Source organism: Roseateles sp. DB2 (genome assembly GCF_051857535.1).
Classification (GTDB): Bacteria; Pseudomonadota; Gammaproteobacteria; order Burkholderiales; family Burkholderiaceae_C; genus Roseateles_B.
Map to the genome: position 1 here is coordinate 1 of NZ_JBPZGY010000018.1, position 55,756 is coordinate 55,756.

Sequence of the window (55,756 nt, forward strand, 5' to 3'; positions counted from 1 at the left end):
GCCGGAGAAGGTGGTGCTGCTGTTGTCTCCACCCGCACTGAGCGTGTTGGCGCCGAGATTGACCGTACCCGCGCCCGCCAGCGAGCCTATGGTCTCGTCGGCGGACAGGTTCAGCACGCCGCCTGCGCCCAGGGTCAGGGCGGAGCTGTCCGACAGCGCGGCCCCGCCGCTGAGAGTCAGGGCGCCCGCGCTCAGGGTCGTGCTGCCGGTGTAGGTGTTGGTGCCGGAGAGGCTCAGGGTGCCGCTGCCCTGCTTGGTGAGCCCGCCTGTGCCGTTGATGGCGCCGGAGAAGGTGGTGCTGGCGTTGCCGCTGGTGGTGAGGGTGTTGGCCCCCAAGCTGACTGCACCGCTCCCCGCCAGGGAAGCGATGGTCTCGCTCGCGTTGAGGGCCAGGGTCGCACCGCTGGCGACCGTCACTGCCGTGCTGTTGGCCACAGCTGCGCCGCCGCTGAGCGCCAAGGTGCCGGCTGACACCGTGATGGCCCCGGTGTTGGTGTTGGTGCCCGAGAGCGTCAGGGTGCCCACGCCCGCCTTGGCCAGGGAGCCACTACCCGCCAGGATGCCGGACAGGCCAACGCCATTGGTATTGCTGATGGTCGACGAGCCACTGAGGTTGATGTTCTGGCTCAGTGTCACGCCGCTGCCGTTGATCTGCAGGGTGGTGCTGGACAGGGTCAGCGCTCCCGAACCCAGGTTGCTGCCGTTGTTGACTTCCACCACCCCCCCGCTGAGGGTGCTCGTCCCCGTGTAGGTGTTGGTCCCGGTGAAGATCATCCGGCTGTTGGCCCCCGAGTTGGGCGTGATGGCCAGGTTTCGGCTGCCGCCGCTCTCGGTGATGTTGCCGCTGAAGGTGACGATGCAGTTGCCCGCCACCCCATTGATGACCGTGGCGTTGCCGGCCAGCACGATGTCGTTCGTGGCCGTCATCGTTCCGACGCCGAGGAAGCCCAGGGAGGCGCCGCCGGCCAGCACGATCTGGCCCGTCCCCAGCGCTGTCGCCGAGCCGTTGACCACGAGGTAGCCGGCGTTGACGGTCTGCGTGCCGCTCTGGGTGTTGTTGCCGAACAGGGACAGGAAATAGCTCGAGCCATTCTTCGTGATGGCACCCGATCCGCTGACATTGCCCTTGAGATTGATGTCCCCGGACACGGTGTTGAAGGTGGCCCCGCCACTGCCGATCACCACCTGGCTGCTCAGCGTGATCTGGCTGCCGCCCGTGGCGCTTTCCACCGTGGCGCCGTCCAGGGTCAGCGTGCCGCCCCCGGTGTGGTTGAGTGCGGCGGCGGTGTTGGTGATCGAGCCGCCGCCATCCAGCGATCCCGACAGGGTCAGGGTGCCGCTGCCGGTCTTGGTGAAGACGGCGCCGCCGCTGCCCACCACCACGGCATTCGACACGGTGTGGGCGGCCCCGTTGGTGTCGGCCAGGGTGGCGCCATTCAGCGTCAGCGTGCCGGAGGACAGGTGGTTGGCGTCCGAGATGCGCAGCGTGCCGCCGCCCACGGTGATGTCACCGCTCATGCCTGCGTAGTTGCCGGTGTTGCTCAGCACCAGGGTACCGGCGCCACTCTTGCCCAGGGTGCCCGAACCTGCCAGTTGGCTGGAAATCGTGGCGGTCTTGCCCGAGCCATTGGAGATCGTCAGTGTCTTGCCCGCGTCCAGCGTGAGCGTGCTGCCGCTCAGGTTGAAGCCGTTGCCCAGATCGGCGTCGACCGTGGCGTTGTCGCTGACCGAAAGGCCGCCGGCCAGCGTCATCGCCCCGGTGAAGCTGCTGGACAGCACCAGGGTGTTCGCCCCCGACTGCGCATTGGCAATGGCCATGGCCTCGCTGAAGCTCACGCCATCGCTCAAGTCAGCCGTGCTCGTGTCCGTGGTGTTGGTCACGTAGATGCTGCTGCTGGTCACGCTGACGTCGGCCGTGGCGCTGCTCGTGCCATCCGACAGCGTGAAGCGCACGGTCTCGTTCCCGGCCGGTGTGTCATTGCGGTAGGTGATGCCACGCAGCACGGCCTGCACCAGGGCATTGGTGGCCGCGGTCCCGGAGCTGGTGAAGCTGATGCTCAACACGCCGCTCGAATTGGTGAAGGTGGCGAAGGTCAGGCCACCGGACTGCAGATTGCCGCCGCTGACCGTGAAGCCGGCCGCATTGAAACCCAGGGTGTCCGCGGACCAGGCCGTGCCCTGGCGCTGCACCGTCAGGCTGCCGCCAGCCCAGTCGCCCAGGCCGCCGTTGAGGGCGGCGAACTCGGCATCCAGCACCGTGGCATTGCCCCCGGCATCCAGGACCACTGTGCCGCCCACGCCCGCCCAGGCGACCGAATCGCCCTGCAGGCTGCCCGTCTGCGGCGTGCTGTTGTGACCGCTCACCGTGACGCCATTGCCCGTCAGGTCGGCAATCATGATCGCGGCAGCGGCCCCGGCGTTCCAGTCCTCGGCAGCGCCCAGGTTGTAGGTGGTGCTGTCGGTGGAGCTGCTTCCGTTCTTGTTCAGCAGGGCGTTGACGGCGGCCTTGTCGGTGGCGCTCAGGGTCAGGGTGGCGCTCGTACCGGAGCTGAGGTCCACGTCGGCGGTGTCGGTGAGCGTATAGGTGGCGCCGCCTTCGCCGGTCAGCGTGAGCTTGCTGGCAATGATGTCGTTGCCAATCCCGCTCAGAGACAAGAAGCCGGTGCCCGTGATCACCAACTGGCCACTCGTGCTGTCGTAGGTGGCGCTGGTGATCGCTGGCACCGCCACATTGCTGACGGTCACGCCGTTGGTGGTGTCAGCGATGTCGCCGCCCGTCACGACGCTGTTCCAGTCGTCTGCTGCCTGCAGGTTGTAAGTGGTGCCGCCGGTGGAGGCCGTGCCATTGCGGTTGAACATCAGCTCCACCTGCGCCCGATCCGTCGCGTTGAGCGTGACCGAGAAGCTGGTGGCGGATGTCACCTCGACATTGGACGAAGTCAGCGTGTAGCTGCTGCCGCCTTCTCCCACCAGCGTGAGCTTGGACACCGTGATGTCATTGGTCGCCCCGGACACGCCCACCATATTGGTGCCCGTGACGGTGAGCACATGGGTGCTGGCGTCATAGGTGGCCGAGGTGATGGCTGGGGATGTGACATTGCTCACCGTCACGCCATTGCCGGTGAGATCGGCTGGCGCGCTGGCGGTGGCGTCCCAGTTTGCGGCGGCGGCCAGATTGAAAGTGGTGCCGCCCACGGCGCTGGTGCCGTTCTGGTTGAGCAGGCCGTTGATGGCCAGCCGGTCGGCGGCATTGAGCGTGATCGAGAAGGCCGTGCTGCTGCTGGCGGTGGTGCTGGCCGAGGTGAGCGTGTAGGTTGCACCGCCCTGTCCGGTCAGCGTGAGCTTGCTGGGATCGATGGTGTCCCCGCTGACCATGTTGGCGCCGGTGACGGCCAGGACGCCGGTGCTGGCGTCATAGGTGGCGCTGGTGACACTGGCCGGGACCACGGCAGCAGAGATGCTGATGTCATCGATCTCGGGCGTGACCGCGCCGGACCAGCTGAAGCGGATCTCGTCCACATTGGCATAGAGGCTGTCGAAGACCAACTGCCCATAGCTGCCCCCGGCCGTCGTGCCGGCGAAGTTGTAGGTGATGTGGCCCGCGGAGTCTCCGGTCGTCAGGTTCACGACTTCGCCGCTGACCACGAGGTTGCCGTCCCGGTAGGCGCTGACCGTCACCGAGGTCGCGCCGGCGGAGGAGCCCAGCACGAAGGAGTTGAGCTTGAAGTCCGTGCCATCGGCCGACTTCATGGTGAAGTCAGAGATGAGGCTGCCGCCCAGGTTCCAGACGAAGTTCCGGTCGCCGCCGCCACCGTCCAGATTGGTGTTGAAGGACTGGTCGCTGGAATCCGGGGTGGCGAAGTCGTTGCTGGCGGCCGAGGTGAACGTCCAGCTGCCCACGTTGACGCTGGTGACCGAGGTCTGGTAGATCAGGCCCACGCCATTAAAGTTCTCGCTGGAAACCGCCAGCAGCCCCTGATAGGCACCCAGGGCCTGCCCTCCAAAGGCGATGGCCGCCTCGACACTGCCCACGCGCGCCTCCAACGTCCAGTCCCCGCCGGATCGGCTGGCGCCCGTGGCATCGTCAGAGGCTGCCACGTCGCGACCGGTCGCTTGCGCCAGCTGCTGGACGAAGTCCCGGCCCTGGCTGTCGGCGGCTACGTTGCAGCCATACAGCAGAAGGTCCCCGCCCGGCGCCATGGCACTGCCGATGCGCGCCAGCGTGGGGGCGTACTGGGACACAGTGCTGCTGTCCAGCCAGAGATTGCCGAGCTCCACGGCGCCGTCCCGGCCGTGCGAGACGATGTGCACCGCCGTCACGCCACGGTGCTGAGCCAGGTAGTCGGCGATCTGGTCCAGACCATTGCGCGAGGGATCGAGGTTCACGACCTCCATCCCCGGTCGTGTCGCCAGGCGCAGGGTGGCCGCGTCATCTACCTGACCCGAGAGGAATACAAGCTCCCGTTGGACGGGGCCGGTGGCCGCTGCCGACCCGAAGTGCCGCAGCAGCGCGGCGTCGGCATCAGCCACCTGCGAGGGTTCACGGTGCACAGCCGCCACCTCGGCCGCGGTGCTCAGGGCCGCTGCGTCGAACATGACGCGCGGCTCCAGCGCCAGCAGGAGGGGGGGCTGCGGTGGCGCGGTGCGAGTCGGTGACTGCGGACTTGCGCGCCCAGTGCGTCCAGGAGTGAGCTGCTGCTTGAGCTGCCTGAGTATCCGCATGACTGTCTCCAGCTTGTCCGTCCAGGCCGGCGCATCCAAGTGGGAAGCGTCCGGCAGTACCACCATCTCTCGGTGCCGCAGGCCTGAGGGAGCCAGGGCGTGAGGCAGGCTCATCCTACCTACATCCAGGCCATATCAGGCTTGACTCTGCCGGTTCAGCAGGGCGCCGTTCCCGCCCCCTGCTGACGCTGGGCCAGGATGCGGGAGGCCAGGCCGCGGAAAATCGCTGTCAGTCGGAAATAGGCACATTTGCGATCTTCTTGACGCCCAGCCCTTCCCTTTTCCATTGCCCAGATGTGCTGGGCAGTCGACCTGCGCACCCTGCACAGCGCCGATCGGCCGCGTATCTTTTCCGACACAGGGGGGCCAGCCCCCTGCCATGCGACCCGGAGCCGGCGCTCAAGGCCGCGAGGGGAAGATGCCTTCCAGGGCAATGATGAAGTTGCTGCCCAGGTAGGGGTTGCGAAGCGGCACCGGCTGGCTGCCCCCCGCCGGGCCCACCGTTACGGTGCCTGCGGCGGTGGCGGACATCGAGCCGGCACTGGTCGATGCGGTGATACCGCCCAACTGCGCCTTGCTCGCGTCAGGGGCGGTATTCGTGTAGAGCCCGCTGAAGGCCACGCTGTTCAGGCCCACCTTGCCAGCGGCCGCGGACAGGAAGGTGGTGGCCCCCGCAGTGGGCGGCACCATGGGGTTGGCCGTGCTGGTCCCGACGTCCACGCTCACCGAAGTGCTCAGCGATCCGGACACCCCGCTGGCCTGCCCGACGAAGGAGGCTGGATGCGCGTGCTGCGGCATCTGCCCGCTGGTCAGGGTCACGGACTCTGTGCCGCTGCGCTGGCCCTGCACGATGGGCGTGAGTCCAGGCCCATTGCCCATGCCCACGGCGACCCGGCCGCGCAGGTCCGGCAGGCCGAAGTTGACGATGCCATCGCCGCCAAAGGTGGTCCCCAGCAGGGCGAACAGCGCCGAGTTCTGTGCAATGGGCAGCAGGCGGCCGTCGCAGGGGGCCCAGCCGTTGGGGGCGTAGTTGAATCCGACCATGCGGATCTCGCCAATGAACGGTTCGCTCATGATGTGTATCTCCTTGAGGTGGGTGGATCAGCCGTTCGGCACGGCTTCTTGAGGAACAGGTCGGCGCATGTGGGTGTGGAAGCCTTTGTCGGCTAGCGGCACGAAGCCCAGGCGGCGGTAGAGGCGATGGGCCGGGTTGCCGGCCGCCACGTGCAGTTCGATGGGCAGGCCGCGCGCGTCAGCGCGGTCCAGCAATGCCGTCAGCAGGGCCGTGCCCAGACCCTGGCCGCGCAGCGCCGGAAGGAGAATCACGTCCACCAGCACGGACTGCTCCCTGCCCTCCCACCAGTACAGGCGGCCGACCGGCATGCCCTTGCGCATCAGCAGCAGGAACAGGGCGCCGGGGAAGTGCGTCTCGAAGTGGCGTTGCTGGTGTTCGAACTGCCCAGCCAGGAAGGTCTGGACCTGTTCAGCCGGCCAGCCAGTCTGGGCCAGCTCGGAGGCCCTCGTGCCAGCATAGAGCGCGAGCAGAAAGTCCCGGTCCGCAGGGCGGCAGGGCCGCGCACTCAGACCCAACTGCGCCAGGCCTGGCAGCAGGTCCGGATCATCGGGCGGGAGCGAATCCTCGAATGGCAGTGTCAGCACGATCCCTCGCTTCTGGCCCATGGGCGCTGCCCGGTGACTGAATGGCCGACCGATGGTAAGGAGCCACGGCCGCCTATCTCCCTGTCAGCGCTAGCAGATTGTTCATGAAGCGTGCATGGATTAAGGCGCTCAAAGCGCCCAGACTGGCATCACTCGGGAATCTCTGCCTCGGCCGGATGGGGCCAGCCGTCTTGCCCGGGCCTGCTGCGCCGGACGATGCTGCAGAGTCCGGCCGGCCCCAGGGCTTAGAGCCAGCATCGGGTGACGCCGGCTGCGGATGACCGCAGTAGCGGCGCGAGGCCGCGGCCCGCATCAAGCCTGAGGCGCAGAACGCCCTGGCGGCGAGCGATCACCCGCGCCGTTTCGTCGTCTGCGCCTTGCGAAACGCAGCTGGCGGCCGCCCCAGCAGGCGCTGGAAGGCGCGTCGCATGCGCTCGGTGCTGCCGAAACCGCAGTCCTCGGCGATGCGCTGGACCGAGGGCTGGCCGCCCTCCAGTGCGGCGCGGGCGGCCTCCACGCGCAGGCGCTCCACCACATGGGCGGGCGTGGCGCCGGTCTCGGCACGGAAGCAGCGGGCGAAGTGGCGTGGGCTCATGCAGGCGAGCGCCGCCAGTTCGTCCACGCGATGGTCCTGCTTGAGGTGCAGCCGGATGTGCTGCAGCAGCTCACCGAAGCGCCCTTCCGGCCGCTGCAGGTCCAGCAGGGGCGAGAACTGCGACTGTCCGCCCGGGCGCCGCCGTTCCACCACCAACTGGCGCGCTGCCTCGCGGGCCACGTCCTCGCCACAGTCGTGTGCGACCAGGGCCAGACACAGGTCGATGCCGGCGGTCATGCCGGCGCTGGTCCAGAGCTCGGGCCGGCGGACCTTGCGGCTGCGCTGGGCGGGCTCGCGCACGAAGATGCGATCCGGCTGCAGGCGGACGGCGGGGTAGGCGGTCTCGAACTGCCGGCTGCGGGACCAGTGCGTGGTCGCGGCGCGGTGGTCCAGCAGGCCGGCGGCTGCGAGCAGCAGGCTGCCGCTGCAGATGCTGGCCACGCGGGCACCGCTGCGGCTGGCGCGTTGCAGCCAGGCGACCAGGCGCGCATCGCGGCTGGCTGCATCGACGCCGTCGCCGCCTATCACCATCACCAGGTCGTCCGCGCTGCAGGCGCGCGGCAGCGGCTGCACCGGCCACGGCACGCCGGCCGAGCTGCGCACCGCGCCGTCCGCGTTCGCCGAGAGGCGCCAGGTGTAGCTGCCCGGCTGCTGCAGCCGCGCGACCTCGAACACCGCCATGGGACCGGCCAGGTCCAGCTGCTGGAAGCCGGGGAACAGGACGAAGACGATGCGGCAGGCCATGACCCATTGTGGCAGGCAGGGGCTGGGTCCGTGATGGCAGAAAAGGTGGGAACAGCGTCATGGCAGTCAATGCCGTCCTTGCGCACACTGACTCGTCTTGACTCAACGCACGCCTGGGAGGTGCAAACAGATGAATGTGGGCATCCTGATCTTCGACGAGGTGGAGCTGCTGGACATGGCCGGTCCCTACGAGGTGTTCACCACCGCGGCCCGGATGCACGGCCGCAGCCAGCCTGCGGGTGCACCGCCGCTCTTCAATGTCTTCACGCTGGCCCGCAGCGCAGCGCCGGTGCGGGCCCGCGCCGGCCTGCGCCTGCAGCCGGATTTCACGCTGGACGAGCACCCCTCGCTGGACTGCGCCCTGGTGCCCGGTGGTGTGGTCGACGCCGAGCTGGGGCAGGCGGCGCTGATGGGCTGGATCGCAGCGCAGGCCGGCAGGGCTCGCATCCTGGCTTCGGTCTGCACCGGTGCCCTGCTGCTGGCGCAGGCGGGCGTGCTGGATGGACTGGAGGCCACGACGCACTGGGAGGACGTGGACGCCCTGCGCGCCTTGCGGCCAGGCCTGCGCGTGCGGGAGGGCCTGCGCTGGGTCGATGCCGGCGGCATCGTCACCTCGGCCGGCATCTCGGCCGGTATCGACATGAGCCTGCACCTGGTCGAGCGTCTGCACAGCCGCACGCTGGCGCTGCGCACCGCGCGCCAGCTGGCGTTTGACTGGACGGAGGCGGCATGAGCGACATCGACAACAAGTTCGCAGGCAACACCGGCAGCGACCTCATCACCATCACCCGTCGCCCGGACATCGTCTTCATCGAGGGCCAGGGTTCCTGGCTGCTCGACGAGATGGGCAAGCGCTATCTCGATCTCGTGCAAGGCTGGGCCGTCAACAGCCTGGGGCACAGCCCGGCGCTGCTTGCGCAGGCTCTGACCGAGCAGGCCGGCCGGCTGGTGAACCCCAGTCCGGGCTTCTACAACCGCCCGATGCTGGACCTGGCGCGGCGCCTGGCCGAGCTGAGCTGCTTCGACCGCGTCTTCCTTGCCAGCTCAGGCGCTGAGGCCAACGAGGGCGCCGTCAAGCTCGCACGCCGCTGGGGCCGCAGGGAACGCGGCGGGGCGCACGAGATCATCAGCTTCGAGCAGGGCTTCCACGGCCGGACCCTCGCCATGATGAGCGCCTCCGGCAAGCCCGGCTGGGACCGGCTCTATGCACCCATGCCGAAGGGCTTCGCCAAGGCGCGGCTCAACGACATCACCTCGGTTGAGCGCGCCATCACGCCCGACAGCGTGGCCGTGATGATCGAGTTCGTGCAGGGTGAGGCCGGCGTCAACCTGGCTGACACTGGCTTTGTGCGGGAGCTGCGGGCCCTGTGCACCGAGCGCCGGCTGCTGCTGATTGCGGACGAGGTGCAGACCGGCGTGGGCCGCTGCGGCCATGCCTTTGCCTACGAGCTGCATGGCGTCGAGCCGGACCTGATGACCCTGGCCAAAGGCATTGGCGGCGGCGTGCCGCTGTCCGCCCTGCTGTGCAAGGAGCGCTTCAACTGCTTCGAGCCCGGTGACCAGGGCGGCACCTTCTGCGGCAATCCGCTGATGGCGGCGGCCGGGCTGGCCGTGGTGAACGAGGTCTGCAGGCCCGGCTTTCTGGCGGAAGTCCGGCGGCGTGGCGAGCAGCTGTCCCGCGGCCTGGCGGAGATCGCGCAGGAGCATGGCCTGCCCGGCGAGCGCGGTGCCGGGCTGCTGCGTGCCCTGGCCTTGCCTGTCGACCGCGCGGAAGCGGTGGTCGAGGCGGCGAGGGCCCTGACGCCAGTGGGGCTGCTGCTCAACGCGCCACGACCGCATCTGCTGCGCTTCATGCCGGCGCTGAACATCAGCGAGGAAGAAGTCGACACCGGGCTGGCGCTCTTGCGACAGGCCTTGCGCGAAGCCTTGTGACGGAAGGGCCGCAGTGAGGGCCTGTGACGACAGCCGGGACCCTGTGCAGGCCCGGCCGGCTTCACTCAGGGGAAGCTGAAGTTGGTGCTGAGGCTGGCGCCTGCGCCCAGCAGGAACGGCCCGGCGTTCTTGGCCGTGCCGCCCGCATTGACGGCGCCGAGGCTGTAGCGGCCCGCCGCCGCGGTGTCTGCCGAGAAGCTCAGGACGGTCGGCGCGGCAACATAGGCCGCCACCCAGGGGGCGCCGACGGGCACCGTGTAGGCATAGGCGCCGGTGCTGGCATTCGCGCCGCCCTGAGCCACGGTAATGGAGTGGCCCATGCTCAGCGTCTGCGTGACCTGGACCGCGGCATCGACGGGCACGCTGCCCGTGGCCACCGTCCCGACCAGCAGGCCGCTTGCGGAGGCGGGGGGGTTCAGGCCGCTGGTGCCGGTGGCGATCGAGGTCACCGTGCTGCTGGCAACACTCACGCCGGTCACGACGGCGGTGGCGCGTCCAGGGGCGCTCACGACCAGGTCATAGCTGCCGGGCGCGACGGGCTGCAGCAGGTACATGCCGGTGCTGTCAGGCGTCGTGGTCTTCACGACCACGCCACCCTGTTGCAGCGCCACCAGCGTCGTTCCGGCGGCAAGGCTGTTGTCCACGCTGCCGCGCACACCCGAGACCAGGCGCGGGACCACCGACACGACCGGCTTGAGCAGGAACTGGCCCGAGTTGCCGGCGCTCACGATGGACTTGCAGGCGTCGAAGTCCAGCACGAAGTCGGCCAGCTCGCTGGCCTTGACGGTGATATCCACGTTCAGCTTCAGGCCCGACTGCGTCGCACTGGGCGTGGTGAGCCCGACCTCGGCGCCGCCGGTTGGCACGACCGAGTTGGCCAGGGGCGTGCTGCCGCCATTGCTGGCCAGCAGCAGGCGCATCTGTGTGTAGCGCCCCGCAGGCAGCGGCGTGGAGCCGATTGTGGCCAGCACGCCGTTGCGCAAGGTGAGCAGGTCCACGCGCAAGGCGGGATTGAGGCTGATCTCGGACCAGCCGGCATCGGTGTCCGCGGCTGTGCTGCTCTGGTGGACGCGCACCTTCTGCAGCGTGACAAAGACCTTGTCGAAGCCGCAGGCGGGCGCGTCGGTCAGTGCCAGCTGCAGGGTGCCGTTGTTGCTCACCGGCGTACCGCTGCTGCCTCCGCCACCACCACATGCCGTCAACACGGACAGCGCCATCGCGCCCAGAAAGGCAGGAACGCCGATCCGGCGCCCTTGCAAAGGCAGGAACTTGAGCATGATCACCTCCGGTGAAGTTGTCGGGCGCCAGGCTGGCTGAGCGGGCCGCGCACGGTGGTTCGCGATGTGCTCAGGGATGGTAGGCCGCGGCGGTGATGCTGCGCGGGGGCGACGACTGCGGCTGTAAGCGAGTGCGTCTCATGGGCGGCTGGGGCGGCGGTATTGCAGCGCGCTCACACGCAAATTACGTCTGGCAACCACAGGGGACCTGCCTCCGCCTTAGTCTGGGCCTCGTGAACACCACGTACCCCCGCTCCCTCCTCCTGCCCACGCCCGTGCGCCGGCCGCTGCGCTGGCCCGTGTCGAGGGCCCTTCTCTGCGTGCCTCTTGTGGGCGCCGCCGTGCTCGCCGGCTGTGCCTCGACAGTGCCGCCCGCGCCGACGCCGTCCACGCCCCCCGCCGCGGCTCCACCTCTGACCGCGGCGCCGAGCGCAGCCGACCAGCAGCGCCGTGGCGAGTTCGACAAGGCGCTGGACAGCTGGCACGGCGCGACCGTGCAGGAGCTGCTGCGCAAGATGGGCAAGCCCGAGGCGATCACGCGGCGGGCGGACGGCACCTATGACTACCGCTACTCCAAGTCCACCCGCGCGGGTCCGGAGGGCCGTCCGGCCTTCAGCTGCACCGTGCGCTACCTGGTCGACGCGCCGGCCAGGCAGGTGATCGGCCATTCGATCGAAGGGTGCTGAGCGGGCGTTGCGCGGCGGGTGATGGCAGGCGGGACCGCTATGCTCGCGGTTCCCCCTCACCTTCGATCCTGCTGCCTGCACCGCCGCTGCCTCCTGAGCGGCCGAGTGCCTGCGGGCAGCAGTGCCGACGCTCCGCATGCTTCTCGACCTCGGCCCTCTGCGCCACAACACCGCCTTTCGCCGGCTCTTCGCCAGCCAGTTCATTTCCGGGCTGGGCACCATGGTCAGCTATGTGGCCGTGCCCTGGCAGCTTTACGAGCAGACGCACTCCAACGCCCAGGTCGGCCTGCTGGGCCTGGTGCAGCTGCTGCCTGTGTTGCTGTGCGGCCTGCTGGGTGGCGCGGTGGCGGACCGCATGGACCGCAAGCGTCTGCTGATCGGTTCCGAGGCGCTGATGGCCCTGTGCCTGGCCGGCCTGCTGGCCAATGCCATGAGTGCCGCCCCCAGCGTGCTGGCGATCTACGCCCTGGTGGCGGTGCTGCAGGGCGCCAGTGGCTTCCACCGCCCTGCGTTGGAGGCCCTGACGCAGAAGCTGGCGCGGCCCGAGGAGTTCGCGGCCGTGGCGGCGTTGTCCTCCGTGCGGGGCACGGTGGGCATGGTGGCCGGCCCGGCCCTGGCGGGGCTGCTGCTGGCACGCTGGGGTGCGGTGGGCGCCTATGCCTTCGACTTCTGCACCTTCCTGGCCGCGCTGTTCTTCATCGCCCGCATCCCGAAGGCGGCGATCGGCACGCCGGTCTCGCTCCCGGAACGACCGCACCTGCTGGCCGATCTGGCCGAGGGTCTTCGCTTCGCCTGGCGGCGCCCGGAGCTGATGGGCACCTACATCGTCGACATCGTCGCCATGGCCTTCGCCTTCCCGGTGGCCCTGTTTCCGGCCATGGCCGCGGCGGACGGGCGCACCGAGTCCGTGGGCTGGCTGCTGTCGGCGATGTCGGTCGGCGCGCTGATCGTCGGTGTCTTCAGCGGCTGGACGGGGCGGGTGAGACGGCACGGGCGGGCCGTCATCATCGCGGCGGCCGTGTGGGCCCTGGGCATCGTGGCCCTGGGCTTCGCGCCCGGCCTGATGCTGGGCCTGGCCTGCCTGGTGGTTGCCGGCGCGGCGGATATGGTCAGCGGCGTGTTTCGCGGCACCATCTGGAATGAAACCATTCCCAATGAGCTGCGCGGCCGCCTGGCCGGCATCGAGATGATCAGCTACCTGACCGGCCCGCTGATCGGCAACGTCCGCGCGGGCTTCATGGCTGATGCCTGGGGCGTCTCCACCGCCGTCTGGCTCGGTGGCGCCATCTGCCTCGCCGGCGTCATCGCGACAGGCTTCGTCTTGCCGCGCTTCTGGGCCTATCGCAGCGCACCGGCGCAGGCCGTCAAGGCGGCCTCAGCCGCCCCAGCTTCCTGAGGGGAGCCTGCTCGATGCGCCGCGGGTCCTGGTCTTCGCTCCCCAGCGTCCAAGTCCAGTCGCCGGGCAAGACCTGACCCCCTCCGTCTGCTGCCGGCGGGGCCCGGCTTGGATCGCTGCGGCGGTGGATCTGTTACCCGATCCGGGGGGCGTCACGCGCCTTCCTGGCGAGTGCAAGGGTAAATACCAAAGTAGTACCAATTGTGTCTGCGACCTGAAGGCGTTAGGGTGCGCTGGCGTCTGGTCGCTGCGGCGTCCGGATGGGCGAAGCAGTCCCTTTCACTGACCGTCGGCGATGGCGCTGCCAGGGTGGCGGGCGCGGGCCGGCATTGATCATGGAGACACGAGATGGTCCATCTGGAGCTTGAGCGGCAAGGCGCGCGGTGCCTTCGCGCAGGGCGCTTCCTGGGAGCGAGCCTGGCCGGCTGGCTGCTGTCCCTGGGCGCGGCGGCGGCGGTGCCCGGTACCGGCGAGGTGTTGGCGCCGGACATCACGGGCGTGGACAGCGGTCAGCCCCTGCAGCTGGCGTGGGCCAAATGGTGGGGGCCGGCCGCCGATCGCTGGCAGTTGCTGCGCAATGGCGCCATCGTCTGCCAGGGACGTCTGGACGCCGCCAGCTGGACGCAGTGGCGCCAGGCCCAGCAAGGCGGCTGCAGCACGCCGCTGGGGGCCGGCGAGAACCGCCTACAGCTGCGCCTGTGCCAGGGGAGCGACTGTAGCGACGGCCCGGTGCGCCGGGTGAGCCTGCCCGCGGTGGTGCCGCAGGCGGCGGCGGCGGATTGGCTGGCCGGCGCGACCTATGTCAAAGGGGCGCGCGTGCAATGGGAGGGGCGGATCTACGAGGCGCGTTACTGGTCCAGGGGCGCGCAGCCCGGACAGGACCGCGAAGCCTGGCAGTTGCTGGCCAATGCACGGACCCAGGGTGCGCAGGTCGGGGTCAGCACCTGGCGGGGCGGGGCCCAGGCGGCCTACAGCGTGCTGTTTGACGACTACTGTGGCTGGAGCAACGATGACGGTCAGGTGCTGGGCGAGCAGGAGCTGGCCCGGCGTGGCCTGGTGGCGGCCTTCGGCGTGATGCCGGGCAGTTGCGGCGATCCGGCCTGGTCACCCCATTGGTCGCGGCTGAAGGGCTTTGTGTCGAGGGGGCACGAGGTCTTCAACCATTCCTGGGACCACGGCCATCCGATGGATGCCGACTGGGCCTACCGGAAATGGGGGGGCAACGAGCTGGAGATCCGCCAGTCCACGCAGAAGGTGGCCGAGATGCTGGACGGCTACCAGATGCAGTTCTTCAGCTTCCCCTTCGACGTGGCCACGGATGAGCAGCTGGCCTTCCTGAAGTCCATGCCGCAGTACCTGGGCACGCGCACGCCCAACTACTGGCAGGCCAACGGCGTGAACGCGGCCAGCTTCAGCGACCCCTTCCGGCTGCGATTCCAGGTCTACGCCAATGCTGACCAGGGGGCGGACAACCCGGCTTCGCTGCCCAATTTCCTGCGCGACACGCTGGCGCAGGGCGGCTGGGGGCTGCGCGTCTTCCATTCCGTGAATGACGGCTACTTCGAGTCCGTGCCCCTGCCCGCCTACCAGGCGCACCTGGATGCCCTGCAGCAGGCCGTGCAGGCCGGGCGGCTGTGGGTGGCCGGCGTCTCCGAGATCCTGCGCTACCGCGTGGCGCGCGAGGCCTGCGCGCTGGCTGCGGAGCGGGTGGCGACCGGCCTCCTGATCAGCTTCGACAACCGGGGCGAGGCCTGCCAGCGTCACGCCACGCCTCTGAGTCTGCGGGTGGACGGCGCCAGCGGCACGCTGCAGGCCTGGCAGGCCGGTGCGGCCCTGCCGCTCAGTGTGCGTGGGGATGGCAGCCAGTGGGTGACGGCGAATCCGCTGCAGGGGCCGGTGCTGCTGCGCTGACGCCGGGGTGGGCGGGGCGCCTGCTGGCCTGGGTCTACAGAGGCTGGACCTGGAAGACCTGGCGCAGATAGGCCAGGAAGGTCTCGTCGTCGCAGAGGGTCTTGCCAGGGCTGTCGCTGAGCTTGGCCACGGGCTGGCCATTGGCGTGGGTCAGCTTCATCACGATGTTCAGCGGTGTCAGGCCCAGGTCGTTGCTCAGGTGGGTGCCAATGCCGAAGCCCAGCTGCACCCGGTCGGCGAAGTGGCGGTACAGGGCGATGGCTTTGTCCACGGTCAGGCCGTCGCTGAAGACCAGGCGCTTGGTGTGGGCGTCGATGCGCAGCTTGGCGTAATGGGCCAGGGCCTTTTCGCCCCAGATGACGGGATCGCCGCTGTCGTGGCGCAGGCCGTCGAAGAGCTTGGCGAAGTAGAGGTCGAAGTCGGCCAGGAAGGCGTCCATGCCCACCACGTCGGTCAGGGCTATGCCCAGGTCGCCGCGGTACTCCTGCACCCAGTCCTCCAGCGCCGCCTTCTGGTGGTCGCGCAGGCGCACCGTGCCCAGGGCCTGGAAGGTCTGCAGGTACTCGTGCGCCATGGTGCCGATGGGCACCAGGCCCAGCTCGAGCGCCAGCTTCACATTGGAGCTGCCCTTGAAGTGCTGCGGGAGGGCGTCGCGCAGCTGGCGCACGACCTCGCGCTGCCAGTCGCCCGAGTAGCGGCGGCGCAGGCCGAAGTCGAAGAGCTCGAAGGGATGGCGCAAGCCCTCGGTCTCCTGCGCGAAGGCCTGCAGCGTGGCGATCTTGGCGTCCAGGCGGCGCTGTCCCTCGGCGCGCACGGCGGGGGTGTCCAGGCGGCGGAAATAGAGTTCGTTGACGATGGCCAGCACCGGGATCTCGAAGCCCATCACATGCACCTGCGGGCCGCGCGCGACGATGTGCAGGGTGTCGCCCTCGGTGCTGACCTCGATGAAGGCGCGCTGGAAGCGGAAGAGGCGTAGGAAGTCGATGAAGTCGCTCTTGATGAAGCGCAGGCTGCGCAGATAGGCCAGCTCCTCGTCCGACAGGCTCAGGGCGCACAGGGCGTCGAGCTCGCGCTCCACCTCGTCCTTCAGCTGGCTCAGGGGAAAGGCCGGCGTGTTGCGGCAGACGAAGCGGTACTCCGCCTGGGTCTGTGGGTGGCGGTGCAGCAGGGCCTGCCACATCGTGAACTTGTAGAGGTCTGTGTCCAGCAGGCTGCGGATCACGGGCGGGTGGGTCAGGGCGCTCATGGGGCGGTCCTTCAGAATTCGGTGCTCAGGGCCAGGCGCACGCCGCGTGCCTGCATGGCCGTGAAGAAGGCGGCCTGCGCGGCCTCGAAGCCGGCTACTGGGCTGATGCAGTCGCGTAGCAGCACCAGCTTGCCACGCGAGCCTGCAGGCAGGTGCTCGACCAGATGCTCGACCGTGGCCCGCACGCAGTGGCTGCCGGCCTCACCGGCGATCAGCAGCTGGTCTGCAGCGTCCAGCGCGGCCAGCAGCGGGCGGTTGAGCTGGGTGCGGGCGTCCTGCGCATCCGGCACCTCGGCCTGCAGGGCGCTGTAGTGCTCGGTCCAGGGGTTCTCGCCCTTGGTGACGACCTGCACCGAGCGGCCCTGGGCATCGGCCCAGCGGTCCAGTGCGGCCTGCAGACCGGCATGCACGGTCTGCCCCCAGCTGCCCATCTGGCAGTGCACGGGCCAGACCATCAGCGTGTAGCGGCCGGTGGCTTCCAAGGCGTCGAGGTAGTCCAGCACGCGCGGCAGGGCGGCGGCCTCGCGCGGGCGGAAGGCGCCGGCGCGCACCTCGGCGGCGTTGATGGCGGTGAAGGGGGCGGGGGCTGCCTGCGTGGCCGCCTCCAGCCAGAAGCCGGGGTGGGCGACGTCGATGCGGTGGTGCGAATCGAGGGTCACGGTGATGCCCTGCAGGCCCGCGCCCAGGCGCTGCACCAGCGCGGCGGCACGCAGCAGGTCGCCATGGGCGCCGGCCACGGGCAGTGCCGGGCGGATGGGAGCGCCCAGGGTCGGGTGCTGCGGCAGCCAGTCCTCGGGCAGGTCGCAGAAGTCATTCTGGGGATCGATCAGCAGCAGCTGGGTGTTCATGGCGGTCCTCCTGTTCAGGTCTGGCGCATGGACCCATCATACGCCCACTTAAATGCACTATGAAATTAACTGGCGAAAGGAAGACGGTGCAGGGAATGAGCCAAAGGCCAGTCCTGATCGATGCTCCTGGGGATGCGACTCTGGATGTTTCGGCGCTATCCTCTGTTCGGTGAGCACTTCAACAAACTTCCGCCGCACGCCGGCACCCCTGATCTGCACGGTGGATCTCGTGCTGCTGACCCTGCGGGATGGGCAGCTGCAAGTACTGCTGCTCAAGCGCGAGCGCGAGCCCTATGCCGGCGCCCTGGCCCTGCCCGGCGGCTATGTGCAGCCAGATCAGGACCAGGGCTGTGAGGAGGCCGCCCATCGCGTGCTGCACGAGAAGGCCGGCCTGAACGGTCTCTACCTGGAGCAGCTGGCCACCTTCAGCGGCCCGGGGCGGGATCCGCGCGGCTGGAGCGTGTCCGTGGCCTATGTGGCCCTGGTGGATGCGGGCCGGTTGGCCCGGCATGCGCCGCCTCTGCCGGGCTGCAGCTGGCTGCCCGTGGACCGCCTGCCCGCCCTGGCCTTCGACCACGGGCATGTCGTGGAGGCCGCGGTGGCGCGGGTGCGCAGCAAGAGCCTCTATTCCTCGCTGCCAGCCCACCTGTGCCCGGAGCCCTTCACCCTGCCCGAGCTGCATGCGGTCTACCAGGCGGTGCTGGGCGAATCGGTGAACGCCGTGAGCTTTCGTCGCAAGATGGACGAACTGGACATCCTGGACACCGTGGTCGGCGCCAAGCGCGCCGAGGGCGCCCACCGCCCGGCCCAGCTGTACCGGCTCAAGAAGGAGTTTCGCCAGCGGCTGCGCCTGGTGGGGCGGGGCCTGAAGGCCTGAGCGCCTGAGGCATGAGCGCCTGCGGCCTGAGGCCTGAGGGCCGATGAAGGTACCCGCGCGGCACTCGTCTCCTCAGGCGGCCGAGCCGCGGGCACGGCGGGCCGGAGCGGCCGCATCAGCCTCACGCGGCCCGGTCAGCGCACCCGCCGCTGCGGCCTTGAGCAGGCGCTGGAAGGTCGGGCACTGCGCATGGCTGGGCGCCGGGCAGGCGGCGGCGTGCCGCAGGCCGCGGCTCATGGCGCGCAGGCGCAGCGCCTGGGCATCGATCTCATCCGCCTTGGCCGCCAGCAGGGCGCGGTCCACACTGGCCTCGCCATTGGGCAGCACCATGGTGCGGATCTCGTCCAGCGACAGCCCGGCGGCCTGCCCCAGTGCGATCAGCGCCAGCTGGTTCATCACGCCCGGCGGGTAGCGCCGCCGGCCGGCCGTTTCCCGCTCGATGGGGGCGATGAGGCCGCGCCGCTCGTAGTAGCGCAGGGTCGAGGCAGCCACGCCGGAACGCCGGGCCACTTCTGCGATATCCATCACGACACACCTCTTGACTTGAAGTTGACTTCAACTTCTATCCTGACTTTCAAGTGCTCGCAGGTCAAGCCGCCTGCGGGCAGCTGATGCAGTCAACAGGAGGTGAGTGATGAACGGATCGATGGACATGGGGCCCGCCTTGGCCCAGGCGCTGGCCCAGGCGCTGGCCCAGACGCTGGCCCTGGGGCTGGGCGCGACGGCACTGATGGACCTGTGGCTCATGGGACTGCGCCGGGTCGGCGTGGTGACCCTGGACTTTGCCCTGCTGGGCCGCTGGGCCGGCCACCTGTTGCAGGGATGCTGGCGCCATGAAGCCATCGCGAAGGCCAGGCCGGTGCGCGGGGAGCGGGCCCTGGGCTGGTTCGTGCATTACGCCGTCGGCCTGCTCTTCGCGGCCCTGCTGCTGGCCTGGCAGGGATGGGCCTGGCTGGAGGCGCCGCGACTCGCCCCGGCCCTGCTGCTGGGCCTGACCACTGCGGCGGCGCCCTTGCTGCTGATGCAGCCGGCCATGGGTGCGGGCCTGGCGGGGCGCCGCAAGGGGTCGGTCGGTCCGAACGTGCTGCGCAGCGCCGCTAACCACCTTGTCTTCGGCTTCGGCCTCTACCTCAGCGCGCTGGCGCTGCAGCTGCTACGCGCGGCGGCCTGAGAGCCTGTTGCGCTTCCATCCCTGTCTCAACCCAAGGAGTGACCCTCATGAAGAAACTCGCCGTCATCTACCACAGCGCCCACGGGCACACGGCCCATATCGCCCGCCACATCGTCGAGGGCGCGCGCAGCGTCGACGGCATCGAGGTGGACCTGCTGCAGGCGGAAGTCCTCGCGGACGCTCCCGATGCCGTCACCGCCTACGACGGCCTGCTGATGGGCTCGCCCACCTACCTGGGCGGCGTCTCCAGCGTGTTCAAGCGCTTCATGGATGCCACCGGCCGCTTGTGGCGCCAGCAGGGCCTGCGCGGCAAGCTGGCGGGCGCCTTCACGGTGTCATCGCTGCCTTCTGGCGACAAGCAGTCCACGCTGATGTCTCTCTTCGTCTTCGCCATGCAGCACGGCATGGTGTGGGTGGGCAATCCCATCCTGCCAGAACAGCATGCAGGTGTTCCCGAGCGCGAGGCGGCCAATCGCCTGGGCTCCTGGTCCGGTCTGATGGCGCAGTCAGGTCACGGCATGCCGGCCGACGCCTTCGAACCAGGCGACGTGAAGACAGCCCGCCTGTTCGGCCGCCACATGGCCGAGACCCTACATCGCCTGGGCGCGGCCTGAGTGGCAGGCCAGCCAGGAGACGACCATGATCCCTTCCCGCTTCGCCGGCGTGCTGTTCGCGCTGATCCTCTCGGGCCTGATGTCTGCCCTGGTGGCGGGCATCGCCAGTTGGGGGGCATCGGTGGCAAGTATTGAGAATCCGTGGCCATGGCTGGAGGCCTGGCGCAGGGCCTGGCTGCATGCCTGGCCGGTGGCCTTTCCAGCCGTGCTGCTGATGGCGCCGCTGACGCGCCGCCTGGTGACCTGGCTGACGACGCCGCGCTGAAGTCAGGCTCAGTCCAAGGGGCGGGGCGTCCACCGCGGCAGGCGTGCCATCGGCAGGTGTGCGGCGAGCGAATCCCAGGATGCGCGACGCGGGCAAAAAAAGACGCGCCGTAGCGCGTCTTCGGGGAGAAGGCCTGGGTCAGGCCTTGGTGTCTTCTGCGCCGTGGGTCCAGCTCACCAGCTTGCCGGAGATAGCCCACAGGCCCAGGCCGAAGGCCAGCAAGAAGACAGTCAGGCCGCCAAAGATGGCCAGCTCGCCGGCATGCTCGGCGTAGGCGCCCACCACGCCCGCCAGCTTGTTGGCAACGGCGTTGATGAGGAACCAGACGCCCATCATGAGGCTGGCCAGACGCAGCGGGGCCAGCTTGGTCACCATGGACAGCCCCACCGGCGAGATGCACAGCTCTCCCATGGTGTGCAGCAGATAGGCCAGCACCAGCCAGTGCATGCTGGCCTTGCCGTTGGCGGACTGCTCCATGGAGGCGCCGACCATGAACAGGAAGCCCAGGGCGGTGAACACCAGGCCCAGAATCATCTTGGTGGGCGTGCTCATGCTCTTGCCCGAGCGACCCTGGCGGCTCCAGAGCATCGCGAACAGCGGGCCCAGGAGCACGATGAAGAAGGCATTGATCGACTGGAACCAGCCAGCCGGCACTTCGAAGGCGCCGATGAAGCGGTTGGTCTTTTCAGAGGCATAGATGTTCAGAAGGCCGCCGGCCTGCTCAAAGGCGGTCCAGAAGATCACGATGAAGGCGAAAAGCACGAACACGACGCGCATGCGGTCCCATTCGACCTGGCTCAGCGGCTCCTTCTTGCCACCGCTGGCCTGAAGCGCACGCTTTGCACCGGGCTCCTTGCCGATGTCCCCCAGCAGGCGCGGGGCCAGCAGCAGCTGTGTCACGACCGACAGCAGCATGCCGATGCCCGCAGACAGGTAGCCGTACTTCCAGCCCCACTGCGCGCTTTCGCCCAAGGTGGAGCACACCAGCGGTGCCAGGAAGGCGCCGACATTGATGCCCATGTAGAAGATGGTGAAGGCCGCATCGCGCCGGGCGTCACCCGGTTCATACAACGAGCCGACCATGGTCGAGATATTGGGTTTGAAGAAACCGTTGCCGACGATCAGCAGGCCCAGGCCCACATAGAAGAGCGAGGTGTTGCCCGGAATGGAGGCCGACAGCGTGAACTGGCCGGCTGCCATGACCAGACCACCCAGGATGATGGATTTGCGCTGGCCCAGGAAATTGTCAGCAATCCAGCCGCCGAACAGCGGGGTCAGGTAGCACAGGCCGGTGAAGGTGCCGTAGAGGCTCAGGGCGTCGGCATTGCTCCAGCCAAAGCCGGGATTCGCGGCTGTTGTGCCAGCGACCATGGTCAGTACCAGCAGGGCCCGCATGCCGTAGTAGCTGAAGCGCTCCCACATTTCGGTGGCGAACAGCAGGAACAGGCCCTTGGGATGGCCGAGCAGGGTGCCGGCCGGGACGTTTGAACTCATACAAAACCTTTGGGTATCAGGGTCTGGGTCGATTCGCGGGTGGCGCATCAACTAAAGGCAGCAGCAACGCCGCGTGGGGCGACCTGCCGCAGCCCGCCCAAGCCTGTGCGCGAGCGGTGCTCTACGTGCCTGCAAGAAGGGGCCGCAGCGGCCTTGCGCGCGGTCGCGGGATTGTCGCCGCGTGCTTACGGGGTGTTTCTGCGGGTTCCTACCGAGCTTCGCGCGTGCCTCCATGCCATTCGGCATGGGTCGAGCCCGCTTGAATTGCGATCTGTGCGAACTGCGAACCAGTCAAGGGAAAGCAGGGCTTCACTGGGGCGCCCGCATGGGCCGGAGCGTCTGAGGACTCGCAGGAGGCTCGCTACGCCAGCCCGTCCGATGGCCCGCCCCATGAAAAGCAGGCCAGCCAAGGCGTGTTGGCCGAGGCCACGCCTCAGTGCGGCAGAGGCATGCCTAATATTTAGACTGAGCGCAATATGTAAGAGTTTTCTATTGAAGTTCGCAAATTGTACAAATCAAAAGAATGTGCAGGCACTCAGCGAACTGCCGTAACCATGGATTGAACCGGGATGGGCGATGTGTGGATTTGTGAAGGTTTTGTTGCCATGGATCAACAAAAGCATGATCCAAATGAGCTAGTGATTTCACCAATTTATTCACACAAAGGCCGCGTCTAGCATGAAAAAGCTAAAAGACAGGGAGTAAGAGAATGAATAAGACCACCAGGCTCAAGGCATTGCTTGAGCGGCCGGAACTTGCCTTCTTGATGGAGGCACACAGCGGACTCAGCGCAAGAATTGCTGAGGAAAGCGGCTTCGAAGCCATTTGGGCATCGGGGCTTTCAATATCAGCAGCCATGGGTTTGCCAGATCGCAATGAGGCCTCCTGGACTCAGGTGATCGAGGTTGTCGAATTCATGGCTGAAAATACCTCCATTCCTATTCTGTTGGATGGCGATACGGGGTATGGGAATTTCAATAACGCCCAGCGTCTGGTGAAGAAGCTATGTCAGCGAGGCATCGCTGGCGTTTGCATCGAAGACAAGCTGTTCCCAAAGACCAATTCATTCATCGGCGCCGGACAGGATTTGGCATCGATCGAGGAATTCAGCGGCAAGATCAAGGCAGCCAAGGACGCACAGGACGATCCAGACTTTTGCGTGGTGGCGCGGATTGAGGCCCTGATCAGCGGCTGCCCCATGGAAGAGGCGCTCCGGCGTGCGGATGCCTACAGCGCGGCGGGTGCGGATGCGCTGCTGATCCACTCCAAGAAGTCTGATGGCGCGGAAATCCTTGAATTCTGCAAAACCTGGCGAGGCAAGACGCCCGTCGTCGTGGTTCCGACGAAGTACTACAAGACCCCTACGCGTGCTTTCCGTGACGTCGGCATTTCTGCGGTGATCTGGGCCAACCACAGTCTGCGGGCGTCCATCAATGCCATCCGTGATGTCACGCGGAGAATCAAGTCTGAGGAATCCGTGGCGGGAATTGAGCCGGAAGTGGCTTCCCTCGAGTCGGTATTCGAGCTGACCAGGGAATTCGACGTTCAGGTCCGCGAAAAGCGCTACCTGCCGGCTTGATATGTCCTGCCATTTGACGCAGGTCCTGCGTCGAATGGCAGCCACTTGACGACTGACCTTGATTCTGAGGTCAGTCACGCTTGTGCTCGCCCATGCTTAAGACATCACGATTCATCGACAGTTTGGCGCGTGAAGGTGTTTCCATCTTCACCGGCGTTCCCTGCTCGTATCTGACCCCTCTGATCAACGAGGTCATTCTTCGCGAGGACACGCGCTATGTCCTGGCTTCCAGCGAGGGTGATGCGCTGTCCATCGCTGCCGGCGCGTGGCTGGGGGGCAAGGCGGCGGTGGTGCTGTGCCAGAACTCGGGGCTGGGCAATATGGTCAACCCGTTGACCTCGCTCAACGAGCCTTTCGGCATCCCGGTGCTGCTGCTGGTTACCTGGCGCGGCCGCCCCGGCGAAAAGGATGAGCCTCAGCATCAGCTGATGGGGCGCATCACGCCCGAGTTGCTGTCGCTCATGGGCATTCCCTGGGAGTTGCTGCCGGACGATGACCGTGCGGCGCAGGAACTGGTGGAGCGTGCGTTTGCATACATGGCGCGCGAGCATCGGCCCTTTGCCATCGTGCTGCCCGGCGACATCTTCGAGTCAGGGGCCCCCCTGCAGCTCGGCGATGACGCGCCACAGCTGCCCACGCGAGCGGAAGTGTTGTCCGCTTTCCTCGAGGCAGTTCCGCGCGACGCCGTGGTGGTGGCCACTACTGGAAAGACCGGGCGCGAGCTGTTCACGCTGGACGATCGACCCGCGCACCTCTACTGCGTCGGCTCCATGGGCTATGCCAGTGCGCTGGCACATGGTGTGGCGCTGGCGTCCAGTCGGGCGGTCTATGTGGTGGACGGCGACGGTGCTGCGCTGATGCACCTCGGCAACCTGTCCAGCATTGGTGCGGCGCGCCCAGAGCGCCTGGTGCATCTGGTGCTGGACAACGGCAGCTATGACTCCACGGGCGGGCAGCCGACGGCCTCGGCCGAGGTCGACTTTGCCCAGGTGGCTCGGGCATCGGGCTATGCCGGCGCACAGCGTTGCGCGGACCTGGGCGCATTCTCGGAAGCCCTGGCGCATGCGTCTGCCACGACGGGCCCGCATCTGATCCACATGCCCATCCGTCGCGGCTCCATGGACAAGCTGGGCCGCCCGACGCTCACCCCGCATGCCGTGGCCCGGCGGCTACAGGGCTGGATCGAAGCCTAAGAAGCGCTCTGAGCGCAGCACGCATGTCCTGCGCCTGACTCACCATCAACTCACCATCATTCAAGCCATCATGAACGCTCAGCCCACCTTCCATCGCAACACGGTTCTGTCCGCGATGGACATCTATGCCTCCAAGGCCATTTCCCTGCGTGCCAAGGCGGATCCTTCCATTGCCAACCTGAGCTTCGGTGAGCCGGTCTTCGGCCCGCCCGAGCACCTGCTGAAGGAAATCGCCGCACAGGACCTCTCCATCGAGACCTTCCTGGAAGGCGTCAAGCGCTATGAGAATCCGCGCGGCAGCCTGGCGCTGCGGACGGCCATTGCCGGCTGGTACCGGGATCGCTATGGCCTGGTGCTGGATCCCGAGCGCGAAATCATGGTCACCCACGGCGGGGTGGAGGCCATCACCCTGGCCATCCTGAGCACCAGCGACCAGAACGAGGAGATCGCCATCAGCGATCCCTCCTACATGCTTTATGCCCGCACCCTGGCGACGCTCGGCCGCTCGGTTCGCCGCATGACCCGCCCGGCTGCCGTGCATGAGTACGCCAGCATGCTGGATGAGGAGTCCGCCCTCCAGGGGGCACGCGCCATCATCATCAACTCGCCTGAGAACCCGACCGGCTATGTGCTGAGCCAGGAAGACTGGACGCGGGTGGGCGAGGTGGCCGCCAAGACGGGGACCTGGGTCATTCATGACGAGGTCTACGATGTCATGAGCTTTGACCGCGCGCACCGTCCTGCCAAGACCATGGCGTCGCTGGCACCGAACTCCATCCTGATCAACAGCTTCTCCAAGAAGTTCGGACTGCCCGGCCTGCGCATCGGCTGGCTGGTGGCACCGCCGGACATCATCGATCTGGCGGCCAAGACGCATGACTACCTCTACCTGGGGGTGAATGTGCAGGCGGAGCATGTCGCGACGCGTCTGCTCTCGGATACGCGCAAGGCGGCGTGGCTCAATGACGTGGCGCAAATGCTGCAAGGGCGTTGCGAGCGCGCGGTGGCCGCCATGACCGAGCAGCAAGGCTATGCCTGGCCGCGCCGGCCGCATGGCGCCATGTTCCTGTTCCCCGAGGTGACGGGCTGCTACGAGTCCATGCCGCAGCGCTGGCGTGTGCCTGGCCAGCCCGTGGGCGACGCGGTGGCGAACTGGCTGCTCGAGGAGCGAGGCGTTGCCGTCGTGCCTGGCTCGGTCTATGGACCGCAGAGTGTGTCCCATGTGCGCATGGTGCTGTGCACGCCTGAAGCTGAATTCGAGCAGGCGTTGAACAAGCTCGCGCCACGTTGAGCGCAGCGTGGAGGGCCGGGCGCGCGCTGGGCAAGTCCCGGCCGCGCCCGGCCCTTCACCCCTCCCCATCTGTCCAGGCGGGCCGTGGCCCCGAGCGTATGCAAACCATCAATGAAGCCTTCCGGGATCGCAGCTACATGGTGCTGTATCCCGCGCTGCCCGGCGCCGACCTGAAGCGGCTGGAGCAGGAACTGAACACCCTCGTGCAAGGTGCCCACGAGAGTCGCCCCCCAGGCGCCGGCAGCGCAAGCCGTGTAGGTGACGCTGGCCTGATCGTTGTTCCTGAAGCCTCCGAGCCCAGCCAGATCTGCCGCCTTGAGTACCTGGCCGGCGCCTCGGCATGGGTGCGCGAGCATCTCGTCCCCCGGCTGGCCCAGCTGGCCTCGGCCGTGGCTGGCGAGCCCATGGTGCTCTTCAAGGACAAGTGCAATCTGAAGCATCCAGGCGGTGGCGAGTTTGCGCCCCACCAGGACATCGCTGCCTATCTGCATTTCGGGACCTCCTTTCATGTCACTGCAGCCGTCGTCCTGGATCCGGCAACAGCCGAGAACGGCGCGCTTGAGATGGCCCGCCACTGGAACAAGCTGCCCGCTGGAACCGAAGGCACGGCAACCCCCAACGGCTTGATGGCCGTCCTGCCCTATGAAGAGGGCGGTCCGCGCAATGGGGACATCCGGGATGCGTACCTGCAGGACGCGCAATGGGAGCTCATCACGGCCAATGCCGGCAGCATCGTGCTGTTCGACTCCTACGTGCCCCATCGGTCTGCCAGGAACAACTCGTCCAAGACCCGAAGAATCCTGTTCTTCACCTTCAGCCTGGCACGCGAAGGTGACCACTACGAGCGCTACTACGAAGCCAAGCGCCGGGCGCCCAACAACCCCATCTTCCACGTCTCGACGCCGACCTTCCATTCGGCGCTTTGAGCATGTCCAGATTGCCTCCCCTCCACCCGTCACACGCCATGCGTGCACCCAAGCTTTTTACGCCAGGGCCACTGAACACCTCGGATGCCGTGCGTGCAGCTGCGGCCGTTGACATGGGGTCCCGGACGCCTGAGTCGCAGGTGATGATCCGGCGCATCCAGCAGCAGCTCGCCCGCATCGTCTCCCTGCCGCCAGAGGTGGTCGTCGTGCCCATGCAGGGCAGCGGAACCTTTGCCGTGGAGAGCATGTTGAGCAGCCTGCTCGCGGAGCAGGACCATGTCCTCGTGGTGGAAAACGGTGCCTACAGCGCGCGCATGGCAGAGATCTGCAGGCGCTACGGCATCCGTCACACGGTGCTGTCGATGTCGCATGAGCAGGGTCTGGACCTTGCGCGTGTGGAGCAGGCCCTGCAGCGCCAGGAGGGCATCACCCACATCGCCGCCACGCACTTCGAAACCGCGCTTGGCGTTCGCAACGACATCGCTGGCCTGTCTCAACTGGCGCGCCGCTGCGGCCAGAAGCTGCTGCTGGACACCATCAGTTCCTTTGGTGCCCTGCCCCTCGAGCTGGCCCATGAAAGCTTCGCAGCGCTGGCGCTGTCCGCCAACAAGTGCCTGCACGGGCTGCCGGGTGTGGCGTTCGTGATCGTGCAACAGGCGGCACTGGGCCGCCTGCAGCGGCCTCGCACGCTGGCTCTGGATCTCACAGAGCAGCACCGGGAGCTTGAGCGATCCGGGCAGTGGCGGTTCACGCCTCCGCTGCAGATCCTGCGTGCGCTGGACGTGGCCTTGGGCGAGTACTTCGAGCAAGGCGCCCAGCCTGGCCGGCTGGCGCGCTATGAGCAATGCTCGACGCGACTGATGGCGGGTATGCGGCGCATCGGGCTGGAACTGGTGCTGGATCCGGCACATACCGCGCCGCTGATCTATACCGTCAAGCCCCGGGCAGGGCTGGCTCTGGACGTGGCCGGCATGGAGTCCTTCCTGGCCGAGCGTGGGCTCGTCATCTATCCCACCAAGCACGCCCACCCCAACACCTTCCGAGTCGGGGTGATCGGCGAGCTGCACCTGGGCGACATTGATGCACTGATCGACGCCATTGATGCCTACCTCCGGCAGTCTTCCGTCCTTCCAGCTGCCAGCGAAACGGACCTGTCATGCCGCGTCTGAACCAGTATCTGAGCAGCGGCAAGCACCTCTCTTCAAAGGCCATTTCCCAGTACGCGCGGGAACACCCGGAGGTGGTGGACCTCAGCATCGGCGAGCCCCATTTCGGTCCGCCGCCGGTGCTGCAGGCGCAGGGGTTCTCAAGCTCCAGCGCCTGGAAGCACTATGAACATTCAAGGGGAAGCCTGGACCTGCGCCAGGCCATTGCCGCCTGGTACGCCAGTCAGCAGGGACTCCAGATCGACCCCGAGAAGGAGATCCTGGTCACCCATGGCGGCATGGAGGCGCTCAACGTGGCCATCCTGGCCACCACCAATCCCGGGGAACAGGTGGCGGTGTTCGACCCTGGCTATGCCATGTACACGCGCATGTTGACGCTGTTGGGCCGGCATCTGCTGCCCGTTCGCCGCCAGCGCTTCGTGCACGAGTTCGAGAGCATTGACGCCCCGCTGCTGAGGGGGGCATCGGCCGTGCTGGTGAACTCACCCGAGAACCCGACGGGCTATGTCGCCTCTGACCAGGATTGGAACTGCCTGGCGGAGCTGACCCACGCGCAGCAGAGCTGGATCATTCATGACGAAGCCTATGACACGCTGGCCATGGCGCGCCCTCACCGCAGTGCGCGCTCGGTGCCGGCGTTGGCCGGGCGCAGCATCCTGGTCAACAGTTGCTCCAAGAAGTTTGGCGTCCCCGGCCTGCGCATCGGCTGGGTGGTGGCTGATGCAGCGGTCATCGATGCTGCAGCCAAGGCGCACGAGGCCCTGTGTCTGAGCGTCAATGTGCAGGCCCAGCAACTGGCCAGCCTCATGTTGAGGCAGACGCCGTCGGATTGGATCGAACAGCAGCGCAGCGATGTGGCGGACCGGCTCAGGCGCCTGACGGCGGCTATCGAGCAGCACTGGGAGCTTGGCGCCCAGCGAGCGACCATGGGTGGCCTGTTTGTGTTTCCGGAAGTCAGCGCCTTGGCACAACGACTGCCGATGCAGTACCGTCAGGCCGACGCCGGTTCCAACGTCGTGCAGTGGCTGCTCAGGGAACGTGGCGTTGCTGCCGTGCCGGGACTGATTTATGGGGAGGCCGGGCAGGCGCACATCAGATTGACGCTGGGAGGCGAGGCCAGCGCCTTCAACCAGGCAATCCAGCGCCTGAGTGCCGCGCCATGAAGTGGCCGCCCGTGCCCTACCGCCCGTGCCGGTGCTGCAGGCCGCTGACGATGCCGTCTCGTATGTCTTCCACCCTCTGCGGGTAGGGCCCTGAGGGCCTGCAAATGCCGATCCGGCAAGCGTGAAATCAATGTCAGACATTATTTGCTACAGCAGCTTCGATGAAATTTCGCTGAAGAGTTATGAAAGCCTGTGGACGGACTGCGGGTCGCCGGCCTTCTACCACCCGGATCTCATTCGGGCCGCTCAAAAGCATCCGCTGCTGCCCATCGGCGAAGCCTATTACCTCGCCGTCTGGCAGGGCGAAGCGCTGCTTGCTTTTGCCGTGGCCTACCACCAGACGCAGCCCGATCCTTTTGGCACCCTGGCACGCTCCACCGGGGTGGTGTTCGCGCCGCCCCATGGAGGCATCCTCGGGCATGTCGCTCATTGCTACGACACGCGGGTGCTTCACCGCGACGGCGACTCGGAAGCGGCGCAGGCCGTGCTGCGCAAGCTGATCGAAGTCATGCAGAAGAAGCAAGTCCCGGGGGGCGGCCTCGTCAATATTGCTGAGGGCCCGAGCCTGGACGCCGCGCGCCAGGCGGGCTTGCTCTGCAACTTCATGCATGACCGCTTCTGCGTCGATGCCTCGGGCATGAAGACATTTGCCGACTATCTGCAAGCTCTGCCACGGCATGGCCGGCAGGAAATGAATCGGCAATGGCGCAAGTTCGAGGACGAGGGGGGCACGGTCCGAGTCCTGAACGGGGACGAGGCCGATCTCAGGAGCGTGGTGGCCCTCTGCAATCAAACGAGCGCCAAGAATGGCACGCCGCACTACTACCCGCTGGAAGCCTTCTTCCACTTTCTGCAAGCCTGCAGCGCCTTGCTCTCGGTGGTGCAAATCGAGCAGAAGGGCCGCCTGGTGGGGGCGGTGGTCTGCCTGAACGAGCCGGGCTGTCTACACATGTGGGCTGGTGGGGCGGATTACTCCGTCACCGAGTACAGCCCCTACACCATCATGATCGGCGCCAGCATTCGCCATGGCATCGCCCAGGGCTTGCGACGGCTGGAAGCCGGCCGCACCAATGCCAAGATCAAGGCGCGCCTCGGCTGCAGCCCCGTGCCGCTGTATTCAGCCCTCTGGGTCAATAGGGAGGCGTGAAGAATGGATGAGCGTCAACAAGACAAGGCTACCGTTTTTGCGCGAGGCCAGGTGCTGACCTTGGTGTACATCGCGCTGACTGCGGGATCTCAGGTGTTCCTGAACCACGTAGGTGGCGGGATTCCGATAGAAGTTGCGCTCTTCTACATGTCCGGCGCTGCCTGTCTTGTGTTTGGTGCCTGGGAGTGGCGCCGCTTTCGGGCGAATCATCGGGCGCTGCTGCAGCACTGGCGGAGCTGGCTGACCTTCTCCTTGGCGTTTGTGCTGAATTGGATCCTTTCGTATTTCAGCGTCACGCATACCTCGGCGGAATTCTTCGTCGCCGTCTTCTTTCTCTCGTCCGCCTTGTGCAGCTGCCTCAGGGACGGGCGCTTCTGGAAAGCCGCTGCCGTCATGCTGGGCCTGCTTTCGGTCTGGTGGCTCTCCGGCTTTGAAATTCAGCTGCTGGCCAGTGCCATGGCAGCTGGCGGGGCGATGTATGTCTACTACATCGGCTCGCTGAAATTCAGCCAGGCTTCGGGTCTTGGGCCGATTTCCGTGGTGTCCATGCGCTGCTATCTGCTGTTTCTCTGCAGCGCAGCCTACCTGCTGGTCCATCGAGATGCCGGCGGGCTGGCGCTGGAGCGAGGGACTCTGCTGGACCTGGCGGTCCTCATCGTCGCCAACATGGTGCTGCCGTCCTTCCTGTCACAGGTCAGTCTGCAGCTGGTTGGGGTGGTGACCTTCACCATCATGAACTCGCTGATTCCTGTCCTGGCCTTCGTGATGAACTCCTGCCTGAGCGGCCACTGGAATCTTGCGATGCTCGCTTCGGTCGGCATCACCACGCTGGTGCTCAATCTGGACCTGCTGATGCAGGCGCTGCGACGCAGGGCAGGCTGGCCTGCCCAGGCTGTCCCCGGGGCCGGTTCTCGCTGACGGGCGCATCCTGATCGTTACCTAGCGCCTTAGCGGCCACCGCCTGCGGCGTCGGCGATGGGGCGGCTAGCCCCCGGAACAGTCTGCGCCCCCGGCTGCCAGCGCAGCAGGCGCAGCCCCAGCAGCACGACCAGCAGGGCGGCACCTGCATCCGCCAGCACGGCCAGCCACAGGCTGCCCCAGCCGGCCAGGGTCAGGGCCAGCACGCAGGCCTTGAGGCCCAGTGCGAGCGCGATGTTTTGCCATAGCACCCGGTTGCAGTCCCGCGAGAGGGCGAGCAGCTCAGGGAGACGACGCAGGTCGTCCTGCATCAGGGCGATGTCGGCTGTCTCCAGCGCGGTGGCCGTGCCGGCGGCGCCCATGGCGATGCCGATGTCGGCGCGGGCCAGCGCCGGGGCGTCATTGACGCCATCTCCCACCATGGCGACCAGGCCGCGTTTGCGTAGAAGGGCGATGGCCGCCAATTTCTGCTCGGGCAGCAGCGGGGCCTGGACCTGGGCCTGCGGCAGGCCCAGCTCGCGGGCGGTGGCCAGTGCGGCACCGCGCTGGTCTCCGCTGAGCATGTGCACCTGCACGCCGGCAGCCTGCAGCGCGGCCACGGCGTCGGCGCTGTGCGCCCGCAGCCGGTCACGCAGTGCCAGCAGGCCTTCGCAGTGCCAGCCCTGTGGCCCCTCCTGCAGCAGCCAGAGCACGCTGCAGCCGGACTCGCTCCAGCGCCGCGCTGCATCCTGCGCAGCGGGGCTCAAGGCGCCCAGCTCTCGCGCCAGCGTCTCGTTGCCCAAGTGCCAGGGCTGGCCGTGCAGCCGGGCGCGCACGCCGCGACCGGGCAGGGTCTCGAATTCCTGCAGGGGGAGGAGGGGCAGGTCTTGCGCCGCTGCAGCCTCCAGCAGGGCCAGGGCCAGCGGGTGGCGCGAGCCGGCGTCCAGGCTGGCCGCGTGGCGTAGCAGCCCGTCCTCGTCCAGCGTACCCAGCACCGTGCGCCCGACCAGGGCTGGCCGGCCCTCTGTGAGAGTGCCTGTCTTGTCCAGGGCGACGCTCTTCAGCAGATGGGCCTGCTCGAGGTACAGGCCGCCCTTGATCAGCAGGCCGCGGCGGGCGCCTGCCGTCAGGGCGCTGACCACGGTCACCGGTGTTGAGATCACCAGGGCGCAGGGGCAGGCCACCACCATCAGCACCAGGGCCTTGTAGATCCAGGGCGTGAAGGGGCCGCCCAGCCACAGCGGTGGCAGCAAGGCCAACAGCAGCGCGGCTGCGACGACCAGGGGCGTGTAAACCCGCGCAAAGCGGTCCACAAAGCGCTGCGTGGGCGCGCGCTGCGCCTGCGCTTCCTGCACGGCCTGCGCCATGCGGTCCAGCAGGGTGTGGCCCTTGGCGGCGGTCACGGTCATCAGCAGCAGGCCCAGCTCGTTGACGGAACCCGCCAGCAGGGCGTCGCCCGGCTGCTTGGGCACGGGCAGGCTCTCGCCGGTCAATGCGGCCTCGTTGACGCTGGACTGGCCCTCGATCACCTGCCCGTCCAGCGGCACACGCTCGCCGGCCCGGATGCGCAGCACGGCACCCAGGGAGACCTGCTCGCTGGGGCGCTCGGTCCATTGGCCGTCAGGCAGGCGCAGCCAGGCGGTCTCGGGTGCCAGGGCACTCAGGGCACGGATGGCGTCGCGCGCCCGGGCCAGGCTCAGGGCTTCCAGCATCTCGGACAGGCCGAATAGCCAGACCACCATGGCCGCTTCCGGCCACTGGCCCAGGGCCAGGGCACCGATCACCGCCAGGCTCATCAGCAGGTGGATGTTGAGCGTGAGGCTGCGCAGGGCCACCCAGCCCTTCCGAAGAGTGGGCAGGCCGCCCAAGGTGACGGCCAGCAAGGCGCAGGCAATCACCGCGGCTTCCGCGACGCCCAGGTAATGCAGGGCCTCCGAGGCTACCGCCGCCGCGCCGGCCGCCGCCATGCGCCAACGCAGGGGCACCGGCACCGCGGGCGCGACCGGGGCGGCGCGCTGCCCGTCCAGCGGCAGGGCCGCCAAGCCCGCTGCCTGGATGCGTTGCTGCAGAGCCTGGACCAGGCCTGCGGGATCGGGGGCGTCATGGTCGATGCTGAGCACCCGGCCCAGCAGGTCGAAGTGCAGGGCTCGGATCGCGGGCTCGCCAGCCAGGTGCTTGCGCAGCAGCGCCTCCTCGGTCGGGCAGTCCATGTCGGCGATGTGCAGGCGCAGGCGTTGCTGGCCTGGCGCCAGGCCGGCCAGGGGTGGGATGCTCAGTGGCGTCGCCTGGCACGCGCTGCCGCAGCTGGCGGTGGTGGGGCCGTGGTCGTGGTCATGCCCATGCCCATGGGCGTGGCCCTGCTGATGCGCATGCCCGCCGCAGCCTTGGCTCGACTCCGTGGCGGCCGTGGGGGTGCCGCAGCAGGTCGGCTCGGGCGGTGGGGCTGCGGGCGTGGGGCTGCAGCAGGCGGGTGAGCAGGCGGAGGTGCTGGGGGTCGTGTCCATGGAGATGGATTTCACAGCCTGTAGCCACTCCAGAGTCAAGCGACTATGCTGCGCCTTTTCCAGCGGGCTTGCCCCAGGGGCAGAAGGTGGTTGCGCATGCGCATCGGTGAACTCAGCAAGGCCACGGGGGTCGACATCGAGACCATCCGCTTCTATGAAAAATCCGGGCTCCTGCCTCCGCCTGCCCGCAGTGGCAATGGCTATCGGGACTACGCCCAGCCCCAGTTGGAACGCCTGGCCTTCATCCGGCACTGCCGGGCCCTGGACATGTCCCTGACGGATGTGGGCCAGTTGCTGCAGAGCCTGCAGAGCGCCGATCCGCAGCAACTGGCCAGCGTGGACGCCCTGGTCGACGCGCAACTGGCCCGGGTGCGGGCGCGGCTCAAGAGCATGCAGGCCCTGGAGGCGCAGTTGCAGGCGCTCAAGAGCCGCTGTGACGCGCGGCATGAGCAGCACGCCTGCGGCATCCTGACCGAGCTGGTGGCGGCCGCTCATGGCGAGGCCTGCGCCTGCCATCACGACAAGTCGGACGAGGGATCTCGCCGACGATGAACACCGCCAACTTCGGCGCCCGCTGGCTGGCCCGGTTGCGCGCCTTGGTGCCGGCGCTCCTCACTGCGCCCTGGCGGGAGTTGCTGCTAGGTGCCCTGGGCGTGGGCCTGCTGTGCACGGCATGGATCAGCCACCAGGCGCTGCCCGGTCAAGCTTTGTGGTTTGTCGCGCCCATGGGCGCCTCGGCGGTGCTGGTGCTCAGCGTGCCGGGCAGCCCGCTGGCCCAGCCGGTCAGCATCCACCGCATCGCCGACCCCCTGCCCAGCCGCCGTGCGGGCTTCGCGAAGGAGGACGTGGATGCGGCGCTGGCCTCCTTTGGCGAGATCCTGGACATCGACCGCCAGAATCTGGAGGAGATTCTCGTTCGCGCCCAGCAGCATGCCCAGCGCCGCCACGGGGGGCCATCCGCTGCACCGACGTGATGGCGCGCGATGTGGTCTGCGTCGGTGCTGCGGCCCCGCTGGACGCTGCCTGGGGCCTGCTGGCCCGCCACAAGGTCAAGGCTTTGCCGGTGGTGGGCATGATCACGCAGTCGGACGTGGTGGCGGCACTGTTCATGCGCCCGCCGGAGCAAGCCCTGCCCGCCTGAGCTGCAGAAGGCTGTCGCCCTGCCTCGTGCAGGGCCGGCGGGTCGTCGGGCGATGCCAACGCGGCGGCCCCATGCGCCGCTGCATGCCCTATGCTCGGGCTGCTGTACTTTTCCTGTTTCATGGTCGCCAGCCAAGACCCGCCCCTTCGCTATCGCACCCTCTCGCCCTGGAAGCTCTGGCGGCATGGCACGCCGGGCGAGCGGGCAATGCTGCTGGGAGGCTGGGGCCTGCTGCTCCTGCTGAGCATCGCCCTGGGCCTGGCCTCGGTGATCGGCCGCTGGTCCGGCCTGCCGCTGCAGCTGGGCGGCGTGCAGGTCTACATCACCATCTATCCGCCCCTGCTGATCTGCCTGTGGCTGAGCCTGTGCTGGGGCTGGCTCTGGGGGGCTGTGCCGGCCTATCTGGCCACTCTGAGCCTGGCGCTCTATGCCGGCATGCCCTGGTATTGGGCTTTGCTCTTCGCCTGCGCCAACCCGCTGGGCTTTGCCATCATGGTGATGGGCTACCAGGCCATTGCCATGCGCCGCGACCTCCGCGGGCTCAGCGCGCTGCTGTTCTATGTCCAGCTGAGCTTTGTGGCGAGCATCTTCAGTTCCAGCGGCGCGCTGCTCTGGTGGTACACGAACGGCATCGACCGCACGGCCATGCTGGCCATCTGGCAGGGATGGTGGATGGGCTCCTTTGTGCAGAGCCTGTTCATCGTCGGCCCGTTGATGGTCCTGGCCTGGCCTGCCATCGACGCCTGGCAGGCGCGCCATCCAGCCCTGATGAGCACCCCGGCGCGTGACCCACGCCGTGCGGTGCTGCGTCTGCTGGCTGCCGTCACCGCGGCTGTGATCGCCTATGGCTTCCTGACACTGCACCTGTCCTCCGTCCAACTGGAGCTCCTGCGCCGCCTGCCCGGCGCGGAGCTGGGCCCGGCGCTGGAGGTGATGCTGGAGAGCAGCTGGGTCTTCTTCGGCGTCTTCTCGCTGATCGTGATATTCATGGCCTTCTTCGGCTACCGGCTCTTCGTGCACTGGCAGCGCTCGGTGGACCAACTGCTGGCCGAGTTGCAGCACGCCAACCGTGGCCTGGAGACCTTGGCCCTCACGGATGCCCTGACCGGCCTGCTGAACCGCCGAGCGGCCGACGAGCGTCTGCTTGCCGAATGGCACCGGACGGTGCGCACCGGCTCCGGCGCCAGCCTGGTGATGCTGGACATCGACCACTTCAAGCAGATCAACGACCGCCATGGTCATCTGGCGGGTGACATGGTGATCCGTACTCTGGCCCAGGCCCTCAAGGACGAGGTGCGCGAGATGGATGTTGCCAGCCGCTATGGCGGCGAGGAGTTCCTGGTCATCCTGCCCCAGACTGGCATCCAGGGCGCCCGCGGCTTTGCCGAGCGCTTGCGCCTGCGCGTGGAAGCCTGCCAGGCCATGCACGCGGGCGAGCGGATCCGGTTCACCATCAGCCTGGGGCTGGCAGAGCTGCAGGCGCTGGATCCTGCGTACCTGAGCGCACTGGACCGCGCCGATCAGGCGCTCTACAACGCCAAGAAGGCCGGCCGCAACCGCACCGAATGCGCCCCGGCTGGTGCCGGCGAGGCTCCGTCTGGCCGGGAGTGGGCCTGAGCCCGGCCCGCCAGCACGTGCGCGCAGGGGGCTTGCGACCCGGCGGTGGCGTCCTTAGAGCTTGAAGTCGTAGTCGATGGTCAGCGGCGCGTGGTCGCTGAACTTCTGGTCCTTGTAGATGGACTCGCGCAGGGCCAGGGCGGCCAGCTTGGGCGTGGCGAAGTGGTAGTCCAGGCGCCAGCCCACGTTCTTGGCATAGGCTTGGCCCCGATTGCTCCACCACGTGTAGCAGGTTTCGGTGGTATCGGGCTGCAGCTGGCGGTAGACGTCCACCAGGCCGCCCTGGGTCGGGTCGATCAGCTGGGTTACCCAGGCGCGCTCCTCGGGCAGGAAGCCGCTGTTCTTGAGGTTGCCCTTCCAGTTCTTCAGGTCGGCTTCCTTGTGGGCGATGTTGATGTCACCGACCAGGATGAACTCCCGCTGGCCCTTCAGCGCCATCAGGTGGGGGTAGATGGCTGCCAGGAAGCGGAATTTGGCCTGCTGGCGGTCCTCGCCGCTGGAGCCGCTCGGGAAGTAGCAACTGATCAGGCTCAGCTTGCGGCCGGGCTTGTCGAAGCGCTTCTCGATGTAGCGGCCCTCGTCGTCGAACTCCTGCACGCCAACGCCGATGATGATGTCGCTGGGCTCGTCGCGCGTGTAGAGGCCCACGCCGGAGTAGCCCTTCTTCTGGGCATAGTGGAAGTGCCCCTTGAGACCGCCCGGGCTGCAGAAGATCTGGTCGACGTGCTCATGCTGGGCTTTCACCTCCTGGACGCCGACCGCATCGGCCTGCTGCTGGGGCAGCCAGTCGAAGAAGCCCTTGGTGGCGGCGGAGCGGATGCCATTGAGATTGGCGGTGATGAAGCGCACGGTCGTTTCCTCAGCGGGGACAGGGGAGGGGGAAGTATCGCAGCGAGGCGGTGATGAACTGGTCTGATGTCGGTCCGCAACAGCGAGTGGCTGTTTGTGGCCGTCGGTCCGCCTAGGGGTGACGCGGGGCCGCTGCTCTTGCTAGATTCTCCCGCGTTAACCGGCAAACGTTTGCTGATCGCCTTTCGCGCTGCGGCAGGCGCGCACCGGGAAGCCGAACTGCGGCCCCGGCGTCCTCTCTCTTTCCGTCACGTGGATCCAGACAAGCTCAAGGAGTACCCCATGATTCATTCCACCCCCCTCTCCCGTGCGCCGCTGGCGCTGGCCGTGACCCTGGCCCTGCAGTCCCTAGCGGCCGCGCCGGTGCTGGCGCAGGAAGCGCCCAAGACCGAGTCCGCACGCCCCCAGACCAACCAGCTGGAGGCCGTCGTGATCACCGCCGAGCGGCGCGTGGAGAACATCAAGGACGTGCCCAATGCGGTCTCGGCCATCAGCGGCGAAAAGCTGGACGTCATCAATTCCAGCGGGCAGGACATCCGTGCCTTGTCCGGCCGTGTGCCCAGCCTGAACATCGAGTCCTCCTTCGGCCGTGCCTTCCCGCGCTTCTACCTGCGCGGCTACGGCAACACCGACTTCCGGCTCAATGCCTCGCAGCCCGTCTCGCTGATCTATGACGAGGTGGTGCAGGAGAACCCCATCCTCAAGGGCTTCCCGGCCTTTGACGTGAAGAACGTGGAAGTGCTGGCCGGCCCCCAGGGCACCTTGTTCGGCCGCAACACCCCGGCCGGCGTGGTGAAGTTCGAATCGGTCAAGCCGTCCAAGCGCCAGGATGCCTACTTCAACGCCTCCTTTGGCAGCCAGGGCATGGTGAACCTGGAAGGCGCAGCCAATCTGCCGGTGGGCGGGGACTGGGCAGTGCGCATTTCGGCGCAGAACCAGCACCGCGGCAACTGGGTCAAGAACGAGCTGCCCAATGCCAAGACCTCGTCCACCGAGGGCTACGACGACCGAGCCGTGCGCATCCAGGCGCTGTATGAGGCCAACCAGGGCTTCAGCGCCCTGTTCAATGTGCACAACCGCGAGCTCAAGGGCAGCCCGCGCCTGTTCCGTGCCTCCATCATCAAGCCCGGCAGCAACGACCTGGTCGACGGTTTCGACCCGGCCAAGATGGTCATCGACGGGACCAACGAGCAGCGACTGCACAGCACCGGCGCCAGCCTGCGCCTCAAGTGGGCCCTGGACGGCGTGACCCTGCACTCCATCAGCGCCATCGAGACGGTCCAGCCCTTCAGCCGTGGCGACGTGGATGGCGGCCACCGCTACCACAACCCCTTCTCGGGCGACCCCAAGACGGCGCCCTATCCCTCCCAGGGCGAGGCCACCTGGCAGATGGACACCTCGGACGCCCTGATGGGGCACCGCCAGCTGACACAGGAATTCCGCCTCGAGTCCCAGGCTGCCGGTCCGCTGCGCTGGCAGGGCGGGCTCTACCTCTTTGACGAGAAGTACACCATGCGCACGGTGGACTACACCGCGGCCAACCCGGCCGATGGCATCGTGGACACCCGCCAGACCAACAAGGCCTGGGCCCTGTTCGGATCGGTCAATTTCGAGCTGAGCCCCGATCTCAAGCTGCGCGGCGGCTTGCGCTACACCCAGGACAAGAAGGACCTGAACACCGTCGGCAAGGTCAATGACAGCGCCGGCACCAGCGCCAGCACCAATGACCACAAGCTGAACTGGGACGTCTCTGGCACCTATGCCCTGGACAAGCAGACCAACCTCTACACGCGCGTCGCCACGGGCTTCCGTGCCGCCTCCATCTACCCGGCCAGTGGTTTCGGCACACAGAGCAAGGCACGCCCTGAAACCGTGACCTCCTACGAAGCCGGCGTGAAGAGCGAGTTCTGGAATCGCCGCGCCCGCCTGTCGGCCAATGTGTTCGCCTATACGGTGAAGGACCAGCAGCTGACCGCCGTGGGCGGCACCAGCAATACCAACACCCTGCTCAACGCCAGCAAGGGCCAGGGTCAGGGCTTCGAGCTCAACCTGGACCTGATCCCCGTGGAGCGCCTGATGCTCACCTTCGGGCTCAGCTACAACGACACCAAGATCAAGGATCCGACGCTCTCCGCCCCCCGTCCGGGCAGCAATGCCACCATGGTGGGCACGCCTGACGCGAACGGCCGCTACAGCCTCTACAACAACCCGCTGCCCAACGCGCCGAAGTGGATCGCCAACCTGACGGCCCGCTACTCGATCCCGACGGCAGACGGCAACGAGTACTTCGTTTACACCGACTGGGCCTACCGTTCCAAGGTCAACTTCCTGCTCTATGAGGCCAAGGAGCTGACCGGCAAGGCGCTGCTGGAAGGCGGTCTGCGCGCCGGCTATGTCTGGGGCGACGGCAAGTACGAGGTGGCGGGCTTCGTGCGCAACCTGACCAACAAGGTCGTCGTCAACGGCGCGATCGACTTCGACAACCTGACGGGCTTCATCAACGACCCCCGCACCTACGGCGTGCAGTTCAAGGCCCTGTTCTGAGCCTGCTCTGATGCCCGGCGCGTCAGATCGCGGTCTGGCGCGTGCAAAGGCCCGGCACCCCCCTTGTTTCACGGGGCGGGGGGCCGGGCCTTTTTTCATGGGCTCAATACAATGCGGGCCACCTCGAGATCCCCATCAGCCCTTGCCATGACCAGCTCCTCCACGCCCCTCGCCCAGGAATTCGTTGCCTTTGCCGTGGAGGCCGGCGTGCTGCGCTTCGGCGAATTCAAGACCAAGGCGGGCCGCCTGAGTCCCTACTTTTTCAACGCCGGGCTCTTCAACGACGGCGCCAAGCTGGGCCGCCTGGCTGAGTTCTATGCCAAGACGCTGCTGGCCTCAGGCATCGAGTTCGACATGATCTTCGGCCCGGCCTACAAGGGCATCACCCTGGCTGCCGCGGTGTCGGTGGAGCTGGCGCGCCTGGGCCACAACAAGCCCTTCGCCTACAACCGCAAGGAAGCCAAGGACCACGGCGAGGGCGGCACCCTCGTCGGTGCGCCTGTGCAGGGCCGGGTGCTGATCATCGATGACGTGATCTCGGCCGGCACTTCGGTGCGCGAGTCCATCGCCATGATCCAGGCCGCGGGTGCCACGCCCTGCGGCGTCTCGATCGCGCTGGACCGCCAGGAGAAGGCCGCCGAAAACGGCGTGGAGCAACCCTGGTCGGCAGTGCAGTATGTCAACCGTCAGCTGCACTTGCCCGTGAGTGCCATTGCCGGCTTGTCAGACTTGCTGCAGTATCTGCATCACAACAGCTCGACGGACATCTCTGCCCATGCGGCAGCCGTCCAGGCCTACCGAGATCGCTACGGAGTCTGATGCCACTTCCGCGCCGCCTCATGACCTTGCGTCAGTTCTTGGGTCAGTCCTTGCGCTCGCCGCCATCATTGGCCGCCCTGCTGCTGGGTCTGCTGGTGACAGGTCTTGCCTGCGCCCAAGGCAAGGCCATCTACAGCTGCGTCGCGCCGGACGGCCGCAAGCTGACCTCCGACAGGCCCATTCCCGAATGCGCGACCCGCGAGCAAAAGGTGCACAACCCGGATGGCTCGGTGAAATCCCTGCTGCCGCCCTCGATGTCCATGGAGGAAAAGGCCGCGCAGGAGCTGCGGGAGCGCAAGCAGGCAGCTGAGCGCGCGGCCCAGCAGGACGCGGTACGGCGGGACCGCAACCTCATGATCCGCTACCGCAACGAGGCCGTGCATCGCGAAGCCCGCGAAGCGGCGCTGGATGACGTCAACAAGGCCATGCAGGCCTCGGAGCGCCGCATCAAGGAGCTGGCTGCGGAACGCAAGCCGCTGCTGGACGAAGCCGAGTTCTACAAGGGCAAGCCCCTGCCGCCCAAGCTCAGGCAGCAGCTGGACGCCAATGATGTGTCTGCCGAGGCGCAGCGTGTGCTGATCGAGAACCAGAAGGCGGAGCTGGTACGGGTCAACAAGGTTTTCGACGTCGAGCTGCTGCGCTTGAAGAAGCTCTGGGCCGGCGCGGCTCCGGGCAGTCTGGACAGCCCAGCGTCCAGCCCCTCTGTGCCGCCTGGCAGTTCGCCTCAACCCGCCTCGGGCAGCAGCCGCTGAAGCCGGGGTTGCCCCTCACACCCTGCACGAGTTCCGCAACGACAAAGGCCGCTGTTCCCAGCGGCCTTTTCTTCATGGTGTCAGGCAGGACCTTCAGCCGCCCAGCTTCTTCTTCAGCAGCTCATTGACCAGGGCCGGGTTGGCCTTGCCCTTGGTGGCCTTCATGGCCTGGCCCACGAGGGCGTTGAAGGCCTTGTCCTTGCCGGCGCGGAACTCGTCCACCGACTTCTGGTTGGCGGCCAGCACCTCGTCCAGGATCCGTTCGATTTCGCCGGTGTCGTTGGACTGCTTCAGGTCCTTGGCGGTGATGATGGCGTCCACATCCGCGCCTTCCCCGGCCCACAGGGCGTCGAATACCTGCTTGGCGGAGTTGTTGGAGATGGTGCCATCGCTGATGCGGCCGATGAGCGTGGCCAGCAGGGCCGGCTTCACCGGCGCCGCGTCGATCTCGATGCCTTCGTTGTTGAGCCGCTTGCTGATCTCGCCCATCACCCAGTTCGCCACCAGCTTGGGCGCAGCGCCCGCGGCCTTGGCGGCCTCGTAGTAGCGGGCCGTGGCCAGGCTCTGGGTCATCATGGTGGCGTCGTACTCGGGCAGGCCGTCGGCCTCGATGAAGCGCTTCGCCATCACGCCCGGCAGCTCGGGCATCTCGCCGCGGACCTTCTCCACCCACTCCGGTGCGATCACCAGGGGCGGCAGATCGGGGTCCGGGAAGTAGCGGTAGTCGGCCGAGTCTTCCTTGGAGCGCATGGCGCGGGTCTCGCCGGTGTCCGGGTTGTAGAGCACCGTGGCCTGCTGGATGGGCAGGCCATCCTCGATCTGGTCGATCTGCCAGTTCACCTCATAGTTCACCGCGTCCACGAGGAAGCGGAAGCTGTTGAGGTTCTTGATCTCGCGGCGCGTGCCATAGGGCTCGCCGGGCTTGCGCACCGAGACGTTGACGTCGCAGCGGAAGGAGCCTTCCTGCATGTTGCCGTCGCAGATGCCCAGCCACATCACGAGCGCGTGCAAGGTCTTGGCGTACTCGCAGGCCTCGGCGGCGCAGCGCATGTCGGGCTCGGAGACGATCTCCAGCAGGGGCGTGCCGGCGCGGTTCAGGTCGATGCCGGATTGGCCGTGGTAGTCCTCGTGCAGGCTCTTGCCTGCATCTTCCTCTAGATGGGCGCGGGTGAGGCGCACGGTCTTTTTCTCGTCGCCGACGAAGAACTCCACCGTGCCGCCCTGCACCACCGGGATCTCGAACTGCGAGATCTGGTAGCCCTTGGGCAGGTCCGGGTAGAAGTAGTTCTTGCGGGCGAAGATGGACAGCGGCGCCACCTTGGCGCCCACGGCCAGGCCGAAGCGGATGGCGCGGTCCACGGCAGCGCGGTTCAGGACCGGCAGCGTGCCGGGCAGGGCCAGGTCCACGGGCGAGGCCTGCGTGTTGGGCTCGGCGCCGAAGGCAGTCGAGGAGCCGCTGAAGATCTTGGACTGGGTGGACAGCTGGACGTGGTTCTCCAGGCCGATCACCACCTCGTAGCCGCGCACCAGCTTGCTGTTGGGCTTGTTCATGCTCAGATTCCGTTCGGGGCACGGGTGTGCCAGTCGGTGGCCTGCTGCAGGGCGTGGGCGGTGTGCAGCAACTGCCCTTCCTTGAAGTAGTTGCCGATCAGCTGCAGGCCGATGGGCATGCCGGCACCTTCGCCTGATTCAGCAAAGCCCACCGGCACGCTCATGCCGGGCAGGCCGGCGAGGGAGCCGGGCAGGGTGAAGATGTCGGCCAGGTAGGCCTTGACCGGATCGTCCGCGCCTTCGCCTGCCTTCCATGCCACGCTGGGGGCCACCGGGCCGGCGATCACGTCGCAGTGCTGGAAGGCCTGCTGGAAGTCGTCGGCAATCATGCGGCGCAGCTTCTGGGCCTGCAGGTAGTAGGCGTCGTAGTAGCCATGGCTCAGCACATAGGTGCCGATCATGATGCGGCGCTTGACCTCGGGGCCGAAGCCTTCGGCACGGGTCTTCTTGTACATATCCAGAAGATCCGTGTAGTTGGCGGCGCGATGGCCGAATTTGACGCCGTCAAAGCGGCTCAGGTTCGAGCTGGCTTCGGCCGGGGCGATGATGTAGTACACGGGAATGGCCAGCTCCGTGCGCGGCAGGCTGACCTCCACCAGCGTGGCGCCCAGCTTTTCCAGCTCGGCCAGACCCTGGCGCACGGCGCTGTTGACGTCAGCCGAGAGCGCGGCGGGGAAGAATTCCTTGGGCAGGCCGATGCGCAGGCCCTTGAGCGGCTGCGCAGCGCTGGCGCCTTCGCGGGCGGTCAGCATCTGCGCATGGAAGTCCTGCGGCGGCTGGTTGATGCTGGTGGCATCGCGCTCGTCGAAACCGCTCATGGCGGACAGCAGCAGGGCGCAGTCCTCGGCCGAGCGGGCCATGGGGCCGGCCTGGTCCAGGCTGGAGGCGAAGGCGATCATGCCGTAGCGGCTACAGACGCCATAGGTGGGCTTGATGCCGGTGATGCCGGTGAAGCTGGCCGGCTGGCGGATGGAGCCGCCGGTGTCGGTGCCGGTGGTGGCGGGCACCAGGCGCGCTGCCACGGCGACCGCCGAGCCACCCGAGGAGCCGCCGGGCACGCGGCTGCGGTCCCAGGGATTGTGGGCCGGGCCGAAGGCACTGTTCTCGTTGGCCGAGCCCATGGCGAATTCGTCGCAGTTGAGCTTGCCCAGCGAGAAGGTGCCGGCCGCGTTCAGGCGGGCGACGACGGTGGCGTCGAAGGGGCTGCGGTAGCCGGCCAGGATCTTGGAGCCGGCGGTGGTGGGCATGTCCGCGGTGACGTAGATGTCCTTGTGCGCCAGCGGAATTCCCAGCAGGGGGCTGGCATCGCCGGCTGCCAGCCGGTGATCAGCCTGGGCCGCGTGCGCGAGTGCGCCCTCGGCATCCACGTGCAGGAAGGCACCCAGTTGCGACGCGGCGGTAACGCGTGCAAGAAGGTGTTGGGTGAGTTCGGTGGCGGAGAAGGCCTTGGCGCGCAAGCCCTGGCCGATCTCGGCCACGCCCAATTCGTGTAGAGACTTCATTCGATGACCTTGGGGACCAGGAACAGGCCGTCCTCGACGGCGGGTGCGCTCCTTTGGTTGAGCTCGCGCTGGTTGCTCTCGGTGACTGCGTCTTCGCGCAGGCGCAGTTGCACGTCCTGCACGGCGGAAAGCGGCGTGTAGAGCGGCTCCACGCCGCTGGTGTCCACCGCGCTCATCTGCTCGACGATGGAGAAAAAGCCATTGAGCTGGCCAAGCAAGGCGCCTTGCTCCGCGTCGGAAAGTTCGAGGCGGGCGAGGTGGGCGATGCGGCTCACGTCATCCTGGGTCAGGGCCATGGGCAAGTCCGGGTTTGTTGGAGGACCTGGGCACCGTGCCAAAACGCGGTGCATTGCCGCTTACAGCCTGCAAAAACAGGGGCTGTCAGGGGCTAGTCAGGGGTCTAAACAAAGGGGTGATCGGGTATTATCTCCGCTTATCTCCATGGTAACGGGGCTGCAGGGCCGCCAAGGCACAGGCAGCCTCGTTGCACATGGTGCGAACACCCTTGTGCAGCCCTGGCGCCACTGCCTTGGCTGCATTCATTTGACGCCGCCGCCCCTCCTGAGAATTGCCAGTGCCGTGCCCGCGTGATCCCTGCCGCCGCCCGGCCTGAAGCCCCAGCCCCACACCATGTTTTCGTCCCTGCGCCGCTACTTCTCCACCGACCTGGCCATCGACCTCGGCACCGCCAACACGCTGATCTATGTGCGTGGCAAGGGCATCGTGCTGGATGAGCCTTCCGTCGTCGCCATCCGCCACGAAGGCGGCTCCAGCGGCAAGAAAACCATCCAGGCCGTCGGCCGCGAGGCCAAGGCCATGTTGGGCAAGGTGCCCGGCAACATCGAGGCCATCCGCCCGATGAAAGACGGCGTGATCGCCGACTTCGTCATCACCGAGCAGATGATCAAGCAGTTCATCAAGATGGTGCACGACACCAAGCTGCTGCGCCCCTCGCCCTGCATCATCATCTGTGTGCCCTGCGGCTCGACCCAGGTCGAGAAGCGCGCCATCCGCGACGCCGCCCTGGGCGCCGGCGCCTCGCGCGTGGAGCTGATCGAGGAGCCCATGGCTGCGGCCATCGGTGCTGGCCTGCCGGTCTCGGAAGCCTCGGGCTCCATGGTCATCGACATCGGCGGCGGCACCACCGAGGTCGGCGTGATCTCCCTGGGCGGCATGGTCTACAAGGGCTCGGTGCGCGTCGGCGGCGACAAGTTCGACGAAGCCATCATCAACTACATCCGCCGCAACTACGGCATGCTGATTGGCGAGCCCACCGCCGAGGCCATCAAGAAGCAGATCGGCTCGGCCTTCCCCGGCTCCGAGGTCAAGGAAATGGAAGTGAAGGGCCGCAACCTCAGCGAGGGCGTGCCGCGCAGCTTCACCATCTCGTCCAACGAGATCCTGGAAGCCTTGACCGACCCTCTGAACCAGATCGTGTCCGCCGTGAAGAACGCGCTGGAGCAGACCCCGCCCGAGCTGGGCGCCGACATCGCCGAGCGCGGCATGATGCTGACCGGCGGTGGCGCCCTGCTGCGTGATCTGGACCGACTGCTGGCCGAGGAGACGGGCCTGCCGGTGCTGGTGGCCGAGGACCCGCTGACCTGTGTGGTGCGCGGTTGCGGCATGGCGCTGGAGCACATGGAACGCCTCGGCTCCATCTTCGCTTCTGAGTGACGGCCTACTGCGCGACGCTTGGGCGTCGTTGCGCAGTGCTCGGAATCCTCACGTACCTCCAGTACGTTCCGGTTCCTGCGCGCTGTGCGCCTAGCCCAAGCGCCGCTCGCTACGGCCCGAGACGTTGATGGACTGATCACCCGCCAGACTGCAAGCCATGCCCTTCGGCACCCTGGAGCGCAATGCGCCGCCGCTGTTCCGCCAAGGCCCCTCGGCCTTGACGCGGCTGCTGCTGTGCGCGGCCTTTGCCATCTTCCTGATGGTGCTGGACGCCCGCTTCAAGGTGGCCCAGCCGGCCCGCGCGGCGGTGGCCCTGGTGCTCAACCCGGTGCAGCGCCTGCTGCTCTCGCCCGTCGATGCCTGGGAGAACCTGGGCGACTATCTTCGCGGCATGGAGAAGGCCATGGCGGCTGAGGACCTGGCGCGGCGACAGTTGGTGGCGCAGGCCGAGCGCCTGTCCCGCGCCCAGCAGCTGCTGGCCGAGAACCAGCGCCTGCGCGAGTTGCTCAAGATGCAGCAAGCCCAGACCGTGAGCTCGGTGGCGGCGGAGGTGCTCTACGAGGCCCCCGATCCCTATTCCCGCCGCGTCAGCATCGACCGCGGCAGCCAGCACGGCGTGCACCTGAGTTCGCCCGTGATCACCGAGGCCGGCGTGCTGGGCCAGGTGACGCGTGTCTACAGCTTCTCTTCTGAGGTGACCCTCATCACCGACAAGGATGCTGCCATCCCCGTGCTGAACACCCGCACGCAGCAGCGCGGCGTGGCCTTCGGCGGCGAGCGCGGCCTGGAGCTGCGCTTCACTGCGGCCAATGCGGACATCCAGGCGGGCGACGTGCTCTCCACCTCGGGCCTGGACGGCATCTATCCCCCGGGCCTGCCCGTGGCCAAGGTGGCTCAGGTGGAACGCCGTGGCGACACCAGCTTCGCTCGCGTGAGCCTGCAGGCCACCGTGCCGGTGGACAGCGTGCGCCATGTACTGGTGCTGGCCCCGCTGGCCGTGCACGAGGCCGCCCGCGCCGAGGCCGCGGAGGCCGCCGGCAAGGAAGCCCAGGCCTTGGCTGAACGCAAGGCCCAGGCCAAGGCTGAAGCCAAGCAGCGTGCTGCCGAGCAGAAGGCCGCACGCGAAGCCGCCAAGGAGGCCGCGAAGGAAGCGGCGAAGGACAGCAAGGGAGGCAGCCCGCGATGATCATGCCGCGCGCCGCCAGCCAGCTGCTGCTGCCGGCCAACCCCCTCTTCATCGCCTTCAGCCTGCTGCTGGCCTTGATGCTGGACATGGTGCCCCTGGGCCGCCAGCCTGCCATGCCAGACTTCCTGGCCATCGTGCTGGTGTTCTGGAACGTGCACCAGCCGCGTCGGGTCAATGTGGGCTGGGCCTTCCTCTTCGGCTTGCTGGTCGATGTGCACCATGGCGCCTTGCTCGGCCAGCACGCCCTGGCCTACAGCGGCCTGAGCTTTGGCGCCGTCGCCCTGCACCGCCGCCTGCCCTGGTTCACGCGCTGGGGTCAGGCCTTGCATGTGCTGCCGCTGTTCGCGCTGGCCCATGCCGTGTCCTTGCTGGTGCGCCTGGCCGTTGGCGGCATGTGGCCGGGCTGGCTGCTGCTGCTGGCGCCCTTCCTCGAGGCCTTGCTGTGGCCCCTGGCCAGCTGGATCCTGCTGGCGCCCCAGCGCCGCCCGCCTGATCGCGACGAGCACCGACCGCTGTGAGGCGGGTCCCTCTGCGTCCATGACCCAGCTGCACAACGTCCACCAGGAGCAGTCGCGCTTTCGCGTGCGGGTGCTGGCGGCCGCCGGTTTCGTGCTGTTCTGCTTCGGGCTGCTGGCCGCCCGGCTGGTCTACCTGCAGGTGATGCAGCACGAGACCCTGCTGGAGCGCGCCGAGTCCAACCGCGTGACCGTGGTGCCCATCGTGCCCAACCGCGGCCTCATCGTGGACCGCAACGGTGTGGTGCTGGCCAGCAACTACTCGGCCTACACACTGGAGATCACGCCCTCCAAGGTGTTGGACCTGGAAGCCACCATCAATGAGCTGGCCGAGGTGGTGGACATCCAGGGCCGGGACCGCAAGCGCTTCAAGCGCCTCATGGAGGAGAGCAAGAACTTCGAGTCTCTGCCCATCCGCACCAAGCTCACGGACGCCGAGGTGGCGCGCTTCGCCGCCCAGCGCTTCCGTTTTCCCGGCGTGGACATCAAGGCGCGGCTCTTCCGCAGCTACCCGCTGGGCGAGGTGGGCAGCCACCTGATCGGCTACATCGGCCGCATCAACCAGGCCGAAAAGAAGGCCATGGAGGAGTGGGCCGACGACGACATCGCCAACTACCGCGGCACCGAGTACATCGGCAAGCTGGGCCTGGAGCAGTACTACGAGCGCGAGCTGCATGGCCAGACCGGCTTCGAGCAGATGGAGACCAGCGCCGCCGGCCGCGCCGTGCGCCGCCTGCGCCACCAGCCGCCCATGCCGGGCAACACGCTGAAGCTCTCCATCGACATCCGCCTGCAGGCCCTGGTCGAGGAGCTGTTCAAGGACCGCCGCGGCGCCCTGGTGGCCATCGACCCACGCAATGGCGAGGTGCTGGCCTTCGTGTCCAAGCCCACTTTCGATCCCAATCTCTTCGTTGACGGCATCGACGCCGACAGCTGGGCGGCGCTCAACGAGGACATCGACAAGCCCCTGCTCAACCGCGCCCTGCGCGGCACCTACCCGCCGGGCTCCACCTTCAAGCCCCTGATGGCCATGGCCGCGCTCAACAGCGGCAAGCGCGCCGCCGGCACGGTCATCATGGACAACCTGACCTACAGCTTCGGCGGCCGCACCTTCGGCAGCCCCGAGACCGACCGGCCGGGCCCCAAGGACATGCGCCTGGCCATCGTCAGCTCCTCCAACGTCTACTTCTACAGCCTGGCCAACGAGATGGGCGTGGACCTCATCCATGACCAGCTGGAGCCCTTCGGCCTGGGTCGCAAGACCGGCATCGACTTGGCTGGCGAGGTGACTGGCGACCTGCCCTCGCAGGAGTGGAAGCGCAGGAAGTTCCGCAAGGCCGAGCAGCAGAAGTGGTACGCCGGCGAGACCATCTCCCTGGGCATCGGCCAGGGCTACAACAACTTCACCATGCTGCAGATGGCGTCGGCCTATGCCACGCTGTCGACGGGCGGCCAGCGCTACAAGCCCCGCCTGGTGCGGGAGATCGAGGACGTGGTCCAGCATCAGACCCGGCACATGTCCAGCGAAGCCCTGGACCCCATCCCCCTCCGGCCCGAGCAGGTGGACGTGATCCGCAACGCCATGAACGGGGTGACGCTGGAGGGCACTTCGCGCCAGGTCTTCATGGGCGCGCCCTACCAGAGCGGCGGCAAGACCGGCACCGCGCAGGCGGTGGGCCTCAAGGCTGGCGAGAAGTACAGCAGCATCAAGGCAGACGAGCACAAGCGCGACCATTCCCTCTACGTCGCCTTCGCGCCGGTGGACAAGCCCACCATCGCCCTGGCCGTGATTGTGGAGAACGCTGGCTGGGGCTCGGGTGCCGCAGCGCCCATCGCGCGGCGTGTCTTTGACTACGCCCTGCTGGGCCAGTACCCCAGCGAGGAAGACATCGCCCTGACGCAGCAGGGCAAGACCATGGCGCCCGTCGGCACGCCGCGCAAGGCCAGCGAGGTGCCGTTGCCCGGGCAGCCTGTGCTGGTGCCGCTGGCGGCCAGTGCGGCGCTCCCGGCGTCCACGCCCGTGGCCGTGGCGAGCCGCGGGGCGGCGCCCGCATCAGCGTCCTCCGCCGTGCCCGCCCGCCCGGCCGCCTCCATCGCCAGCGGAGCCCGCCCATGAACAACAGCTTCAGCCTGCGAGCTCTGCGCGACCGCATCCGCCCCTGGACCGAAGGCCTGGACGCGCCCTTGCTGCTGGCGGTGTTCTGGCTGATGGGCCTGGGCCTCTTCTGCATGTACTCGGCCGGCTATGACCACGGCACGCGCTTCGTCGACCACCTGCGCAACACCCTCCTGAGCCTGGGCATCATGCTGGTCATGGCGCAGGTGCCGCCGCAGCGCCTGATCAAGATTGCCGTGCCGCTCTACAGCCTCGGCCTGATGCTGCTGCTGGCGACGGCGCTGTTCGGTGTGACCAAGAAAGGCGCGACGCGCTGGCTCAATGTGGGCATCACGCAGATCCAGCCCTCCGAGATCCTCAAGATCGCGATGCCGCTGATGCTGGCCTGGTGGTTCCAGAAGCGCGAAGGCCAGCTGCGCCTGCCGGATTTCGCCGCGGCCTTCGTGCTGCTGGCCGTGCCTGTCGGGCTGATCGCCAAGCAGCCGGACCTGGGCACGGCCCTGCTGGTGCTGGCGGCGGGGCTCTATGTGATCTTCTTTGCCGGCCTGTCCTGGAAGCTGATCCTGCCGGTGATGGTGGCCGGCGGCATCGGCATCGCGGCCCTGGTGATGAGCGAGGAACAGATCTGCCAGCCTGACGTCACCTGGCCGGTGCTGCGCGAGTACCAGAAGCATCGCGTCTGCACCCTGCTGGACCCTAGCAAGGATCCGCTGGGCAAGGGCTTCCACATCATCCAGGGCGAGATCGCCATCGGCTCTGGTGGCGTGACCGGCAAGGGCTTCATGAAGGGCACCCAGACCCACCTGGAATTCATTCCCGAGCGCACCACCGACTTCATCTTCGCGGCCTATGGCGAGGAATTCGGCCTGGTGGGCGCGGCGGCCCTGCTGCTGGGCTTCACGGCCCTGATCCTGCGAGGCCTCATGATCGCCTTCGAGGCGCCGACGCTGTTTGGCCGACTGATGGCCGGCGCGGTGACCCTGTCCTTCTTCACCTATGTGTTCGTGAACATGGGCATGGTCAGCGGCATCCTGCCCGTGGTGGGCGTGCCTCTGCCCTTCATCTCCTACGGCGGGACGGCCATGGTGATGCTGGGCCTGAGTCTGGGCATCCTGCTGGGCATCGCCAAGTCCAAGCGCTACAAACGCCACTGAGGCGTGGGCGGGCCGGATCGCCGGTTCGGCTGCCCAGTCCATCAGGACCTTGAACGCTCAGCTCGCAGGGTTTTCGTCGCCGTCCTCGCCCGCGTCCATGCCGGTCACCGGATGGGCGTGGAAGCGGATGGTGAAGCGTGCCCCCGGCCCCATGCCGTCGGGCTCGACGAAGCCGGGGCGCCGTGGGCGTGCGTCGTCCAGCGTCAGCTCGGCCTCGTGCTGCTGGGCAATCTCGCGCACGATGGCCAGCCCCAGGCCGGAGCCGTCCACATTCGTGCCCAGGGCCCGGTAGAAGGGCTGGAAGACCTGCTCGCGCTCTGCCTCGGCAATGCCGGGGCCGGAGTCCTCCACCTGCAGCACGCAGACCTGGCCGAAGGGATCTTCGACGATGCGCACGGTGATGGTGCCGCCGGGCGGCGTGTAGAGCAGGGCGTTGTCGACCAGGTTGCGGATCAGCTCGCGGATCAGGATTGGATGACCGAGGATGCGCAGGCCGCTGTGCTCCTCGTCTGGTCCCTCGTAGCCCAGGTCCAGGCGTTTGTCGAGGGCGCGGGGCACGAAGTCGCGCACCGTCTCCATCGCGATCTCGGGCAGGTTGATCTCCGAGCGCCGGGCCGCATGTTCCTGATCCTCGGCGCGTGCCATGGCCAGCAGCTGATTGACCATGTGCGCCGCTCGCTGGCTGGACAGGGCGATCTGCTGCAGCGAGCGCTTGAGCTCCTGCGGCGAGCTGCGGCCTTCGTCGATCTCGCGCTGGGCGAACTCCGCCTGGGTGCGCAGGCCTGCCAGCGGCGTCTTGAGCTGGTGGGCCGCGTCGGCCAGGAAATGCTTCTGCGTGCTCAGCGATTGGTCCAGGCGCTGCAGCAAGTCGTTGATGGCGTGCACCAGGGGCGCCACTTCATCGGGGATGCGGCGTTCATCGATGGGGCTCAAGTCCGAGCTGTCACGTGAGCGGATGCGCCGCTGCAGCTCGTTGAGTGGCGCGATGCCGCGTGCCAGCGCCAGCCACACCAGCAGCACGGCCAGAGGCAGGATCACGAACTGCGGCAGGATCACGCCCTTGATGATCTCGTTGGTGAGGCGCGAGCGCTTGCCCAGGGTCTCGGCCACCTGCACCAGCATCTGTCCCTTGGCATTGCCCTCCGGCGTCACCCACAGATAGGCGACGCGCACGCTCTCGTTGCTGACCTCGTCGTCGCGGAAGCGCAGCTCCCAGGGCACGACGGCCTCGTCCGGATTCGGTGTGGGCAGTTCCTTGTCGCCGCTGAGGAACTCGCCGCGCGGCCCCTGGACCAGGTAGTAGACGGTGTCGGATTCGTCGGCCCGCAGCAGGGCGGCCGCTTCGGGCGAGAGCGCGTAGCGCGAGCGGGCATTGGCGGCGGCCTGGTTGCGCGGCTCCGCGGCCGCCTGCAGGCCCAGGGTACGGGCCATCTCGCCCAGCTCCCGGTCATAGGGCTTGCTGGCGATGCCCTGGGCGACCAGCCAGGTCAGGGCGACGCTGATGGGCCAGATGACCAGCAGCGGAGCGAGCATCCAGTCCAGGATCTCGCCGAACAGTGAGCGTTGACCGCTGTCAGCTGCCATCAGGCTGGGCTCCGCAGGGGAAAGGCAAGACCTGACCCCGCACGGGGTTCAGGGGCCTGGCGAAGCTGCGGCGCATTCAGCCGGGGATCTTTTCCAGGCAGTAGCCCAGGCCGCGCACGGTGGCGATGCGAATGGGGCCCTGCTCGATCTTCTTGCGCAGGCGGTGGATGTAGACCTCGATGGCGTTGTTGCTGACTTCCTCGCCCCATTCGCACAGGCGTTCCACCAGTTGGTCCTTGCTGACCAGACGGCCGGCGCGCTGCAGCAGCACTTCCAGCAGTGAGAGCTCGCGGGCCGAGAGCTCCACCATCTGCTCGTTGATGTAGGCCACGCGGCCAGTGGCATCAAAGGACAGTGGGCCGTGCTTGATGATGCTGGACGCCGTGCCCAGGCCCCGGCGGGTGAGGGCGCGCACGCGGGCTTCCAGTTCCTGCAGCGAGAAGGGCTTGGCCATGTAGTCGTCCGCACCCAGGTCCAGACCCTTGACGCGCTGCTCCACGCTGTCAGCCGCCGTGAGGATCAATACCGGCATGGTGGCGCCACGGCCGCGCAGCTTGCGCAGCACCTCCAGGCCGTGAAGGCGGGGCAGGCCCAGGTCCAGGATGACCAGGTCGAATTCATGGGAGGCCAGGGCCGCATCGGCTTCGGTGCCGGTCGAGACCTGGTCTACCGCGTAGCCGCTGGAGCGCAGGGCGCGCAACAGGCCATCGGCCAGCACTTGGTCATCTTCCGCGATCAGGATGCGCATCGGTGTCTCCTTGGCCTTTGTCGCCTGGATGGCATGAGCGACAGCTTTCCTCCATTCTAGGGACTGAAATCGGTTGCGCACTCCTGCCAGCGCGTGTCAGCAGTGGATACTGGAACTACTGTACAAACATACAGATTCGGCCATAATGCGTGCACTCAAAGGAGCAATCAATGGACGCCCCCGCCAAGTCTGCAAACCCCGCCGTCAACACCGAAAAAGCCAAGGCCCTGCAGGCCGCCCTCGCCCAGATCGAAAAGCAGTTCGGCAAGGGCTCCATCATGCGCCTCGGCGAGGGCGAGAAGATCGAGGACATCCAGGTCGTCTCCACCGGCTCCCTGGGCCTGGACATTGCCCTGGGTGTCGGCGGCCTGCCGCGCGGCCGGGTGATCGAGATCTACGGCCCGGAATCCTCCGGCAAGACCACCCTGACCCTGCAGGTCATTGCTGAGATGCAGAAGCTCAGCGGCGTCTGTGCCTTCATCGACGCCGAGCACGCCCTGGACGTGCAGTACGCCCAGAAGCTGGGTGTGAATCTGCAGGACCTGCTGATCAGTCAGCCTGACACTGGTGAACAGGCCCTGGAAATCGTGGACGCCCTGGTGCGTTCGGGCTCCGTGGACCTGATCATCGTGGACTCGGTGGCCGCACTCACTCCCAAGGCCGAACTGGAAGGTGAGATGGGCGACGCCCTGCCCGGCCTGCAGGCTCGCCTGATGAGCCAGGCCCTGCGCAAGCTCACCGCCACCATCAAGAAGACCAATTGCACGGTCATCTTCATCAACCAGATCCGCATGAAGATCGGCGTGATGTTCGGCTCGCCCGAGACCACCACCGGCGGCAATGCGCTGAAGTTCTACGCCTCGGTGCGCCTGGACATCCGCCGCATCGGCTCCATCAAGAAGGGCGAGGAAGTCATTGGTTCCGAGACCAAGGTCAAGGTGGTCAAGAACAAGGTCGCCCCGCCCTTCAAGACCGCCGAGTTCGACATCCTCTATGGCGAGGGCATCAGCCGCGAGGGTGAGATCATCGACATGGGCGTGGCCGCCAAGGTGGTGGACAAGTCCGGTGCCTGGTACGCCTACAGTGGCGAGAAGATCGGCCAGGGCAAGGACAACGCCCGCGAGTTCCTGCGCGAGAACGCTGATCTGGCCATCGAGATCGAGAACAAGATCCGCGACTCCCTGGGCATTCCGCTGATCGGCGTCGAGGCTGGCGCCGAGTGAGCCCGGGCGGGCCCTCAGTCCGCCTGACCCGCCTTGCTTCGCTTTGTTCGCATCGCTCGTCTTTTCCGCTGAGCTCATCGAATCCGCCGAACCCGCCGAACCCGCCTTGCTCCAGAGGCGGTATTCCCCCCGGATCGCAGCGTCCGGTACGCTTCCTCCGGGTCGATGGCCCATCGACTTGTCCGATTTGCCCTTGCCCTATCCGGCCATGCATGTTCAGCACGATGCCCCCCAGTCCCTCACGGAGAACCAGGCCCTGGTGCAGCGCTTCTGGGCGCTCTACCAGGCCCGGCGCTGGGCGGAGGCTCAAGCCCTGCTGGCACCTCATGCGGAATGTCTCTGGTGGGCTACGCAGGAGCGCTTCCGTGGCGCGGATGCAGTTGTCCACGTGAATGCCGTGTATCCCGAGGGCTGGGCCATCCATCTGCTGGACGTCCAGCCCCTCAGGGACGGCCGCGTGCTGAGCCTGGTGCGTGTGGACCAGGAGGGCCACAGCTTCTACGCCAACAGCTACTTCCATGTCAGGGACGGGCTGATCCAGCAGATCGATGAATACTGGTCCGATGTCCAGCCTGCCCCCGCCTGGCGGCGTGATCCCCTGGCACCGCTGGTCGGGCGCACCGCCATGCCAGCGGACCGGCGCCATGGCCTTCCCCTGGATGCGCAGCCCTTGCCTGGCCAGGACTGAAGCCGCTTGGCAGAGCCTGGCAGAGGGCTGATGAGCCGGAACGTGCACATGGCCACTCGCAATTCCCCCCTCAGCCTGAAGGCGCGCGCCATTGCGCTGCTGGCGCAGCGCGAGCACAGCGCGGCCGAGTTGCGGCGCAAGTTGCTGCGCCTGGCCGAACTGCGGGATCTGCAGGCCTGGCAGCTCGCACATGAGCCTGCAGCAGACGCCCCATCCGGCCATCGCCCGTTCCTCGATTCCCTGTCGGGAACGCCGGCATCGGCGCCCAGTGACCGCCACGCGGAGCGCCCGGATCCACAGCACGCCGTGCGGCGTGGGGTCGGCAGCTTTGACCTGGACGAAGACTGGGATGACGGTGAGCTGGATGCCTTCCTGGCGGAATGGCGGGCGGACGCCGAGTTGCAGGGGCCGGTCGAGCCCGCGCCGAGGGGCGGTGGCGCCGGCCAGGGGGCCGGCATTCGTGCTGCCGGAATTGATGGCACCGACGATGGTGCCGGCGCTGGTTGGCCTGCCTCCGGCCGCTCCGCTCGTTCGCGGCCGGCCATGCCCAGCGCCGCGGCCATGAGTGCCGTGATGGACGAGCAGGGCCGGCAGGCGCGTGCTGAGGAAGTCGAGTTGCTGCTGCAATGGCTGCAGCAGCGGTCCTACCTCAGCGAGGCCCGGTTGGTGGAGTCCCGCATCAATGCGCGGGCCTCGCGCTACGGCAATCTGCGCATCCAGCAGGAATTGCGGCAACTGGGCGTGGCGCCGGACGAGGAGCAGCAGGCCCGTCTCAAGGACAGCGAGCTGG

General features: G+C 67.4%; 47 protein-coding genes and 2 pseudogenes (1 of these 49 cut by a window edge). 33 read left to right on the forward strand and 16 right to left on the reverse strand.

Annotated features, from left to right (window positions below):
* From ACS5PK_RS20020 to ACS5PK_RS20035, 4 genes are all read right to left on the reverse strand, one after another.
* Positions 1-4,596, reverse strand: a 4,596-nt coding sequence (locus tag ACS5PK_RS20020) for a DUF4347 domain-containing protein (RefSeq protein ID WP_439442033.1), incomplete at its 3' end; no start/stop codon positions are given.
* Positions 4,597-5,121: 525 nt separating this feature from the next.
* Positions 5,122-5,796 (reverse strand): phage tail protein, encoded by a 675-nt coding sequence (locus tag ACS5PK_RS20025; RefSeq protein ID WP_439442034.1) that lies wholly within the window; start codon positions 5,794-5,796, stop codon positions 5,122-5,124.
* A 27-nt stretch (positions 5,797-5,823) separates the two neighbouring features.
* Positions 5,824-6,381 (reverse strand): GNAT family N-acetyltransferase, encoded by a 558-nt coding sequence (locus tag ACS5PK_RS20030; protein ID WP_439442035.1) that lies wholly within the window; start codon positions 6,379-6,381, stop codon positions 5,824-5,826.
* Between the two features lie 349 nt (positions 6,382-6,730).
* Positions 6,731-7,720, reverse strand: a complete 990-nt coding sequence (locus ACS5PK_RS20035; RefSeq protein WP_439442036.1) for a GlxA family transcriptional regulator — start codon at positions 7,718-7,720, stop codon at positions 6,731-6,733.
* A gap of 130 nt (positions 7,721-7,850) precedes the next feature.
* Here ACS5PK_RS20035 and ACS5PK_RS20040 point away from each other — a divergent pair, with 130 nt between their 5' ends.
* Positions 7,851-8,453 carry a DJ-1/PfpI family protein gene (locus ACS5PK_RS20040; protein ID WP_439442037.1) on the forward strand — a complete coding sequence of 201 codons (603 nt, stop codon included), beginning with the start codon at positions 7,851-7,853 and terminating at the stop codon, positions 8,451-8,453.
* A complete protein-coding gene (locus tag ACS5PK_RS20045; protein WP_439442038.1) occupies positions 8,450-9,652 on the forward strand; it encodes an acetylornithine transaminase in 1,203 nt (400 codons plus the stop codon). Before ACS5PK_RS20040 ends, ACS5PK_RS20045 begins: the two co-directional genes overlap by 4 nt.
* Before the next feature lie 65 nt (positions 9,653-9,717).
* On the opposite strand, the gene ACS5PK_RS20050 is transcribed toward ACS5PK_RS20045, so the two are convergent.
* Complete coding sequence (locus tag ACS5PK_RS20050; protein ID WP_439442039.1) at positions 9,718-10,929, reverse strand: DUF4382 domain-containing protein; 1,212 nt, start codon at positions 10,927-10,929, stop codon at positions 9,718-9,720.
* A 233-nt stretch (positions 10,930-11,162) separates the two neighbouring features.
* Between ACS5PK_RS20050 and ACS5PK_RS20055 the strand changes: the two genes are divergently transcribed.
* From ACS5PK_RS20055 to ACS5PK_RS20065, 3 genes are all read left to right on the forward strand, one after another.
* Positions 11,163-11,615, forward strand: coding sequence for a hypothetical protein (locus tag ACS5PK_RS20055; RefSeq protein WP_439442040.1), 453 nt, complete (start codon positions 11,163-11,165; stop codon positions 11,613-11,615).
* 136 nt (positions 11,616-11,751) lie between these two features.
* Positions 11,752-13,011 carry an MFS transporter gene (locus ACS5PK_RS20060; RefSeq protein WP_439442041.1) on the forward strand — a complete coding sequence of 420 codons (1,260 nt, stop codon included), beginning with the start codon at positions 11,752-11,754 and terminating at the stop codon, positions 13,009-13,011.
* A 348-nt stretch (positions 13,012-13,359) separates the two neighbouring features.
* Entirely contained in the window at positions 13,360-14,922 is a 1,563-nt protein-coding gene (locus tag ACS5PK_RS20065) for a carbohydrate-binding protein (RefSeq protein ID WP_439442042.1), read from the forward strand.
* Positions 14,923-14,956: 34 nt separating this feature from the next.
* Here the strand turns inward: ACS5PK_RS20065 and pncB are convergent, their stop codons facing one another.
* Positions 14,957-16,168, reverse strand: coding sequence for a nicotinate phosphoribosyltransferase (pncB, locus tag ACS5PK_RS20070; protein ID WP_439442043.1), 1,212 nt, complete (start codon positions 16,166-16,168; stop codon positions 14,957-14,959).
* Between the two features lie 11 nt (positions 16,169-16,179).
* Positions 16,180-17,016 (reverse strand): cysteine hydrolase, encoded by an 837-nt coding sequence (locus ACS5PK_RS20075; RefSeq protein ID WP_439442044.1) that lies wholly within the window; start codon positions 17,014-17,016, stop codon positions 16,180-16,182.
* Between the two features lie 169 nt (positions 17,017-17,185).
* Between ACS5PK_RS20075 and ACS5PK_RS20080 the strand changes: the two genes are divergently transcribed.
* The gene (locus ACS5PK_RS20080) at positions 17,186-17,893 is read left to right on the forward strand and encodes an NUDIX hydrolase (RefSeq protein WP_439442045.1); all 708 of its coding nucleotides are present in this window, start codon (positions 17,186-17,188) and stop codon (positions 17,891-17,893) included.
* A gap of 72 nt (positions 17,894-17,965) precedes the next feature.
* Here ACS5PK_RS20080 and ACS5PK_RS20085 read toward each other — a convergent pair whose 3' ends face one another.
* Positions 17,966-18,418 (reverse strand): helix-turn-helix domain-containing protein, encoded by a 453-nt coding sequence (locus tag ACS5PK_RS20085; protein ID WP_439442046.1) that lies wholly within the window; start codon positions 18,416-18,418, stop codon positions 17,966-17,968.
* Between the two features lie 109 nt (positions 18,419-18,527).
* On the opposite strand from ACS5PK_RS20085, the gene ACS5PK_RS20090 reads away from it, so the two are divergent.
* From ACS5PK_RS20090 to ACS5PK_RS20100, 3 genes are read left to right on the forward strand one after another with little or no spacing between them, the layout of a single operon-like run.
* Positions 18,528-19,064 carry a DUF2938 family protein gene (locus ACS5PK_RS20090; RefSeq protein WP_439442047.1) on the forward strand — a complete coding sequence of 179 codons (537 nt, stop codon included), beginning with the start codon at positions 18,528-18,530 and terminating at the stop codon, positions 19,062-19,064.
* A gap of 47 nt (positions 19,065-19,111) precedes the next feature.
* Positions 19,112-19,678 carry a flavodoxin family protein gene (locus ACS5PK_RS20095; RefSeq protein WP_439442048.1) on the forward strand — a complete coding sequence of 189 codons (567 nt, stop codon included), beginning with the start codon at positions 19,112-19,114 and terminating at the stop codon, positions 19,676-19,678.
* A gap of 25 nt (positions 19,679-19,703) precedes the next feature.
* Positions 19,704-19,943: a DUF2798 domain-containing protein gene (locus tag ACS5PK_RS20100; protein ID WP_439442049.1), complete on the forward strand. Its 240-nt coding sequence runs from the start codon at positions 19,704-19,706 to the stop codon at positions 19,941-19,943.
* Positions 19,944-20,081: 138 nt separating this feature from the next.
* Here ACS5PK_RS20100 and ACS5PK_RS20105 read toward each other — a convergent pair whose 3' ends face one another.
* A complete protein-coding gene (locus ACS5PK_RS20105) occupies positions 20,082-21,437 on the reverse strand; it encodes a peptide MFS transporter (RefSeq protein ID WP_439442050.1) in 1,356 nt (451 codons plus the stop codon).
* A gap of 709 nt (positions 21,438-22,146) precedes the next feature.
* Here ACS5PK_RS20105 and aepX point away from each other — a divergent pair.
* The 8 genes and pseudogenes from aepX to ACS5PK_RS20145 form a co-directional block, all read left to right on the forward strand.
* Positions 22,147-23,007 (forward strand): annotated as a pseudogene (gene aepX / locus ACS5PK_RS20110) (phosphoenolpyruvate mutase); the annotation flags it as partial.
* A gap of 101 nt (positions 23,008-23,108) precedes the next feature.
* Positions 23,109-24,209, forward strand: a complete 1,101-nt coding sequence (aepY, locus tag ACS5PK_RS20115; protein WP_439442051.1) for a phosphonopyruvate decarboxylase — start codon at positions 23,109-23,111, stop codon at positions 24,207-24,209.
* A gap of 70 nt (positions 24,210-24,279) precedes the next feature.
* Positions 24,280-25,500 carry a pyridoxal phosphate-dependent aminotransferase gene (locus ACS5PK_RS20120; RefSeq protein ID WP_439442052.1) on the forward strand — a complete coding sequence of 407 codons (1,221 nt, stop codon included), beginning with the start codon at positions 24,280-24,282 and terminating at the stop codon, positions 25,498-25,500.
* A gap of 98 nt (positions 25,501-25,598) precedes the next feature.
* The gene (locus tag ACS5PK_RS20125) at positions 25,599-26,426 is read left to right on the forward strand and encodes a phytanoyl-CoA dioxygenase family protein (protein ID WP_439442053.1); all 828 of its coding nucleotides are present in this window, start codon (positions 25,599-25,601) and stop codon (positions 26,424-26,426) included.
* 38 nt (positions 26,427-26,464) lie between these two features.
* Positions 26,465-27,595: a 2-aminoethylphosphonate aminotransferase gene (locus tag ACS5PK_RS20130; protein ID WP_439442054.1), complete on the forward strand. Its 1,131-nt coding sequence runs from the start codon at positions 26,465-26,467 to the stop codon at positions 27,593-27,595.
* Positions 27,583-28,755: a pyridoxal phosphate-dependent aminotransferase gene (locus ACS5PK_RS20135; protein WP_439442055.1), complete on the forward strand. Its 1,173-nt coding sequence runs from the start codon at positions 27,583-27,585 to the stop codon at positions 28,753-28,755. Before ACS5PK_RS20130 ends, ACS5PK_RS20135 begins: the two co-directional genes overlap by 13 nt.
* Before the next feature lie 130 nt (positions 28,756-28,885).
* Complete coding sequence (locus ACS5PK_RS20140; protein ID WP_439442056.1) at positions 28,886-29,902, forward strand: GNAT family N-acetyltransferase; 1,017 nt, start codon at positions 28,886-28,888, stop codon at positions 29,900-29,902.
* Between the two features lie 3 nt (positions 29,903-29,905).
* On the forward strand, positions 29,906-30,820 hold the full coding sequence (locus ACS5PK_RS20145; protein WP_439442057.1) for a hypothetical protein: 915 nt from the start codon (positions 29,906-29,908) through the stop codon (positions 30,818-30,820).
* A 29-nt stretch (positions 30,821-30,849) separates the two neighbouring features.
* Here the strand turns inward: ACS5PK_RS20145 and ACS5PK_RS20150 are convergent, their stop codons facing one another.
* A complete protein-coding gene (locus ACS5PK_RS20150; RefSeq protein ID WP_439442058.1) occupies positions 30,850-33,303 on the reverse strand; it encodes a heavy metal translocating P-type ATPase in 2,454 nt (817 codons plus the stop codon).
* 96 nt (positions 33,304-33,399) lie between these two features.
* On the opposite strand from ACS5PK_RS20150, the gene ACS5PK_RS20155 reads away from it, so the two are divergent.
* The 4 genes from ACS5PK_RS20155 to ACS5PK_RS20170 all read left to right on the forward strand — a co-directional run bounded on the left by ACS5PK_RS20155 (position 33,400) and on the right by ACS5PK_RS20170 (position 36,061).
* A complete protein-coding gene (locus tag ACS5PK_RS20155; protein WP_439442059.1) occupies positions 33,400-33,855 on the forward strand; it encodes a Cd(II)/Pb(II)-responsive transcriptional regulator in 456 nt (151 codons plus the stop codon).
* Positions 33,852-34,277, forward strand: a complete 426-nt coding sequence (locus ACS5PK_RS20160; RefSeq protein ID WP_439442060.1) for an HPP family protein — start codon at positions 33,852-33,854, stop codon at positions 34,275-34,277. Before ACS5PK_RS20155 ends, ACS5PK_RS20160 begins: the two co-directional genes overlap by 4 nt.
* Positions 34,277-34,444, forward strand: a complete 168-nt coding sequence (locus ACS5PK_RS20165; RefSeq protein WP_439442061.1) for a CBS domain-containing protein — start codon at positions 34,277-34,279, stop codon at positions 34,442-34,444. Before ACS5PK_RS20160 ends, ACS5PK_RS20165 begins: the two co-directional genes overlap by 1 nt.
* A gap of 120 nt (positions 34,445-34,564) precedes the next feature.
* Complete coding sequence (locus ACS5PK_RS20170) at positions 34,565-36,061, forward strand: diguanylate cyclase (protein ID WP_439442062.1); 1,497 nt, start codon at positions 34,565-34,567, stop codon at positions 36,059-36,061.
* A gap of 54 nt (positions 36,062-36,115) precedes the next feature.
* Here ACS5PK_RS20170 and ACS5PK_RS20175 read toward each other — a convergent pair whose 3' ends face one another.
* Positions 36,116-36,910, reverse strand: coding sequence for an exodeoxyribonuclease III (locus ACS5PK_RS20175; protein ID WP_439442063.1), 795 nt, complete (start codon positions 36,908-36,910; stop codon positions 36,116-36,118).
* A 282-nt stretch (positions 36,911-37,192) separates the two neighbouring features.
* On the opposite strand from ACS5PK_RS20175, the gene ACS5PK_RS20180 reads away from it, so the two are divergent.
* From ACS5PK_RS20180 to ACS5PK_RS20190, 3 genes are all read left to right on the forward strand, one after another.
* Positions 37,193-39,454 carry a TonB-dependent receptor gene (locus ACS5PK_RS20180; RefSeq protein WP_439442064.1) on the forward strand — a complete coding sequence of 754 codons (2,262 nt, stop codon included), beginning with the start codon at positions 37,193-37,195 and terminating at the stop codon, positions 39,452-39,454.
* Positions 39,455-39,601: 147 nt separating this feature from the next.
* The gene (gene pyrE, locus ACS5PK_RS20185; protein WP_439442065.1) at positions 39,602-40,273 is read left to right on the forward strand and encodes an orotate phosphoribosyltransferase; all 672 of its coding nucleotides are present in this window, start codon (positions 39,602-39,604) and stop codon (positions 40,271-40,273) included.
* On the forward strand, positions 40,273-41,025 hold the full coding sequence (locus ACS5PK_RS20190) for a hypothetical protein (protein ID WP_439442066.1): 753 nt from the start codon (positions 40,273-40,275) through the stop codon (positions 41,023-41,025). The genes pyrE and ACS5PK_RS20190 overlap by 1 nt, the downstream gene beginning before the upstream one ends.
* Before the next feature lie 93 nt (positions 41,026-41,118).
* Here the strand turns inward: ACS5PK_RS20190 and gatB are convergent, their stop codons facing one another.
* The 3 genes from gatB to gatC are packed head-to-tail and all read right to left on the reverse strand — an operon-like array spanning position 41,119 to position 44,374.
* Positions 41,119-42,576 carry an Asp-tRNA(Asn)/Glu-tRNA(Gln) amidotransferase subunit GatB gene (gatB, locus tag ACS5PK_RS20195; protein WP_439442067.1) on the reverse strand — a complete coding sequence of 486 codons (1,458 nt, stop codon included), beginning with the start codon at positions 42,574-42,576 and terminating at the stop codon, positions 41,119-41,121.
* Positions 42,577-42,578: 2 nt separating this feature from the next.
* The gene (gene gatA, locus ACS5PK_RS20200) at positions 42,579-44,078 is read right to left on the reverse strand and encodes an Asp-tRNA(Asn)/Glu-tRNA(Gln) amidotransferase subunit GatA (RefSeq protein WP_439442068.1); all 1,500 of its coding nucleotides are present in this window, start codon (positions 44,076-44,078) and stop codon (positions 42,579-42,581) included.
* Positions 44,075-44,374 (reverse strand): Asp-tRNA(Asn)/Glu-tRNA(Gln) amidotransferase subunit GatC, encoded by a 300-nt coding sequence (gatC, locus tag ACS5PK_RS20205; RefSeq protein WP_439442069.1) that lies wholly within the window; start codon positions 44,372-44,374, stop codon positions 44,075-44,077. Before gatC ends, gatA begins: the two co-directional genes overlap by 4 nt.
* 334 nt (positions 44,375-44,708) lie before the next feature.
* On the opposite strand from gatC, the gene ACS5PK_RS20210 reads away from it, so the two are divergent.
* The 5 genes from ACS5PK_RS20210 (at position 44,709) to rodA (ending at position 50,723) form a co-directional block, all read left to right on the forward strand.
* Positions 44,709-45,752 (forward strand): rod shape-determining protein, encoded by a 1,044-nt coding sequence (locus tag ACS5PK_RS20210; RefSeq protein WP_183102363.1) that lies wholly within the window; start codon positions 44,709-44,711, stop codon positions 45,750-45,752.
* 157 nt (positions 45,753-45,909) lie between these two features.
* Positions 45,910-46,938, forward strand: coding sequence for a rod shape-determining protein MreC (gene mreC / locus ACS5PK_RS20215; protein WP_439442070.1), 1,029 nt, complete (start codon positions 45,910-45,912; stop codon positions 46,936-46,938).
* A complete protein-coding gene (mreD, locus tag ACS5PK_RS20220; protein WP_439442071.1) occupies positions 46,935-47,456 on the forward strand; it encodes a rod shape-determining protein MreD in 522 nt (173 codons plus the stop codon). Before mreC ends, mreD begins: the two co-directional genes overlap by 4 nt.
* Positions 47,457-47,475: 19 nt before the next feature.
* Positions 47,476-49,569: a penicillin-binding protein 2 gene (gene mrdA / locus ACS5PK_RS20225; protein WP_439442072.1), complete on the forward strand. Its 2,094-nt coding sequence runs from the start codon at positions 47,476-47,478 to the stop codon at positions 49,567-49,569.
* On the forward strand, positions 49,566-50,723 hold the full coding sequence (gene rodA, locus ACS5PK_RS20230; protein WP_439442073.1) for a rod shape-determining protein RodA: 1,158 nt from the start codon (positions 49,566-49,568) through the stop codon (positions 50,721-50,723). The genes mrdA and rodA overlap by 4 nt, the downstream gene beginning before the upstream one ends.
* Before the next feature lie 57 nt (positions 50,724-50,780).
* Here the strand turns inward: rodA and ACS5PK_RS20235 are convergent, their stop codons facing one another.
* On the reverse strand, positions 50,781-52,307 hold the full coding sequence (locus ACS5PK_RS20235; protein ID WP_439442074.1) for a sensor histidine kinase: 1,527 nt from the start codon (positions 52,305-52,307) through the stop codon (positions 50,781-50,783).
* 76 nt (positions 52,308-52,383) lie between these two features.
* Positions 52,384-53,055, reverse strand: a complete 672-nt coding sequence (locus ACS5PK_RS20240; RefSeq protein WP_439442075.1) for a response regulator — start codon at positions 53,053-53,055, stop codon at positions 52,384-52,386.
* 170 nt (positions 53,056-53,225) lie between these two features.
* On the opposite strand from ACS5PK_RS20240, the gene recA reads away from it, so the two are divergent.
* The 4 genes and pseudogenes from recA to ACS5PK_RS20260 all read left to right on the forward strand — a co-directional run.
* Complete coding sequence (recA, locus tag ACS5PK_RS20245; protein ID WP_439442076.1) at positions 53,226-54,278, forward strand: recombinase RecA; 1,053 nt, start codon at positions 53,226-53,228, stop codon at positions 54,276-54,278.
* A gap of 178 nt (positions 54,279-54,456) precedes the next feature.
* Entirely contained in the window at positions 54,457-54,966 is a 510-nt protein-coding gene (locus tag ACS5PK_RS20250) for a nuclear transport factor 2 family protein (protein WP_439442077.1), read from the forward strand.
* Between the two features lie 48 nt (positions 54,967-55,014).
* Positions 55,015-55,125: pseudogene (locus ACS5PK_RS20255) on the forward strand (recombination regulator RecX); the annotation flags it as partial.
* Positions 55,126-55,539: 414 nt separating this feature from the next.
* A protein-coding gene (locus ACS5PK_RS20260) for a RecX family transcriptional regulator (protein ID WP_439442110.1) crosses the window boundary here: on the forward strand, positions 55,540-55,756 show its 5' portion. Its footprint extends 146 nt past the window's final position; the window shows 217 of its 363 coding nt (coding positions 1-217); the start codon lies at positions 55,540-55,542; its stop codon lies off the right edge, out of view.

What these genes read in the sequence shown, in the direction of transcription:
- ACS5PK_RS20180 (WP_439442064.1), top strand. Translation starts at nt 37,193, where the DNA reads ATGATTCATTCCACCCCCCTCTCCCGTGCGCCGCTGGCGCTGGCCGTG.
- ACS5PK_RS20120 (WP_439442052.1), top strand. Translation starts at nt 24,280, where the DNA reads ATGAACGCTCAGCCCACCTTCCATCGCAACACGGTTCTGTCCGCGATG.
- recA (WP_439442076.1), top strand. Translation starts at nt 53,226, where the DNA reads ATGGACGCCCCCGCCAAGTCTGCAAACCCCGCCGTCAACACCGAAAAA.
- ACS5PK_RS20095 (WP_439442048.1), top strand. Translation starts at nt 19,112, where the DNA reads ATGAAGAAACTCGCCGTCATCTACCACAGCGCCCACGGGCACACGGCC.
- ACS5PK_RS20235 (WP_439442074.1), bottom strand. Translation starts at nt 52,307, where the DNA reads ATGGCAGCTGACAGCGGTCAACGCTCACTGTTCGGCGAGATCCTGGAC.
- gatC (WP_439442069.1), bottom strand. Translation starts at nt 44,374, where the DNA reads ATGGCCCTGACCCAGGATGACGTGAGCCGCATCGCCCACCTCGCCCGC.
- ACS5PK_RS20190 (WP_439442066.1), top strand. Translation starts at nt 40,273, where the DNA reads ATGCCACTTCCGCGCCGCCTCATGACCTTGCGTCAGTTCTTGGGTCAG.
- ACS5PK_RS20025 (WP_439442034.1), bottom strand. Translation starts at nt 5,796, where the DNA reads ATGAGCGAACCGTTCATTGGCGAGATCCGCATGGTCGGATTCAACTAC.
- ACS5PK_RS20105 (WP_439442050.1), bottom strand. Translation starts at nt 21,437, where the DNA reads ATGAGTTCAAACGTCCCGGCCGGCACCCTGCTCGGCCATCCCAAGGGC.
- ACS5PK_RS20035 (WP_439442036.1), bottom strand. Translation starts at nt 7,720, where the DNA reads ATGGCCTGCCGCATCGTCTTCGTCCTGTTCCCCGGCTTCCAGCAGCTG.
- ACS5PK_RS20210 (WP_183102363.1), top strand. Translation starts at nt 44,709, where the DNA reads ATGTTTTCGTCCCTGCGCCGCTACTTCTCCACCGACCTGGCCATCGAC.
- ACS5PK_RS20085 (WP_439442046.1), bottom strand. Translation starts at nt 18,418, where the DNA reads ATGGATATCGCAGAAGTGGCCCGGCGTTCCGGCGTGGCTGCCTCGACC.
- ACS5PK_RS20065 (WP_439442042.1), top strand. Translation starts at nt 13,360, where the DNA reads ATGGTCCATCTGGAGCTTGAGCGGCAAGGCGCGCGGTGCCTTCGCGCA.
- ACS5PK_RS20160 (WP_439442060.1), top strand. Translation starts at nt 33,852, where the DNA reads ATGAACACCGCCAACTTCGGCGCCCGCTGGCTGGCCCGGTTGCGCGCC.
- ACS5PK_RS20100 (WP_439442049.1), top strand. Translation starts at nt 19,704, where the DNA reads ATGATCCCTTCCCGCTTCGCCGGCGTGCTGTTCGCGCTGATCCTCTCG.
- ACS5PK_RS20135 (WP_439442055.1), top strand. Translation starts at nt 27,583, where the DNA reads ATGCCGCGTCTGAACCAGTATCTGAGCAGCGGCAAGCACCTCTCTTCA.
- ACS5PK_RS20155 (WP_439442059.1), top strand. Translation starts at nt 33,400, where the DNA reads ATGCGCATCGGTGAACTCAGCAAGGCCACGGGGGTCGACATCGAGACC.
- ACS5PK_RS20170 (WP_439442062.1), top strand. Translation starts at nt 34,565, where the DNA reads ATGGTCGCCAGCCAAGACCCGCCCCTTCGCTATCGCACCCTCTCGCCC.
- ACS5PK_RS20075 (WP_439442044.1), bottom strand. Translation starts at nt 17,016, where the DNA reads ATGAACACCCAGCTGCTGCTGATCGATCCCCAGAATGACTTCTGCGAC.
- mreC (WP_439442070.1), top strand. Translation starts at nt 45,910, where the DNA reads ATGCCCTTCGGCACCCTGGAGCGCAATGCGCCGCCGCTGTTCCGCCAA.
- aepY (WP_439442051.1), top strand. Translation starts at nt 23,109, where the DNA reads ATGCTTAAGACATCACGATTCATCGACAGTTTGGCGCGTGAAGGTGTT.
- ACS5PK_RS20140 (WP_439442056.1), top strand. Translation starts at nt 28,886, where the DNA reads ATGTCAGACATTATTTGCTACAGCAGCTTCGATGAAATTTCGCTGAAG.
- ACS5PK_RS20060 (WP_439442041.1), top strand. Translation starts at nt 11,752, where the DNA reads ATGCTTCTCGACCTCGGCCCTCTGCGCCACAACACCGCCTTTCGCCGG.
- pyrE (WP_439442065.1), top strand. Translation starts at nt 39,602, where the DNA reads ATGACCAGCTCCTCCACGCCCCTCGCCCAGGAATTCGTTGCCTTTGCC.
- ACS5PK_RS20150 (WP_439442058.1), bottom strand. Translation starts at nt 33,303, where the DNA reads ATGGACACGACCCCCAGCACCTCCGCCTGCTCACCCGCCTGCTGCAGC.
- ACS5PK_RS20240 (WP_439442075.1), bottom strand. Translation starts at nt 53,055, where the DNA reads ATGCGCATCCTGATCGCGGAAGATGACCAAGTGCTGGCCGATGGCCTG.
- ACS5PK_RS20125 (WP_439442053.1), top strand. Translation starts at nt 25,599, where the DNA reads ATGCAAACCATCAATGAAGCCTTCCGGGATCGCAGCTACATGGTGCTG.
- ACS5PK_RS20050 (WP_439442039.1), bottom strand. Translation starts at nt 10,929, where the DNA reads ATGCTCAAGTTCCTGCCTTTGCAAGGGCGCCGGATCGGCGTTCCTGCC.
- ACS5PK_RS20130 (WP_439442054.1), top strand. Translation starts at nt 26,465, where the DNA reads ATGCGTGCACCCAAGCTTTTTACGCCAGGGCCACTGAACACCTCGGAT.
- ACS5PK_RS20145 (WP_439442057.1), top strand. Translation starts at nt 29,906, where the DNA reads ATGGATGAGCGTCAACAAGACAAGGCTACCGTTTTTGCGCGAGGCCAG.
- ACS5PK_RS20040 (WP_439442037.1), top strand. Translation starts at nt 7,851, where the DNA reads ATGAATGTGGGCATCCTGATCTTCGACGAGGTGGAGCTGCTGGACATG.
- mreD (WP_439442071.1), top strand. Translation starts at nt 46,935, where the DNA reads ATGATCATGCCGCGCGCCGCCAGCCAGCTGCTGCTGCCGGCCAACCCC.
- gatA (WP_439442068.1), bottom strand. Translation starts at nt 44,078, where the DNA reads ATGAAGTCTCTACACGAATTGGGCGTGGCCGAGATCGGCCAGGGCTTG.
- rodA (WP_439442073.1), top strand. Translation starts at nt 49,566, where the DNA reads ATGAACAACAGCTTCAGCCTGCGAGCTCTGCGCGACCGCATCCGCCCC.
- ACS5PK_RS20045 (WP_439442038.1), top strand. Translation starts at nt 8,450, where the DNA reads ATGAGCGACATCGACAACAAGTTCGCAGGCAACACCGGCAGCGACCTC.
- mrdA (WP_439442072.1), top strand. Translation starts at nt 47,476, where the DNA reads ATGACCCAGCTGCACAACGTCCACCAGGAGCAGTCGCGCTTTCGCGTG.
- ACS5PK_RS20165 (WP_439442061.1), top strand. Translation starts at nt 34,277, where the DNA reads ATGGCGCGCGATGTGGTCTGCGTCGGTGCTGCGGCCCCGCTGGACGCT.
- ACS5PK_RS20090 (WP_439442047.1), top strand. Translation starts at nt 18,528, where the DNA reads ATGAACGGATCGATGGACATGGGGCCCGCCTTGGCCCAGGCGCTGGCC.
- pncB (WP_439442043.1), bottom strand. Translation starts at nt 16,168, where the DNA reads ATGAGCGCCCTGACCCACCCGCCCGTGATCCGCAGCCTGCTGGACACA.
- gatB (WP_439442067.1), bottom strand. Translation starts at nt 42,576, where the DNA reads ATGAACAAGCCCAACAGCAAGCTGGTGCGCGGCTACGAGGTGGTGATC.